Here is a 56,437-nt window from a genome sequence, read left to right on the forward strand (position 1 = left end):
GCCCCTGTACTGGACGTACCGGGGTCTGGGGCCGGTGCGGCGAGAGTGCGTGCATGGCGTCGCCCGGCAGACGGCAGTTTGACGACACGCCCTAGGGCGGGACAGCCCTTAGCCTTCGTGGCCGGGCATGCGGATGACGGCGAGACCGCCGTCGAGGTCGACGGTGGAGCGGTGCGGCGGGGCGCCGTCCTCCTCGTCGTCGCGGAGCAGCAGGGCGCTCTGCCGTTCCTTGAGCTCGCTCTGCTTGCCGGGCGAGAAGGTCGCGTGCAGCTGCTCGAAACCGGTCGCCGAGACCTGGCCCTGCCGGGCGCTGTTGCGCCACGGCAGCAGACCGGCCCGGCCCGCGCGAAGCATCAGCTGATCGAGGAAAGCGACGACGGTCAGACCGATCACCAGTCCGGGCAGTGTCATCATCGCGGCGAATTCCATGCGGGCAGTATCCCCCGCGTGCGGCACGGGGTGAACCCGGAAGCGCGGATACGCCACCGCTCCCGCGGGCCGTATCGCACGACGCGACGGCCCGCGGGAGCGGTGTGGACTGGCTCGGAGGGTCAGCCGTTGGGGAGGATGACGGCCCGGCCGCTGATCTTGCCGTCGTGCAGCCGTTCGTACGCCAGCGGCGCCTCGTCCAGCGAGTACGTCTCGACGTGCACCTCGACCGACCCGGCGTGGGCGAGATCGAGGACCTCGGCCAGCTCGGAGCGTGATCCCCAGTACGGGGCGGTCACCGTGGTGCTGAACGGCAGGGAGCCGAAGCCCACCGGCAGCGCCCCGCCGCCGATGCCCACGATCGTGACGTCGGAGTCGATGGCGGCCGCGGCGCCCGCGGTGGCCACGGTGGGCGGTGCGCCGACGAAGTCGAGGACGACCTGCGCGCCGATGCCGCCGGTCAGCTCACGGATTCGCGCCGCGGCGTGCTCGTCGGACAGGACGGTCTCGTGCGCCCCGACGGTGCGGGCGAGGGCGAGCTTGTCCTCCGTGACGTCCAGGGCGATGACCCGGACGGCCGTCATGGCGCGCAGCAGCTGGATCGCCACGTGTCCGAGTCCGCCGGTGCCGATGACGACGGCGGTCGCGCCGGGCACCAGCTTCGGCAGGGAGCGCTTGATCGCGTGGTACGGGGTGAGGCCGGCGTCGGTGAGCGGCACGGCCTGGACCGGGTCGAGGTCGCCCAGCGGCACCAGGTGGCGCGGGTCGTCGACGATCATGTACTCGGCCATGGCGCCGGGCGATCCGAGGCCCGGCGGGTTGATGCCGAGCTCCTTGGCGCGCAGGCAGTAGTTCTCCTTGCCCTCGGCACACTTGACGCACGTCCCGCAGCCCCAGGGGCCGTAGACCGCGACCGATTCGCCGACGGTGAGCCCGCCGACCCCGTCGCCGAGTGCGGCGATGGTCCCGACACCCTCGTGTCCGAGGGTGAGCGGCAGCGGGAACGTCAGCTGCTCGGCGGGCCAGCTCATCACCGCGATGTCCGAGTGGCAGACACCTGCGGCGGTGACCTTCAGCAGAACCTGGCCGGGGCCGGGTTCCGGGTCCGGCACGGTGACGACCTCCGGCGCGGCGCCGACGGTGCGGTACTGAACGGCTTTCATGGGTCCTCCTTGACCTCTGCTGTTCTATTTCTCACCCCCGAAGCCCCCGTGCGCCATTCAGGAGGCGGAGTATCCGCCGTCCACGAGGTGGTAGCTGCCGTGGATGAACGAGGCGCGGTCGGAGAGCAGGAAGGCGGCGAGCTCCGCCACCTCCTGCGCGGTGCCGAGGCGGCCGGCCGGGTGCAGCGAGATGAGGTGGTCGCGGGCGGGGCCGTCCGTGTTGCGCAGCAGCGGGGTGTCGATGAAGCCGGGGCCGACCGCGTTGACGCGGACGTTCTGTGCCGCGTACTCAAGGGCCGCCGTCTTGGTGAGGCCGACGACTCCGTGCTTGGCGGCGACGTACGCGGGCGAGCCGGCGAAGCCGTTGGTGCCGAGGATCGACGACATGTTGACGATGGCGCCACCGCCGGCGGCGACGATCGCGGGGAGCTCGTAGCGCATCGAGTAGAAGACGCCGCTGAGGTTGGTGGCGACGACCCGGTTCCAGTCCTCGACGGCGTAGTCGCCGGTCGGGCTGCTCGGGCCGCCGATGCCCGCGTTGTTCACCGCGAGGTGCAGGGCTCCGAAGGTGTCGACGGCGAACCGCACGCCCGCTTCGACGGAAGCGGGGTCCGTGACGTCCATGGCGACGGCCGCGGCCTTCGCCCCGGCGCTCTCCAGTGCGGCGACCGCCTTGCGGGCGCTCTCCTCGTCGTAGTCGGCCACGACCACGGACGCGCCCGAGGCGGCGAGCCGGTGGGCGAGGGCCAGTCCGATGCCGGAGGCACCTCCGGTGACGAGGGCCGTGCGTCCGGCGAATTCCTGCTCGGTGGTGGCGGGGGTGGTGCTCATGATGTTCCGTTTCCTTCCGTGGTGCTGTGTGACGCCGGTCCGGCGGGAATCTGTGCGAACAGTTCCGCCGAAAGAGCGTCGAATGCCTGCTCGACGAGCCGGGGCAGCTCCTCGGGGCAGTTTCCGCGTACCCAGGCGGCCTGGGCGGCGAGGAGCGCCCCCGCTCCGGCGGCCACCGTGACGGCGGGACGGAGGTCCTGCCGCGGGTCGGTGCCCAGCCGCTGCGCGACGATGGCGACCGAGTCCTCCTGGGCGTCCACCCGGATGTGGTGGAACGCCGCGTAGAGCGTCGGCTCCCGCTCGGCGAGGACCAGCAGTTCGAAGATCCTCGGGCGGCGGTGCCAGGCATCCGCGCCGGGGTCCTCCAGCCAGTCCAGGACGGCCCGGCGGTAGGCGGTGAGCGGCGGTTCGCCGGCGGGACGGGCCCGCAGGGCGTCGTTGATCCGGTCGCCGTCGCCCCGGACCGAGTCCAGTACGGCGGCTTCCTTGCTGGTGAAGTACCGGCTGAAGGTGCGGCGGTCGACATCCGCGTGTTCCGCGATCTCCTCGACCGTCACTTCCCTCAGGCCCCGGTCGAGCACCAGCTCGAACGCGGCCTGGGCCAGCGTGTCCCGGGTCCGGCGGGCCTTGCGGCTCCGCCTCTCCGGGGTCTTCCGTTCCCGGTTCATACATGCACCGTACACCCAATAATGTCCCGATGCGACAAACGCCCCTTCGGGACATCCGAAGGGGCGTCGGAGCCGGGCCTACCGGCCGCTGAACGCCTCTGCGGCCCGCCGGGCGCCGGCGTCGGCGCCGACGGCGGCGGTCTCGGGGCGGCGGTGGGCCCCCGGCGAAGTGGCACGCAAGGTGATCGCCGCGATGTCGTCGCGTCGCACGCCGCCGGAGAAGGCCTCCAGGTCCGCGTGGAGCGTGTCCAGCAGCTCCCGCGGGCCGAGCCGGGTCCAGTGGCTCAGGCGGGCGTCCAGCGGATAGAAGGCTCCCGAGGCGTCACGGGCCTCGGTCACTCCGTCGGTGAACATCAGGAGCGTCGCGCCGGGCGGGAAGTCCAGCCACTCCGCGACGCGCGCCTCGCTGCTCAGCTCCGCCATGCCCAGCGGCACAGACGTACGGCGCAGCGGAACAGCGGCCGCCACCCCCTCGTGCAGCATCCGGGGCGGCAGATGGCCGCAGTTGACGGCCTGCACCCGGCCCGCGCCATCGAGGCCGAGCACCAGCGCGGTGACGAAGCGTTCGGTCTCGCCGGTCTGGGCGGAGAAGGCGTTGTGCCGGGCGACCGCGTCCTCGACCGCGTCCACCACGCCGGTCAGGGCGGGCTCGCGGATGGCGGCCTCCCGGAACGCGCCGAGCGCGGCGAAGCCCACCCCTATGGCGGCGAGGCCCTTGCCCTGTACGTCACCGATGATGACGCGGGTGCCGTACGGGGACTGGACGATCTCGTAGATGTCGCCGCCGACCAGGTGGTCCTCCTCGATCGGCGCGTAGATGCCGTCCACGAGGACCTGGTCGGTCAGCACCGGCAGCGGGCGCAGGATCTGCCGCTGCAGGGTGACGGCCGCGGACCGCAGCCTGGCGATCGCGCTGACGTGCCGGATCCTGCGCGCACAGGCGGCGACGCCGAGCGCACAGGCCAGCACGGTGAAGCAGACGCCGCTCGCCAGGTCCCAGAACGAGCCCCCCGACACCAGCCGGGAGATGACGACGACGGGCATGATCCAGAGCGCCGCGGCGACGGTCTGCCGGACCGTACAGAACACCGAGACGAGTGCGGGCACGACGACCAGCAGGGGGATGAGCTGCAGGTCCTCACCGGTCAGGACGTCCAGGCACACCACAGCGAGGGAGAGCAGGGCCAGCCCGCCCATCAGGACCGGGGTACTGATCCGGGCCGCGACGGCGGCCCGCTCCCCCGCGTCGGCCACCGGTGGCTCCACGCTGTGCGCCATCGGCGGACGCCGCACCCCGATCGTCACTGTGCCCTCTCCTCCCGCAGGCGCCGGGCACGCCCCGGCAATCATCTCCAGTCCACCTGGACCCGGGGCATCGGCGCAGGGGGCTTTCGGCCTTTTGAGCCACGCCGAAGGTCACCGGTCACCGGCCGACGGCGTTCGTCGGGCCGGAAGTCCCGGACGGACGTCCCGGCATGACCGGCGTCCGTCCGGGATACCGGGAATCAGCGAATCAGCGCGGGATCAGCCGCGGGCCGCCGCGTCAGCCACCTCTCCCCCGGCCGGACGGGGAGCCCCGACGCCGGGTACGAGCGCCGCCAGGAAGGCCGTCCGCCGACGGAGCCGGAATCCGAGGGACTCGTAGAGCCGCACGGCATGGACGTTGTCCGCCGCCGCGTGCAGGAACGGCGTTTCGCCGCGTTCCCTGATCTCGTGGGAGACGGCGAGCAGCAGCCGGGTGGCGAGCCCCTGCCCGCGTACGGACTCGTCGGTGCAGACCGCGCTGATCTCGCTCCAGCCGGGCGGGTGCAGCCGTTCCCCGGCCATCGCGACCAGCGCCCCCTCGCGCCGGATTCCGAGATAGGTGCCGAGTTCGATGGTGCGCGGCAGGAAGGGTCCCGGCCGGGTGCGTGCCACCAGGTCGAGCATCTCGGGCACGTCGGCGGGTCCGAGCCGCACCGCCTCCGGATCCGGGGCGGCCGCGACGCCCGCGTCGACCAGCTGGACGCCCTCGGCGTGGAAGGTCCGCTCCCAGTCGTCCGGCGGCGGCTCCCGGAAGGCGGTGATGGTGATCTCCGCGCCCGGCCCGGCGAGCGCCGCGGCGTCGGCCCAGTCCGCGGGCCCCGGCCGGTCGGGAAGCGCGACCCAGGGGGTGACGGCGGCCGGGTAGCGCAGGACGCGCCCGCGGCGTTCCGCGAAACGGGCGTGCGGCCCGGTCAGCGAGGAGCCGACCGGGTCGTCCAGCGGGTGCCCGCCGCCGGGCAGGGGCTGCCGCGTGCTCATGCGGTCACCTCGATCACGGTCTTCCCCCGGGCGTGGCCGCTCTCCACGGCCCGCAGCGCCTCGCCCGCCGCGCTCAGCGGGTAGGTCCGGGTGACATGGGTCCGCAGGGCTCCGGTGACGACGAGGTCCGCGACCTCTCCGAAGACCGCGGAGGTACGGGCCCGGACCACCGCGGCACCGCCCAGCTCCACCGCGAGCGCCTTGTCGGCCGCGCTGATGAGGGCGGCGGGATCGGCGAGCAGCGAGGCCGCCTCCCGCAGGGTGTCACCGCCGACCAGGTCGAAGACCGCGTCGATGCCGTCGGGGGCCGCCGCCCGTACCCGGTCCGCGAGCGAGGCTCCGGATTCGACGTGCGTCGCGCCGAGCGACTCGACGAAGTCCTTCTTCGCCGCACCCGCCACCGCGACGACCTTGACGCCCGCGTGGTGCGCGAGCTGGACCGCCGCGTTTCCGACGCCGCCGCCTGCGCCGGTCACCAGCAGCGTCGAGCCTGCGGCGGGAGCGAGCTGGCGCAGCCCGTCGTACGCGGTGGCGGCCGCGACCGGCAGCGCGGCCGCGTCGGTGAACGACAGCCCGGCCGGCTTGTGCGCGGTCGCCCCGGCGGGCAGCAGCGTGTACTCGGCGTACCCGCCGGTCACCGGAGTGCCGAACACCTCGTCGCCGGCCTCGAACCCTTCGACGTCCGGGCCGGCCGCCACGACGGTCCCGGCGGCCTCGCTGCCGAAGACGGTGGGGAACGGCTGGGGATCACTGCCGGGCCTGGTGTAGCCCGTGCGCAGCTTCCAGTCGACCGGGTTGACGCCCGCCGCCCGTACGGCGACGAGCAGCTCCCCGGGACCGGGCACCGGGGCCTCCTGCTCGACGAGAGCCTCCACCTCCGGCCCGCCGTTGCGGGTGAACACGTACGCCTTCGGCATGAGCTCCCTCTCCTGTCTCCCACGACTGTCCGCCGTGGCTGTTTCCCATGGCTGTTCCGCCGCGGCACCGGCCACCCGGACGGTGCCCACAGCAGCAGGAAGTCCCTCACAGGTGCGGGTATTCCCGGGGAGGTGCCGGGTTCACGGAGCCGTGACAGGACACTGCCGGCCGCCCGCTGACCGATTCCCGCCAGTCGTATCGCGACCGTCCTCCGCTCCCCCGCCGCAGGTCATCCGCGCGACCGCGGCCCTCGGCCGGAAACCGCGAGCCGGGGCACCGTCGATTTCAACTCAACTACCGCTGGATATGCGCCGGTCGGTGCCCATTGCGCCCGGGGCTGTGGCACTCTGGTGGCGACCGCCCCACCGGGCTCCCCCGTACCGGTGGGGCGGTTCTGCTGCCGAATCCGTTCCCCTGCACAGATATGACAAGGGATCACGTCGATTCTCGGCCATTGACCGGTTGTGACCTGATCAACTCTCAGCTGCCCGCATGGGTGGGCTCTCTGCGGGCATACGCCTACACCTCATGGCCTACGACCAGGGGAGCGTGAAGAGATGACGGCGCACACTGCGCAGACCGCCGGTTCGGAGCGAGCGGAGAGTGCACGGTCGACGGCGGCGGGGGACCCCGCCGCGACAGCCGCGGCACCCGCCGCGGTCATGGTGGACACCACCAACATGACCGGCGTGATGGGCATGACCGGCGGCGGGAACGCCGCGGACGCCCCCGGGGCCACGGACCTTCCGTGGATCGAGGACGCCGGCAAGGTCGCCCCCAAGGACGCGCGGGCGCTGTCGAAGCTGTTCTTCGACCGGCTCCAGGTCCTGGAGGAGGGCACCGCCGAGCACCAGTACGCGCGCAACACGCTCATCGAGATGAACCTCTCGCTGGTCCGGTTCGCCGCGGGCCGGTTCCGTAACCGCGGCAGCGGCGACATGGAGGACATCGTCCAGGTAGGCACGATCGGGCTGATCAAGGCGATCGACCGGTTCGACCTGTCCCGCGAGGTCGAGTTCACCTCATTCGCCGTGCCGTACATCGTCGGAGAGATCAAGCGGTTCTTCCGCGACACCACCTGGGCGGTGCACGTGCCGCGCCGGCTCCAGGAGCTGCGTGTCGACATCGCCAAGGCGAAGGAGTGCCTGGCCACGGAGCTCGACCGGGAGCCCTCTGTCCAGGAGCTGGCCGAACACCTCGGGATCACAGAGGAGCAGGTGACCGAGGGGATCGTCGCGGCCAACGGATACACCGCGGGCTCCCTGGACATGCCGACCGACGCGACGGAGACGGGCCGCAACGGAACTCCGGGGCGCACTTTCGCCGAGGCGCTGGGCGAGGCGGACCCCGCGATGGAGACGGTGGAGAACCTGCAGACACTGGCGCCGCTGCTCGGTGAACTGGACGCGCGCGAGCACCGGATCATCGAGATGCGTTTCGGCCAGGAGCTGACGCAGTCGCAGATCGGCAGCGAACTCGGTATCTCGCAGATGCACGTCTCGCGCCTGATCAGCCGGATTCTCGGCAAGCTCCGAAGCGGGATGCTCATCGAGGAATGAGCTGACTGACGCATCAGTCAGCACCTCAATGCACACCCTTTCGCACGCTGTCATATCGTGTCGCGCACATCGTGTCGCGGAAACATCCCTCGACTGATGTTGAGATCTTCTCAACGCATGGGTAACGTGACCGACCATGCAGCACGATGAGGCGGCCGAGCGGGTCCGGCAGGTGATCCGGAATGCCGGAGTGAGTCAGCGCGAGTTCGCGCGGCGGATGGTCATAGATCCGTCGAAGCTCTCGCGCTCGCTCGGCGGCACCCGCCGCTTCACCGCGGCCGAACTGGCCCGGGTGGCCGACATCGCCGGGGTCGACGTCGGCTGGCTGCTCGGGACGCGTCCGGAGCAGGGCGCGGCGCCCGCGCCGCGGGCCGGGGCCGCGCTGTCGGCCGCCCGCCCCCGGCGCGTCCGCGACGCCGCCCCCGTACGACCGGCGGCGGACAGCGGCAGACCGCTCCAGATCGTCCGGCAGACCGTCCGGCTGATCGCGGAGCACGGATTCCACTCCGTACGGGTCTCCGACATCGCCGAGGCCTGCGGAACCAGTACCGCCGCCATCCACTACCACTTCCCCGGGCGGGACGAACTGCTGGAGGCGGCCGCCCGCTGGTGCATGGACGAGGACACCGCCAGACGCGCGGCCGGGACGGCGGACACGCACCACGCCGGCGACGAACTCCGCCTGCTGATCGAACTCCAGACCCCGTACACCCCCCAGCAGCGCCGCCAGTGGAGCGTCTGGCTCGACCTGTGGGCCGAGGCGGCGCGCTCCACCGCGGTCGGAGAACTCCATGTGGAGTACTACCGGCAGTGGCGGGCCACGGTCGCGGAGGTGATCGGACGCGGCGTCGCCCAGAAGGTGTTCCGGCCGGTCGATCCGGAGGCCGCCGCCATCGGTCTCACCGCCCTCATCGACGGACTGGCCACCCAGGTGCTCGCCACAACGCCGGGGGAACCGGGCACCAGCGCCGAGGACATGCACAGTGCGCTGCTCCGCTACGTGGACGCGACCCTGACCGCCGACTGACCGCCGGCCGGCCGCCGCCATACCGTCGTCCACACCGTCGGCCGGCCCCCGCCTGCCCCGCGCCATCACTCGGCACCGCACACGCCGGCCTCAGCAGATCCCGACCCCAGTAGACCCGACTCAGCAGATCCCCATCTCAGCAGATCCCACCTCTGATCAGGAGCCGCTTCAGCATGCCCGTAAACCAGGACGTCATCATCACGTGTGCCCTCACCGGGGCCGGTGACACGGTCCGCAAGAGCCCCCATGTGCCCGTCACTCCCGAGCAGATCGCCCGTTCCGCCGTCGAGGCTGCCGGGGCCGGCGCCGCTGTCGTGCACATCCACGTCCGTGAGCCGGAGACCGGCGCGCCCTCCCGTGATCCGCGCCTGTACCGGGAGGTCGTCGAGCGCATCAAGGAGACCGGAACCGATGTCGTCATCAATCTGACCGCCGGGATGGGCGGCGATCTGGTGATCGACCCCGACGCCCCGCTGCGGCAGCTGCCGGGCACCGACCTGGTCAGCGGGCTGGAACGCCTCCCCCACGTCGAGGACCTGCTGCCGGACATCTGCACGCTCGACTGCGGCTCGCTCAACTTCGGCGACGGCAGCAACCTGTACGTCTCCACCCCGGACATGCTCCGGGCGGGCGCCCGCCGTATCCAGGAGCTGGGTGTACGCCCGGAGCTGGAGATCTTCGACACCGGGCAGCTGTGGTTCGCCAAGCAGCTCCTCGCCGAGGGGCTGCTCGACGCCCCGACCGTCTTCCAGCTCTGCATGGGCGTGCCGTGGGGCGCGCCCGCCGATCCCGGGGTGCTCCAGTCGATGGTGAACATGCTGCCCGAGGGCGCGCAGTGGGCGAGCTTCGCGCTGGGCCGGATGCAGATGCCGTGGGTCGCGCAGTCGATCCTCCTCGGCGGCCATGTCCGGGTCGGCCTTGAGGACAACCTGTACCTCGGCAAGGGCGTCAAGGCCACCAACGCCCAGTTGGTGGAGCGCGCCGTGCAGATCACCGAGTCGCTGGGCTCCCGCGTCGCCACCCCGGACGAGGCCCGTCAGCGACTCGGACTCAAGCCCCGCGGCTGAGACGCGTCCCGGCCGCCCCCCTCCCCCACTCGTTCTGGAGAACCGCACGATGAACGCCGCACAGCCCGCAGAGCCCGCACAGCCCACAGAGCCCGCGCAGCTCTCACAGCCCTCACAGCCCGAACGAACCACCGCTACCGCGCCCGCTCCCTGCGCCCCCGAGGACGTACGCCGCGTGGCGTGCGTGGGCGCCGGAGTGATCGGCGGCGGCTGGGTCGCGCACTTCCTGGCCCGTGGCTACGACGTCACCGCCTGGGACCCGGCCCCCGACGCCGAGGAGAAGCTCCGCCGGCTGGTGGACGCCGCCTGGCCCGCGCTGGAGCAGCTCGGCCTCGCCGAGGGGGCGTCGCCGGACCGGCTCACGGTCGTACCGACGCTCGAAGAGGCGGTGTCCGACGCCCAGTTCGTCCAGGAGAGCGCTCCGGAGAAGCTGGAGCTCAAGCGGGATCTGCTGGCCCGCCTCGACGCCGCCACGCCCGCCGGGGTCGTGATCGCGTCCTCGACGTCCGGCTACCCGATGACCGACATGCAGACCCGCGCCGCCGGTGCCGGGCGGCTGGTCGTGGGGCACCCGTTCAATCCGCCGTATCTGATCCCGCTGGTCGAGGTGGTGGGCGGCGAGCTGACCGCACCGTCCGCCGTCGGCTGGGCGTCCCGGTTCTACGAGGTCGCGGGCAAGTCCGTCATCACGATGGCGCGCGAGGTCCCCGGCTTCATCGCGAACCGCCTCCAGGAGGCCCTGTGGCGCGAGGCGCTGCACATGGTCGCCAACGGTGAGGCGACGGTCGCGGAGATCGATGCCTCCATCACGGAGGGACCCGGACTGCGCTGGGCCTGCATGGGGCCGATGCTGACCTTCGCGCTCGCGGGCGGCGAGGGCGGCATGGCGCACATGCTGGACCACTTCGGCCCCTCCCTCAAGGCCCCGTGGACCCGGCTCGAAGCCCCCGAACTGGACCGGGAGCTGTACGACGCGGTGGTGCGCGGCTGCGAAGAGGCGGCGGACGGCCGCAGCATCGCGGACCTGGTGGCCGAACGCGACCGCGGCGTCATCGAAGTCCTGCGCGCCACCGGCCGGCTCGCCGGGCGGAGCGCGGAGGAGGCGGCCAAGTGACCGCGCTGCCGCTGCACCGGGAGACCGTGCGCCCGGAGTGGATCGACTACAACGGCCATATGAGCGAGGCGTTCTACGTACTCGTCTTCGGTTTCGCGACCGACCGGATGATGATCGAGACCGGTCTGAACTCCGAGTACCGGGAGCGCACCGGCTGTTCGCTGTACACGGTCGAGTCCCATATCCGCTATCTGCGCGACGTCTCGGAGGGCGACCGGCTGGCCGTCCGGACCCGGGTGCTCGGCGCCGACGCGAAGAAGACCCGGTTCACCCATGAGCTGTACGTGCTCGGGCCCGACGCGCAGGACGACACCGAACCGGCCCCGGACGCGGAGCCCGTCGCGACGAGCGAACTGCTCGCCCTCCATGTGGACCAGCAGGCCGGCCGTACCGCGCCCTTCCCCGACCGGGTACGCGAGTGCCTCGTCGCCCTCACGGAAGCGGCACCCGGCTGGGCGGGCCGCTCGATCGTGGAGGTCCCGGCCGCACGCTGAGCGGCGGCCACGGGCCGCTGTTGTTTCGGCCCGATGAAATCGTGCCACGCCCCCTGCCCGGACCACCGGTTCCCCCCGGTGGTCCGGGCAGTCGGCTGTCCGCCGCGCGCGCCCGCACGTCCGTGCAGGTCCGTGAGGGTCCGGCGCTGTACGGGTGCGGCACACCGTCGTCCCGTGCCCGCTGCCGCGTACGTGTCGAACGGTCCCTGCGCACGACCCGGCCGGGTTGCCGGGCGGTTGACGCGTACCGGGCCCGCTGACACGCTCGCCGCATGCCCGCGACCCTGCCTCTCGTCTCGCGTCGCCACGTCGATCTGGGACGCCTCGCGTCCTCCGCGTGTAGCCGCCGCGCCGCGCTCCGTTGAGCAACTGACCTGCCCGGACGCACCGCAGCGTTACCTCCCGCCCCAGGCACCGCCCTTGGCTTCGGCGTGCCCGCGGCGGGACCACACCCGCGCCGAGAACCGCAGAGGAACACCATGAGCCAGCCCGTGGACTCCGTCACCGCAGGTCATACCCCCGAGGACCAGGACCGTCAGGAACCGCGCGCCGCCTGGTCGTTCGAGACCAAGCAGATCCACTCCGGGGCCGTCCCCGATCCGGCGACCGGCGCCCGAGCGGTCCCGATCTACCAGACGACGTCGTTCATCTTCCGGGACACCCAGCACGCCGCGGACCTGTTCTCGCTGGCCGAGCCCGGCAACATCTACACCCGGATCCACAACCCCACCCAGGACGTCCTGGAGCAGCGGATCGCCGCGCTGGAAGGCGGAGTCGCCGCGGTGGCCCTCGCTTCCGGGCAGGCCGCGGAGACCCTCGCCCTGCTGACGCTGGCCGGTGCGGGAGACCACATCGTCTCGTCCACCTCGCTGTACGGAGGCACGTACAACCTGCTGCGCCACACGCTCCCCCGGTTCGGCATCGAGGTGTCGTTCGTCGACGACCCGGACGACATCGAGGCGTGGTCCGCGGCGATCCGGCCGAACACCAAGGCGCTGTTCGCGGAGACGCTGGGCAATCCGCGCGGTGACGTCCTGGACATCCGGGCGGTCGCCGACGCCGCGCACGCGGCCGGGGTTCCGCTGGTCGTCGACAACACCGTGCCCACGCCCTTCCTGCTGCGTCCGATCGAGCACGGCGCGGACGTCGTGATCCACTCGGCGACCAAGTTCCTCGGCGGGCACGGCACCACCATCGGCGGTGTGGTGGTGGACGCCGGTACGTTCGACTTCGGTGCGCACGCCGAGCGGTTCCCGGACTTCAGCTCCCCCGACCCGAGCTACCACGGTCTGCGCTACTGGCCGGACCTCGGCCCCAGCGCCTTCGCGGTCAAGCTCCGGGTACAGCTGCTGCGCGACCTCGGCCCCGCGCTCTCCCCGCACTCCGCCTTCCTGCTGCTCCAGGGTGTGGAGACACTGAGCCTCCGGCTGGAGCGGCACACCGCGAACGCCCTGGCGCTGGCCGAATGGCTGGAGCGCCGGGACGAGGTGTCGGCCGTCCACTACGCCGGGCTCGAATCGAGCAAGTGGTACGAAGCGGGGCGCCGGTATCTGCCGCGTGGCGCGGGCGCTGTGCTCGCCTTCGAACTGCGGGACGGGGTGGAGGCGGGCAAGAGGTTCGTGGACGCGGTCCAGCTGTTCAGCCACCTCGCCAACATCGGTGACGTACGCAGCCTGATCATCCACCCGGCGTCGACCACGCACAGCCAGCTGACCGAGGAGCAGCTGGCCGCCACCGGGGCGACGGCCGGGCTGGTCCGGCTCTCCGTCGGGCTGGAGAACGTGGACGACCTCAAGGCCGATCTGGAGGCCGGGTTCCGGGCCGCGAAGGCGGCGTCCTGAACCGGACGGCCCCCTTCACCGCGCTTCCCCTCCCGCCGGCCACCGGAGGCCGGCGGGAGGGGGATCCGCCGGGCCGCCGTTCCTGGGTCCGCCCGGACCGGGCGCTGCCGCTGGAGTCGGGCGAGGAGCTGCCCGGTGTGCAACTGGCGTACGAGACATGGGGACGCCGGGCGGCCAACGGTTCCAACGCGGTCCTGGTGCTGCACGCCCTGACCGGGGACAGCCATGTGGCCGGGGCCGCGGAGCCCGGCCACCCCACTGCCGGGTGGTGGGACGCGCTGGTCGGCCCCGGCAAGGCGCTGGACACCGAGCGCTGGTTCGTCGTCGCACCGAACGTGCTGGGCGGCTGCCAGGGCAGCACCGGCCCGTCGTCCATCGGTCCGGGCGGGGCGCGCTGGGGCGGCGGCTTCCCCCGTCTGACGGTCCGTGACCAGGTGGCTGCCGAGGCGGCGCTGGCCGACGCCCTGGGCATCGACCGGTGGGCGGCGGTGATCGGCGGCTCGATGGGCGGCATGCGGGCGCTCGAATGGGCCGTCGGCAGGCCGGAACGCACCGGTTCGCTGCTGGTGCTCGCGGCGCCCGCCGCGGCCTCGGCCGAGCAGATCGCCTGGGGGTCCGTGCAGATCTCCGCGATCCGCTCCGACCCGGGCTGGCGCGACGGCCACTACCACGACGCGGCACCCGGCGAGGGCCCGCACCGGGGCCTGGGCCTGGCCCGCAGGATCGCCCACATCACCTACCGCAGCGAGCCCGAGCTCGACGCCCGGTTCGGCGGCGACGCGCAGCCGGGTGAGCGTCCCCGGCACGGCGGGCGCTACCGGGTGGAGTCGTACCTCGACCATCACGCGGCCAAACTGGTGCACCGCTTCGACGCCAGCAGCTACGTCACCCTGACCGAGGCGATGAACGGGCACGACATCGGGCGCGGCCGGGGTGGCACCGCGCAGGCGCTGCGCCGTGCCCGGATGCCCGCGCTGATCGCGGGCATCGACTCCGACCGGCTCTATCCGCCCGCCCAGCAGGCGGAGCTGGCCGCGCTGCTGCCCGGCGCCGACCGGGCCCGGATCGTGGAGTCGCCGCACGGCCACGACGGATTCCTGATCGAGACGGTCCAGGTGAGCGCTCTGGTACGGGAGTTGCTGCCCGGCCGGCCGGATCCGGGCCGCTGATGCCCGCACCGCTGTTTCCGTCCACTCGCCCCGGGAGTTGTTGCTCATGAGTTCCGTTCCGCCGTCAGAGGACGCGTACGACGGGATGCGGCTGCGCCAGTGGTCGCGTGGCGCCGCGCGCTCCGCCGGGATCGAACGCCGTGATCTGCTGCGACTGGTGGCGGCCGCCTCGGCAGCCGCCGGACTGCCCGCCGGTCTCCCGTCCCCCGCGCGGGCGGCCCCGGCGGCCGATCCCGCGCCCGGGATCGTGAAGCCGCTGCCGCCCGAGGTGTTCACGGTGCGCGGCACCAACGCAGAGACCAACTTCGCGGCGCTGCGCCGGAGCGGGCTGCTCACTCCCGCCGACCGCTTCTTCGTGCGCAACCACACCACGACCCCTCGGATAGACCCGGACGAGTGGAGGCTGAAGGTGTGGGGCGACGGGCTGCGGGGCCCGGCGGCGGAGTTCACGTACGACGAGCTGCGGGCGCTGCCCACGGCCACCGTCACCTCGTTCGTCGAGTGCGCGGGCAACGCCCGCAGCTACTACACGACGCAGCAGGGCGAGCAGGTCAGCGGCACGGCCTGGACGCTCGGCGCGATCGGTACGGCCCGCTGGCGCGGGGTGCGGCTGGCCGATGTGCTGCGCCGGGCGGGCATCGCCCGGAACGCGGTGGATGTGCTGCCGCGCGGACTGGACGACGAGGTGATCAGTGACGGGATCAACCTCGGCCGGGTCCGGCGGCCGCTGCCGGTCGCGAAGGCGCTGGACGACGTGATCCTCGCCCACGAGATGAACGGCGAGCCGCTGCCGCCCGACCACGGCAGTCCGGTGCGGCTGATCGTGCCGTCCTGGGTCGGGGTCGCGAACATCAAGTGGGTCGGTGACATCGAGGTGAGCGCGTCGCCGCTGCTCTCCCCGTGGAACACCGGGCTGTACCGGCTGTTCGGCCCCGGCTACCCGCCAGAGGGCAGTGCGCCGCTGACCCGGCAGACGCTGAAGAGCGCCTTCGAGGTGTCGCCCGGCGCGTCGTTCCAGGCCCGCAGGCGCCATGTGCTGACGGGCAGGTCCTGGTCGGGCGGGGCGCCGGTGCGCACGGTCGAGGTCAGTACGGACGGAGGTGCGCGGTGGCGTCGCGCCCGGCTGCGCGACGAGCCGCGGAGCGGAAGCTGGGTCCGCTGGTCGGCCGACTGGGTGCCGGAGGACCGTGGACCGGCCGTCCTGCTGGCGCGGGCCGTGGACCGGTCGGGTCGCACCCAGCCGGAGAAGGCAGTCCCCAACACGCAGGGCTATCTCTTCGACGCCGTGGTCCGGCACGAGGTGCGGGTGGTCTGACGCGGCGGCGAGGCCAGGGCGACGGAGCGGGCCACCCGCGATTCAGTCGCCGTCCCGGTCCGCCGTCCGGCCCACGTAGTAGGTGGCGATCATGTCCTCGCCGCCGTGCCCGGCCGCTTCGGCGCGGGCGAAGCGGACCTCCGACGCGGCGGTCAGATCCAGCCGTACGCCGGTCTGCTCGGCGGCGTCGAGGATCAGGCGGGTGTCCTTCAGGGCCGTGCTCAGGGAGACGCTCGGAGTGAGGTCGCCGGACAGCACCGCGGCGGACTTGCTCTGCAGATAGCCGGCGTCGAGCGGGCCGCCCCGCACGGCGTCGAGGAACAGCTGCGGGTCGACGCCCAGCCCCTCCGCGAGGTTGAGGCTCTCCGCCACGCAGCCCACCAGGTTCATCACCCAGGTGTTCACCACGAGTTTCAGCCTGGACGCGGCCCCCGGTTCCTCCGAGACCCAGACCGTACGCTGTCCGATCGCGTCGAACACCGGATCCGCCACCGCACGGGCGGCGGACGGCCCGGAGACGAAGACGGTCAGGGCGCCCTGTTCCGCGGGCTGCCTGGTTCCGGAGACCGGCGCGTCGAGGAAGACGAGGCCCAGGTCCGCGGCGCGCTGGGCCAGTTCGACCGCCCCGTCCGGTCCGACCGTGGAGCTCTGCAGCAGGACCTGGCCCCGGCGCACCCCGTCGGAGGCGGCGGTGAGCGCGGCGGCGACGGAGGTCGTGTCGTTGAGCGTGGTGAGGATCACGTCGGCGCCGCGTACCGCTTCCGCGGCTGTTTCGGTCACGGTCGCGCCGTCCGCCGTCAGGGGCTCCGCCCTGGCCGACGTACGGTTCCAGGCGCGGACCTCCAGCCCGGCCCGGATCATGCTGCGGGTCATCGCGGACCCCATGATCCCGGTGCCGAGGACGGCGACGACCGGCGGTCGCGGGGTCGCTGCGGCTGTCGCTGAATTCATGGGGGCCATTCCCTTCGTCGGCCGCGCCCGGGTTCGCGCGCGGCGTTGCGGATGCTCAGGACTGCCGCAGCGCGCCTTCGAGTACCGCCGTGTACACGGCCCTGGCCAGCCGCGACCCCCAGGGCGAGCGGGGCCCGGCGAACAGTTCGCCCGGTCCGTCGGCCGGTTCGGGCGCCGCGATACAGACGGAGTCGGTGGGGGTGCCGGAGCAGGAGAGCCGGGCCCCCAGGAGGGCCTGGACCTTGGCCTCCGTGGCGGTCGCGACGGCGTTGACGAGCGCGGCGTCACAGAGCGGCACGGGCAGGACGACGACGATGTTGACGGTGCCGGGCCCCGGCGCCGCCCCGGTCTCCTCCGCCGGGGCCGCCGCCCAGCCGCGCACTCCGAGGCCGCAGGTGGCGGTGGCCGTCACATCCCCGTCCACGGCGACCGTGTACGCGGTGACGTCGGCGGCCGTCATCAGTCCGGCGCCCGGCCCGGAGAGGTGTTCGGCCGCGGCGATCTCGGCCAGGTGCCGGTCCGGATCCGTACGCGGATAGCCACCGGGCACCTGGGCGTTCAGGATCCAGTCACGCGGGCCGATGCCGCCGCCGAGCACGGCGCTGCTGCACACCCGCCAGCCGGGCCCCAGCCGCCACACCAGATGGTGGAGGTCCACGCCGTCCTCGTGCCGGGCCAGCAGTTCACCGCGCTGCTCGGGAAGCTGGACGCGTGCGGAACGGATGAGACACCCCCAAGACGCGGCAGGACGGCGGTCACCCTGCGGACCCGTTGATCATATGCGCCGGGGCGGGGCGCCTCGGAGGTGCCCCGCCCGCGTCCGCTCCCGCCCGCGTGCGCCGTCAGGCCTCGCCGCGGCCCATCGCGATCAGCCGGTCCAGCACAGCGGCGTCGGCCCTGACCCCGTCGTGCGCGTAGGCGTCGGTGACCCAGGTGCGCAGGCCGCGTACGGCGTCCGCGGTGGCCAGCGCGTGCTCGCGGTCGACGAACATGTCGTCGTGGTAGACGGCGGCGACGACCGGGACCTCATTGGCGGCGAGCCGGTCCAGGTCGTACAGGGCCGGCCAGTCCGTGCGCGCGGCGAGCTCCTCCGCCGCGCCGCGCAGCGGGACGAGCGCGGGGTCCTCCCCGAACTGCCAGGGGTACACCATCTCGCCGGTGAACCGGAGCGGGCCGCCGGCGGTGGCGTCGAAGGCCGGGAACTCCTGGCGGACACGGTGCGCGGACCAGTCGGTGGGGCGGCCGCCCTGGGCGTAGATCGGCTCGTGGAGCGCTGCGTACAGGGGGCGTTCGGCGAAGGACACGACGGCGTCGACGCCGCGCAGGAACGTGTCGGTCAGCTCCGGCCCGTCGGCACCCTCGGTGAAGGCGGTCTCCAGGAGGTAGTGGAGCGACTCGGACTTGGACGCGGTGCCGAACGTGATGCCGAGGGTCTGGAAGCGGCGCACGGTGAGGCGTTCGCCGGTCGGCATCCGTACGTCGTGGGTTTCCAGGTGCGCCGCGACGGCGTCGGCCAGTGCCTGGTCGCCGGGGTAGCGGTCGAAGTAGCGCTCGTTCTCGGTGAGGGTACGGGCGTAGGCGGCGCGGTACACGTCGTCGGCGTGGCCGGTGAGCGTCGGCAGCCCGCCGGTGATGTAGGCCCGGGTGAGACCTTCCGGGGCGAGGCTGAGATAGGTGAGCGTGGTGAAGCCGCCGAAGCTCTGTCCGAGCACGCTCCACGGCCGCTCGCCCTGGAGACGGCGGCGCAGCAGTTCGGCGTCGCGGACGATCGAGTCGGCGCGGAAGTGCGCGAGGTACCCGGCGGCCGCCGCGTGGTCCGTACCGAACCGGGCCAGGGTGCGCCGGTCGGCGGGGGTCGAGCGGCCGGTGCCGCGCTGGTCGAGCAGGACGACGCGGTACTCGGTGAGCGCGCGGCGCAGCCAGGCCCCCGCGGCGTTGGGGCGTTCGGCGCGGCCGCCGGGGCCGCCCTGGAGCCAGAGGAGCCGGGGCAGGTCCTCGTGCTCGCGTCCCTCCCCGACGACTTCGCGGGCGAACAGCGCGATGGCGGGGCCCTCGGGGTCGCTGTGGTCGAGCGGCACGTCGAGGGTGTGGTCGGTGCAGACCAGGCCGCCGTGGCGGTAGCTGACGGGGGCTGGGGTGGACATGGCGCTCCTCTCACGTCGCGTATCTCGCGTCGTGTGTCTCTGTCGTCGCGTGTTTCTGCCGGCGCGCGTCTCGCGTGGCTCGCGCTGTTCCGCGTGGCTCGCGCTGTTCCGCGTGGCTCGCGCTGTTCCGCCTCGTGGAACGGTTTCACGGGTGGCGGACGGGCCCGCACCGGGGGTGCGGGCCCGGTCCGGAGGGGGTCAGTAGCCGGCGACGCCCAGGTCGCGGCAGATCTCCACGAGGTCCGGGTGCACGTAGCGGCCGTTCTCCTCGATGGCGACGCCGTCCAGGTAGATGGACGGGCCGAGGACGCTGCCGTCGGTGTGGGCGGCGGCGACCCACGGCTCGCCGCCGATCCAGGCGCCCTTGGTGCCGATGCCGAGTTCGACGCAGCCGAAGACGCGCTCGTCCTCGACGATGCGGCCGGTCGGGGCCAGGACGCCGGGGTTGAAGCCGAGCGACCAGTGGGCGACGCGGAACATGTTCGGGTCGTCGAAGGACTCCATCCAGCGGCGGAAGGTGTCCGCGTCGGCGCCGCCCTCGATCTTGGTGACGACGCCCTTCTCGACGGTGCAGCGGACCGGGGAGCGCAGCAGGCCGATCTCGTCCGGCGGCCACAGGGCACCGTCGAAGACGAGTACGCCGTCCTGGGTCTCCTCAAGGGGGTTCCAGGAGATCTGGCCGGAGAGCATGACCGTCTCGCCGGGCTTCTCCGCGGGCTTGCCGCGCAGGTTGATCGGCCGGTCGCCGTTGCGGCCCACCAGGTCGGTGCCGTTGGCGGAGGTGATCCGGACCTCGTCGGCCGCCTCCAGCAGGGCGACCAGGGCCTTGCCCAGGCGTATGACGCCCTGGAAGTCGGGGCGTCCGACGGTGGCGACCAGCATCTGGACGTCCATCGCGGTGAGGTTGGTGTAGCGGCAGCCGTTCGCCATGGCGGCGCGGAACGCGTCGGAGTGCATCAGGTACGAGACGGCGAACTCGATCCACACGTCGGCGTCGGCGATGGCTCCCGCGACGGGCCGGGGCGGCTCCATGGAAGCGCCGGGCAGCGTCTCGTACCAGACGACGACGGGGTGTGCGCCGGCGGCGGCGACGGCCTGCGCGGTGGCTTCGATGACCCGGCGGTCGCTGCTGGTGTCGCCGGTGAGGACGACGTGCTCGCCGCGCTTGACGAGCATGACCTCCTCGACGAGCTTGCGGGCGGCCAGGGCGAGTTCGAAGCTGAGGTACTCGGGACGCGGTTCGAGCCTGCTGTACATGTCCACGGGGTGGTTCTCCTTGCCATACGGGTGGTGCTGAGTGGTGCGGTGGTACGGGATGTGGTTCGGGGGCGGGGCGGCCGGGCTCAGGTCTTGAGGATCTGGGCCGAGTCCCCGAGCGAGCTGCCGGCGATCAGTCCGGCGCCCACCAGGTTGAGTTCCTCGTCGGCCGCGGGGCCGCGCAGCCTGCGGTAGCCGACCCGGACGACGAGGGCGCCGAGGACCAGCCAGCAGGCCTGCGGGGTGAGGATGAGCAGGCCGGTGGCGAGCATGACGCCCATCTGCCGACGGGTGCCGCCGAGCAGCTGGATGGCGGCGCCGGGGATGGCCCAGATGAGCATGGTGCGTACCGCGTCCGGGTCGCTGAGGCCGCTCTTGATGGTGTCGGCGTACACCTTGGCGACGGGCGGGATGAGCCCCTGCCCGAAGTACGAGCGCCAGGCGACGGCGACGACGGCGAGGGCGACGGCGAAGCCGATGAGGGCGGCCAGGAACTGCTGGCGGCGGCCCTCGCGCTCGAAGGGGTCCCAGGGGCGGTGCTCGCGTCGCAGCAGCCAGCCTGCCTTGAGGTCGTAGCCCATGTCCGCGAAGGCCGGGCCGGTGGCGGAGACGTACCCCACCAGGAGGGCGAGCGGTACCGACGGGATTCCTATGGCGAGGCCGAGGATGAGGAAGATCAGCGTGACGGCGAAGGACGGGAACCAGCCGGACTGCATGGCCGCGAGGCCGACGATCAGTTCGTGCACCAGGGCGGCGAAGGCGGCGAACAGCACCCAGCCGACGATGCCGAGCGGACTCATGTCGCCGAGCAGCCCGCCGAGCACCGCGAGGATCACGGCGCCCCCGGTGAAGAGCACGAAGCCGCGGATCAGGGAGAGCCGCAGTGCGCGCTCGTCGACGGTGTAGGCGGTGCTCGGGTCCGCCGGCTCGACGTGTGCGGCGCTCCGGGTCTCCTCGGCGGCGGCCGTTCGTTTGCGCTCGCGACGGCCGATCAGGAGGTGCACGGCCTGGCCGAGCGCCACGACGCCGGCGCCGACCATGACGCCGTGCGGGATGTAGCCGGCGCCCAGGTCGGTGTGGAAGAGGTCCATCCCGTACTGGCGCAGCATCAGGCCGATGCCGAACATCATCAGCGCCCAGACGTTGCCCAGGAAGGCGACCCCGGCGGCCGAGAGCGGCAGGCTGAAGAGGGTTCCCGCGAGGCCGACGGCGGTGCCGCCCGCGAGGATCAGGGCCCGGCGTCCTCCCCGGTCGCCGGCCTTGATGGTCTCGGCGGCGGCGGTGCCGGGCGGCCAGGCGGCGTCGGCGGGCAGCAGCCGGGAGCCGAAGGCGCGGTAGAGCACCCAGGCGTCCACGACGAGTCCGACGGACGCGCCCGCGAGCATCGGCCAGACCAGGTCCTGGCGCCCGAAGACGTACGGGATGGCGACGGAGGTCAGCAGGGCGTTCGCGGAGGCGAAGGTGGCGGCGGAGATCGCGCTCTGCGCGAGGTTCTGCCGGTGCACGGAACGCATCCGGCGCAGGAAGCCCAGCGGGATGCGGCCGATGAGCATGGCGACGAGTGCGCCGACGACCGAGGTGTTGGCCGAGATGCCCAGCTTGGAGACCAGGTCGATGCCGATGACGGCTCCCACGGCGGAGAGCACCACCAGGATCACCAGCAGCACGGGTTCCATCACCCTGGGGTGCGACCGGGGTTCCTCGGGGGCGGACGGCGGCGGGGCAGGGTGCGGCGCTGAGACGTGGTGCGCCATGGGGCACCCCCTTCGGTTTGCAGGGCTGGGAGGCAGGTCCGGGTCTCCGCGGTGGGGCGGAGTCCGGGGCACGCGGCGGCGGGGAACGCCGCGGAGAGGCGGTGGCGGGGCCGGTTCAGCCGCCGAGGGCGGCGGTGATCTCCGCCGCGCCGGCGCGTACCAGCGTCACGAGGGTTTCGGCGGCCCGGTCCACGCGGTGGGACGGGCCGATGACGGTGAGGGAGGCGGGGACGCCGTCGCCCTGGAAGACGGGGGCGGAGACCGCTGTGACGGCTTCGTCGTACTCGCCGTGGCTGACGCAGTAACCGTCGGCGCGGACCTGTGCGTAGCAGGTGAGCAGGGCGTCCAGGTCCGTGATGGTGCGGTCGTTGAAGCGCGTCAGTCCGGTGGCGCCGAACATCTGCCGGATCTCGCGCTCGGGGTGGTAGGCGAAGATCGTGTGTCCGGACGCTCCGGCGTGACCGGGCATGACGGCGCCGATGATCGCCGTGTAGCGGACGGGTCCGGTGCCGTCGACGGCGGCTTCGCAACGGTAGCTGCCGCCGTGCGGGACGTTGAGGACGACGCTCTCGCCGGTCTCGCGGAGCAGCCGGGCGAGTATCGGCCGGGCGATCGAGGACAGCACTCCGCTGTGCTCGCTGACCCTGGCCAGCCGGGACAGCGCGGGACCCGGGCGGTAGCGGCGGCTGTTGTCGTCGCAGAGCAGGAAGCCCCGGGCGGCCAGGGTGGTGAGCAGCCGCTGGACGACGGCCTTGTCCCAGCCGTGGTGGCGGGCCAGTTCGCTGACGCCCCATTCGGGCCGCTGCTCGGTGAAGGTCAGCAGGACGAGCAGGGCCCGGTCGACGGTCTGCAGCACTCCGGGGGCCTGCTGTCCGTCCCGGGCCGGGGTGGTGTCCGTGCCGCGCTCAGCCATGGGCCGGGCCTCCTTCGTCCACTTCGTCCGTCTGTCGGTTTCGTCCGTCTGTCGGTGCGGAAATCGCAACGCCGTTGCGATTTCTGGCGAAAGAATGGTGCCGCGTCAAGCGGGTGTCAAGGGTTTGCCGGAAATTCGCCGCGCGGCGGGAACCGCCTGCTCAGCGCCGGTTACGGAAGACCGCCTACCGGTGGCCGCGGGGCCGGGCCCGCCCGACCGGCCGTTCACTCGATTGGCCTAACAGGTTCGCGGGGGCCCCAGCGGCATCGTGCGGGGCCCCGCCCCATCCGTCGGGTCCGGGGCGCCCCGCCCCCACCGGCCGGGAAGTTGCAGCGTCCATCCGGGTGAGGCGCGATGGAATCCGGACGCGCCTCACCTGCTGGACCCACCCACAGGACGCGCCCGGGCTAGGAGGAATCGGTCATGGGAGCCGCTGACGGTTTCACGGATTCCGGAGAGCTCGACGGCCTGACGGTGTACGACACCGCGGGCGAGAAGATCGGCAACGTGGGGCGGGTGTATGTCGACGACAACACCGGCCGACCGGACTGGATCACGGTGAAGACCGGCCTGTTCGGTATGAAGGAGAGTTTCGTGCCTCTCGCCGGAGCCCGTCGCGTGGGCTCCGACCTGCACATCTCTCATCCGAAGGACCGCGTCAAGGAAGCCCCCCGGGTGGACGCGGACGCTCATCTCTCCGTCTCGGAGGAGGAGGAGCTCTACCGGCACTACGGTCTGACCAGGAACACCGGCGGCAAGCTCGGTGACCGTTCCGGGGCCGCCGGCACGGCCGGTGCGCCGACCACGTCCGGCACCGGAACCATGGGCGCTGCCGGAGCCGGCGCGGCCGCCGGGGCAGGAGCCGGGGCCGGGGCCATGGGTGCGGCACGCGGCACCGACAGCGCGAAGGCCACGGGCACCGCGGGCACCGGCAAGCACCGGGACGCCGACACCTCCGGCACCGCCCGTCCGCTGGCCGGTGCGGGCGCGGAGCGGTCCGCCTCCGCGGACCTGGGCGGCAAGGAGGAACTCATCCGCTCCGAGGAACAGCTGCGCGTCAGCACCGAGGAGTACGAGAGCGGCAAGGCCCGCCTGCACAAGTACGTCGTCACCGAGAACGTCACCAGGACCGTGCCCGTGACGCACGAGGAGGTCCGCGTGGTGCGCGAGCCGCTCCAGCCCGGTGACAAGGCGGCCCGCTCGGACATCAACGAACAGGATGTGGAGGTCACCCTGCACGCCGAACGCGCCACGATGCGGAAGGAGACCGTGCCGGTCGAGCGGGTCCGGATGGAAACGAAGAAGGTGACCGAGCAGAAGGAAGTCTCCGCGGAACTGCGCAAGGAGCAGATCGACTACGCGGACGGCATGACCAAGGACGGCAAGGACATGGGCGGCAAGGACGCCGGCGGCGAGTTCGGTCAGGGACGGCGCCGCTGACCCCGCGCACCGCGCCGGACCGGCCTAACCGGACAGGAGCGAGGGGCGGACCCGCATCACGGGGGTCCGCCCTCTCGTGCGTCCGGTGGAACGGGGCCGCCCGGCCCGGCTCCACCGGTTACGCGGTCAGGGCCGCTGGAGTGCGACCACGGCGTTGTGGCCGCCGAATCCGAAGGAGTGGCTGACGGCACGCCGGACGGACAGCTCCCGCGGCTGCTTGGTCACGCAGTCGATGTCGAACCCGGGCGCGGGCGCGTCCAGGTTGGCGACCGGCGGGACGATTCCGCGCTGGAGCGTCAGGATCGTGAGCCCCGCCTCGATCGCTCCGGCCGCCCCCATGCAGTGACCGAGCACGCCCTTGGGCGCGGTGACGGGCGGCCGGTGCGGGAAGACCCGGCCGATCAGGGCGGCTTCGGCCGCGTCGTTGCGCGGGGTGGCCGTGCCGTGGGCGTTGATGTGCTCGACGTCCCCGGCCTGCCAGCCCGCGTCGCGCAGCGCGGCCTCGACGGCCGCCTGGGCGATCCGGCCGTCGGGGTGCGGGCTGGTGGGGTGGTGGGCGTCGGTGGTGGCGCCGGTGCCCGCGAGGAGCGCGCGCGGCTCCGCACCCCGGGCCTCGGCGTCCGCGGCGCGCTCCAGCACCATGACGGCGGCGCCCTCCCCCATGACGAGCCCGGCCCGGTCGGCCGCGAAGGGCCTGCTGAGCCGGGACAGGTCCCGGTCGGCGAGGGCGGCCGCGCCGGATCTGGCGAACCCCGTCATGGCGATCGGGAACAGGGTCGATTCGGTGGCTCCCGCGATCGCCAGATCGCACTGCCCGGTGACCAGCAGGTCCCGGGCCACCGACAGTGCGGTGACCCCGGACGAGCAGGCCGTGCAGGGCGCCAGGCTGGGGCCCGTGGCGCTCATCTCGATGGCGATCTCCGCCGCGGGCATGTTCGGGATGGTGAGCAGGATCCCGGACGGCGAGGTCGCCTCGGGCCCGCGCCGTTCCAGCACCAGGGCCTGATCGGTGAGACCGGCGGAACCGCCGCTGCTGGTGCCGACGACGACAGCGACCCGGCTGCCGTCCCAGCCGCCCGGGTCGAGTCCCGCGTCGGAGACCGCCTCCCGCGCGGCCAGTACGGCGAATTTCGTGTACCTGCCCATGCGGAAGGCGGTACGCCGGCCGATGGCGGCGTCCAGGTCGATCCCGTCGACCGTGCAGGCGAAGTCGATGGCGCACCCTGCGAGTGCGGGGACGGTGCGGGCCGGGCTGACCCCGGCGCACACCCCGTCCCAGGTGGACTCGGTGTCGTTGCCGACCGGGGTGATCATTCCCAGACCGGTGACAGCGATGGACGGCATCTTCATCGGACGGTGCTCACCGGAGCCTCGCCACCGGCCTTCGCGCGCAGGAACTCCGTGAGTCCGGCGAGGGTGGTGTCCCGGTGCAGCGTGCCCGGGTCGAGTTCGACGCCGGTGGCCTCCCTGATGACGACGGCGAACTCGGCGACTGCCAGGGAGTCCATGTCAAGGCTGTCCATCGTGGATCCCGGGAGAATCTCGGCCACAGGCACCCTGAAGGTACGGCTGAGTACCTCGGTGATCGTGGGGTGAATCGCGCTCATGGTCTTCCTCTCCATCATGCCCGTCCGGCGGGGGTCACGGGGTGGTGCCTCTCACCACCCCGACGCCGAAGTAACTGAGCAGCGTCCGGCCGGTTACGCCTTGCGGCGAACCGATTCGCCTCCGTGCGTTCCCGTCCCCGGACACCACCGCGCCAGCACGGCCGAGGTCCCCCAGAAGGCCAGGAGTACGAGACCGACGCCGAGCCCCTGCACCGCTTCGGCCGCCCGGCGCACGCCCTGCGGTGCCGCACGCTCCGGCGCGGCCCGCATCGCACGCTCCGGCGCCCTCATCGCTCGCTCCCGGCGGATACCGGGCGCTCCGCGGTGTGCCAGGACGCGCCCGGGTCGTCGTACGCCTCGGCATAGCGGGCTCCGGTGATGGGCCAGTCCGCGAGCACCTCCTCCGGCAGCGCGAACGAGTCGGCGAGCTCCGGCAGATGGGCGGCGACGGCGGCGACGAGTCGCTCGGTGGTCTCCGTGAGGTCTTCCACCTGACCGGCCGTGAGGTGCCCCGCGACGAGCAGGTCCCCGCTGTGCGACTGGACCCGGCGCAGCGCGAACAGCCGGGCCAGATCGGTCAGCCGGTCGCGGGCGGGCCCCTGCGGCAGACTCTCGACCGCGTCCGCGTACGCTTCGGCCGCCTGCCGGCAGGCGTGCGCCTCGACCCCCCGCAGCGCGGGTCCCGACCCCGCGTTCCACCGCTTCAGCGGGCCGCCGTGCGGGGCCCGCGCCATCCGTGCGCGGGAGCGGGCGAACTGGATCCGCTCTACGTGGGCCAGGAGCCGGCAGAGGAACCGCAGATCGTCCAGGTCACCGGTCTGCGGGCCCGCGTCCGGTGCCGTGACGCCCCAGGCGTCCGGTGCGTCCAGCATCGCGGAGATGACCATCTCGGAGGCCGCCTTGGCGTGGATGGCCATGTTGTCGCCCTCCGCGGTGATGGCGCCCTCCACCCCGGTGACGAGCTCGCTCATCCCGTTGTGTTCCAGCAGGCCCTGGGCGCCGCACCGTTCACGGCATTCGACGATCACCGAGCGGGCCTGCCAGGTGATCCAGCCCTTCGCGACGTCGACCAGCCGGCCGGCCGCCTCGCGCTCCGGCTCGGGGCCGTGCGCCGCCGCCTCCCAGCGGTCGAGGGCCCTCCGGTGCAGCAGGCTCATCGCGAAGACGGTGGCCATGGCCCCGGCGAGCGGGCCGTGGTGGCTGCGGTGGGCGATCACCGGCAGCGGCGGCAGCGCGCGGCCCCCGGAGACGTAGCGGTGTCCTGAGTAGCGGACCGCGACGGCCAGAGTGGCGCGGGCGGAGCCGATCGCGCTCGCGCTCATACAGATACGGCCCGTGGTGACGCGGGCGATGGAGGCGAGGAACCGGCGTCTGCGCCCGGCGGTGCCGCTGCGGAACACCCCGTCGTCGTCGACCCGCCCCTGCTTGCCGCCGAGCAGCGCCTCGCGCCCCACGAACACCTGGTCGAAGGAGGTGAGGCAGTGGTCCACGGGGCTGCCCATCCGGGCCGGCAGCCTGCGGATCCGTACCCCCGGCAGGGCCTGCGAGGCGTCGGTGAGCGGCACCAGCAGCAGGAAGACCCCGTGGTCGGTGCCCCCGACGAGCAGCCGGGCGGCGACGAGTCCCGACTTGGGGCCGCCCGCCGGGCTGGTGTTGGGCATGAACTTCTGCGCGCCCAGGTGCGGGGTGTGCAGCAGGAAGCCGTCCCTGGCACGGTCGTAGGTGGCCGTCGTCTCGACCGCGGCGGCGTCGTTGCCGTGCGCCACCTCCGTACAGAGGAAGGTGCCGATACGTCGCATCGCGAGGAAGTCCGACAGGTCGCGGGGCCGGTCGGCGTCGTGGTCCAGGAGGCTGCCGAGGAAGAGGTTGTAGTGGATTCCCGCCACGGTGGCGAGCGAGGGGTCCACCGGGGCGAGCCATTCGTGCAGGGCGGCCAGGGCGCGCGGGTCGGCCGCCAGCCTGGCACCGCTGTCCAGCGCGTTGTTGAGCGTGCGCAGCCGCGCGTGGGCGAGGGCGAGCCGTTCGTCGGGGGTGGGGCCGGGCGGCGGGACGGCGGGCCTGCGGAACGGGTCCGTGGCGATGAGCCGCTGCCAGAATCCGTGCTCCCGGCGGGCGTCCGGGCCGAGGAGCACCGAGGTGAGCCGGTCCGCGGCGCGCTCCTGGCCGGCTTCGGCCATCACGGGGCTGTCGATCGTTGTGGTCATACGACAGAAACGATCAGGAATCAGCCAGGACACCCGGATTCCGGCATTCGCGGCCGTTTCCTTCCTGTTCAGCGAGGTGAAGGGGCCCGTTGGAAAGCGAGGGCGACATTGTGGCCGCCGAATCCGAAGGAGTGGCTGAGGGCCCGCTCGACGCGCTGCCTGCGGGGTTGCTTGGTCACGCAGTCGAGGCCGGAGTCCGGCGGCGGGGCGTCGAGGTTGGCGATCGGCGGGACGACGCCGTGTTCCAGGGTCAGTACGGTGGCCACGGCCTCGATCGCGCCGCCCGCCGCGAGGGTGTGCCCGATGACGCCCTTCGGCGCGGTCACCGAGGGCCGGTGCGGGAAGAGCCGGGCGATCAGCGCGCCCTCCATGGCGTCGTTGAGCGGGGTGGAGGTGCCGTGCGCGTTGATGTGGTCCACCTCGCCGGCGGCCCAGCCCGCCCGGTCCAGCGCCGCTTCGACCGCCCGCTCCGCGCCCCGGCCGTCCGGGTCCGGTGCGGTGGGGTGGTGGGCGTCCGTGGCCGCTCCCGCACCGGCCAGCACGGCCCGCGCCCGCCCGCCGCGGGCCCGGACGTCGCCGGCCCTTTCCAGTACGAGCACGGCGGCGCCCTCGCCCAGGACGAATCCGTCACGGTCCGCGGCGAACGGCCTGGAGGCGGCCGCCGGGTCACCGGTCCGCGCCGAGAGCGCCCCCATGCCCGCGAACGCGCTGACCACCAGCGGGGTCACCACCGACTCCGCGCCGCCCGCCACCACCACATCGCAACTCCCGCTCGTCAGAAGGTCGTCGGCGAGGGCGATCGCGGTGGCACCCGACGCACAGGCGGTGGCCGGGGCCAGACTCGGCCCGTGGGCGCGCAGGTCGATGGCGATCTCCCCGGCGGCCGCGTTCGGCATCATCATCGGCACGAGGAGCGGGGAGACCGCGGACGGCCCGTCGGCGTCCAGCCTGCGGACGTTGTCGACGAGTACGGAGACGCCTCCGACGCCGACACCCAGCACGACGCCCACCCGGCCGCCGTCCCAGCGGTCAGGTCGCAGCCCGGCGTCCGCCACAGCGCGCCGGGCGGCGACCAGGGCCATCTTCACGAACCGCGCCATCCGGAAGACGGCGCGTCCGCCCACCATCTCGTCCAGGTCCGGAACGTCGGCCCGGCAGGCGAAGTCGACCGGCAGGCCGGCCAGTTCCTCGCAGTGCCGGGCCGCGCCCGCGCCTGCGCACAGCCCCGCCCAGAAGGTGTGCTCGTCGGCGCCCACCGGGGTCACCAGCCCGAGGCCCGTCACCACCGTCGCTGCCTTGTCCCGCACCATGCCGCGGCTCTCCCCTCGCTCGTTCATGCCCCGTTGGGCCGAACGGCCGAACACCCACGGAGGATGCGGTCACTGGGCCGATCGGGTCAGGAGACTTCCGCGCCCCCGTCGTCGCCGTACCTGCGCTCGAACTTGGCGACCTGGCCCTCCGAGTCGACCACCCGGGCCTTTCCGGTGAAGAACGGGTGGCTCTCCGCGGAGATCTCGACGTCGATGACGGGGTAGGTGTTCCCGTCGTCCCAGCCGATGGTCTGCTCGCTCGACGCGGTGGACCTGGTCAGGAAGGCGTAGCCCGCCGCACGGTCACGGAAGACGACGGGACGGTAGTCGGGGTGCTTGTCCTGCTGCATGGTCTGCTCCTGGGGACGTGCGGGGTACCGGCTCGGGACACTCCCGGCCAGCCTCGCGAACCAGGGCGTCCCGCGCGATCGGACACGGCCGTACGGGGCATCGGCCGCGCGGCGCCGCGCGGCCCGGCTACGCTCCCAGCGCGTCGGCCACCAGGGCCAGGAACCGGGCGTGGGCATGGGCGCTGCACACCGGCTCCGGGTTCCAGGGCACCACCCGGGCGGTGCGTTCGATCGACGCCCACGCCTCGTTCGTCCGGAGCTCGGCGAGCGGGGTGGCGTTGACCCGGATGTCGGCGAGCACGACGGCGGGGCGCAGCGCCCCGGCCTCCGCCCAGTCGACCGTGGACCAGTTCGCGCCGGGCCCGTCGGCCGGTTCCACCAGGTCGATGCCGAGCTCTGCCAGTACCCGTAGTTCCGGCCACATCCGGGGGCGGGCCAGGTGCGCCTGCCGCTGCCCGGCCGGGGACAGCGCGAGGACCCGGGTCCGGTCCGGTCCGCCGGCGAACGCGCGCAGCCGGTCGCGGGCGGCGTCCAGCTCCCGGGTCGCCGAGGCGGGCTCCTCCGCGCCCAGCGACCGGGCGAGGCGGGCGAACCGGTCGCCGGTCTCCGCGAGGGTGCGCGCCTGGCCCACGTCGATGACGACGACCGGAACGTGCTCCTCCAGGTGTTTGGCCGTCTCAGGGGCGAGGCCGTAGACCTGGCCGCCGCCGTAGCTGACGGCCACCACCAGGTCGGGTTCGCGGGCCAGCAGCGTCTCCACGTCCAGGGCGGGGCCCGCGCCCGCGTAGGCGACCTCGGCCAACGGCAGCGATCCGGTCTTCGCGGTGTCGGGCACGGCCGGGTCGTCGTGGCCGGAGCCGAATATCGCGACCGGCCGTATCCCGTGGTCCCACAGCGTCGCTCCGGCCTGCACGTAGGCGAGCACCCGCGTCGGTCGTCGCTCGGCGGACGACAGCTGCCCCCGGTCGTCGGAGAATTGCCATAAGGTCTGCTCGCTCACGTCACACGCCTCTCGCCACCGGTCACTTCGCCCCGTTTCGGGCTCGTACACCTGTACCTGCCCAGGGATGCGGGCAGACATCCCCGCCGCCGGGCCGTTTACAGGCCGTCCTCCGTTCCGCGCACCAGGTAGCTGACGGGACCGGGGTCCGGCACCTGGATCTCGGTGAAGCCGAGCCGGTCGTAGAAGGCTCTGGCCGGGGTGTTGGCGGTGAGCATGGACAGGTGCACACCCTCGACCCCTTTGGCGCGCAGGGCTGCCAGGAACGTACGCATCAGCTCTCGCCCGTACCCCCTGCGCTGCCAGCCGGGCAGCAGGTCGATGTGCAAGTGGGCCGGGTGCCCGGCCAGTTCGGGCAGGATCATCCGCTCCGGGTTGTGCAGGAGGGCGATCATCTCGTCGGCGGGACCGCGCGGTTCGCCCTGCGGCCGTGGGTAGCGGTCCGCGACCAGGGGCAGCCAGCGCTCGCGGAACCGAGTCACGAACCGCGGGGTGTCCGCCGTCCCGAGGATGTATCCGACCGCCCGGCCCGTGCCGTCGTCGAGCACGAAGGCCAGATCGGGTTCGAGGCAGGCGTACGGGGCGGCGAAGATCGACGGCATCAGCTCCGGGTCCGGGTACAGGTGGCTGGAGTCGCCGCCGTTGTCGGCCGTTCGGACGCAGATGTCCGCAAGGGCCGCACGGTCGTCCGGGTGGTAGGCGCGGGGGCCGGTTCGCGAGGTCATCCCCTCATCCTGCCCGCATATGGGAGCGCTCCCAACAGGTTTTGAGAGAGGAAGTCGCCGGGCCGGACCGGCCGGGTTCCGCCCGGCGCGGCAGAGCGGGACTGTCAGCCGTTGACCGCCGTCAACAGCACCACGGCGTCCTCCAGCGCGAGCAGCCCGTGCCGCTCCTGCGGGATGGGGAGCAGCCGTCCGGGCGACAGTTCCACATCGCCGGACGCGGCCGTGAGCCGGACCCTGCCGCGCAGCACCTGGAGGGAGGCGGCGGGCGGGGCGTTGTGCTCGTCGAGCGCGGAACCGGAGGTCAGGGCGATGACGGTCTGCCGCAGCGGCTCCTCGTGCAGCAGGAGGTGCGCGCTGCGGCCGTGCGCGGAGGTGCGGGCCGCGGCCAGGTGCTCGGCGGCCAGGGCGTTCAGATCATTCGCGGCATCCATATGCCTACTGTGCCGCAGCCCTCGTCCCCCCGCGATCCTGCCCATGGGCCCCGCCGGGTCCATGGGCAGGCGCGTTCCGGTTCCGGGGTCAGGCCCGCAGCCAGACCGCGGTGTCCTGCGGGAGCCTGCCCGCCCCGTCGAGCGGGCCGCTGGCCAGCAGTACCGAGGTGTGCTCCGGCAGCTCGGCCGCCTCGGCGGCCAGGTTGACCACGCACAGGAGCCCGTTGGTGCGGCTGAGCGCGAGCACCCCGGGCGCCGCGTCCAGCCAGGTCAGCTCGCGCGCGCCCGGCTCCCCCGTGGTGGCGAACCCCGGCTCCTCGCGACGCAGCCGCAGCGCCTCGCGGTACAGGGTGAGCATCGACTCCGGATCGTCGCTCTGCAGGTCCGCGGCGTACGAGGCCCAGTCGGCCGGCTGCGGCAGCCAGGGTTCCGCGTCGCCGCCGAACCCGGCGTACGGGGCCTGCGCCGACCAGGGCAGCGGCACCCGGCAGCCGTCGCGGCCGGGGTCGGCGCCGCCCTTGCGGAAGTGCATCGGGTCCTGGATGCGGTCCAGCGGGATGTCCGCCTCGGGCAGGCCCAGTTCCTCGCCCTGGTAGAGGTAGGCGGCGCCGGGCAGGGCCAGCGAGAGGAGGGCGGCGGCGCGGGCACGGCGGGTGCCCAGGGCCAGGTCCGTCGGGGTGCCGAAGGTCTTCGCGTCGAAGTCGAAGCCGGTCTCCGCGCGGCCGTAGCGGGTGACGGTGCGGGTCACGTCGTGGTTGCACAGGACCCAGGTGGCGGGGGCCCCGACCGAGGCGTGCTCGGAGAGGGTGTCGTCGATGGCGGTCCGCAGCAGTCCGGCGTCCCAGGGACAGGCCAGGAAGTTGAAGTTGAAAGCGGTGTGCAGTTCGTCGGGGCGCAGGTAGCGGGCGAACCGTTCGGCGTCCGGCAGCCAGACCTCGCCCACGAAGACGCCGCCGTACTCGTCGCCGATGGCGCGCCAGGCGCGGTAGATGTCGTGCAGTTCGTCGCGGTCGACGAAGGGGTGCGGGTCGCCCTCGGCGAAGTCGGGCAGCGCGGGGTCCTTGGCGAGCAGGGCCGCGGAGTCGATCCGTACACCGGAGACGCCGCGTTCGAACCAGAAGCGGAGCACCTCCTCGTGCTCCTGGCGGACCGCCGGGTGGGCCCAGTTGAGGTCGGGCTGCTGGGTGGCGAAGAGGTGGAGGTACCACTCGCCGTCGTCCAGCCGGGTCCAGGGGGTGCCGCCGAATTCGGAGACCCAGTCGTTGGGCGGGATCGCGCCGTCCGGGCCGCGTCCCTTGCGGAAGTGGAAGAGGTCGCGCTCGGGGCTGCCGGAGCCGGCTTCGAGGGCGGCCCGGAACCAGGCGTGCTGGTCGGAGACGTGGTTGGGCACGATGTCGATGATGGTGCGGATGCCGAGTGCGCGGGCCTCCGCGATCAGCTTCTCCGCCTCCGCCAGGGTGCCGAACGCCGGGTCGATGGTGCGGTAGTCGGCCACGTCGTAGCCGCCGTCGGCCAGCGGCGAGAGGTACCAGGGGGTGAACCAGAGTGCGTCCACGCCGAGTTCGACGAGGTAGGGCAGTCTGGCCCGTACTCCCGCGAGGTCGCCGGTGCCGTCACCGTCGCCATCGGCGAAGCTGCGTACATAGATCTGGTAGATGGCTGCGTCGCGCCACCAGTTCGCGGTGGGCTCGGACGGACGGTTGGCTGCCACGTGGCGTTCCTTTCGGGCAGGTGGTACTCCGCCGCCGGCCCTTGAGCGGGGCAGGACGGTCGGGCCGGCGGCGGAGTGCTGAGGGGAAGGCGGCTGTACGGGGTCCCGGTGCGGGGTGGTGTGGCGGGGGTCAGCCCTTGAGGCCGCCCGCGGTCAGACCGCCCATGATGTTGCGCTGGAAGATCAGGAAGATGAGCAGTGTGGGGATGGAGGCGATGGTCAGCGCGGCGATCAGGATGTTCTCCGGTACGCCGCTGGCCAGCGAGTAGATGCCCACGTTGAGGGTCTGCTTGCTCGGGTCGGGCAGGGTGAGCATCGGCCAGAGGAAGTCCTTCCACACGCCGACGATGGCGAAGATGGAGACGACTCCGAGGATCGGCCGGGAGATCGGCAGGATGATCGAGCGCAGGGTCCGCAGCGGCGAGGCGCCGTCGATCGACGCGGCGTCGAGCAGCTCACGCGGGATCGAGTCGAAGAACCGCTTCAGCAGGAAGATGTTGAACGCGTTGGTGACCGACGGCAGCCAGATCGCCCAGGGGCTGTTGACCAGGTTCCGCTGGAAGATCGGGACGTCCAGGATGGTCAGGTACTGCGGGACGACCAGCACGGTGGCGGGGATCATCAGGGTGGCCAGCATCATGCCGAGGATCACCTTGCCGAACACCGGGCGCAGCTTGGACAGCGAGTACGCCGCCGCGACGTCGAAGACCAGCTGGAAGGCGAGCGCGCCGAAGGCGTAGTACAGCGTGTTGAACAGCAGCTTGGACAGGTCCATGACGGTCCAGGCCTGGCTGTAGTTGTCGGTGTGGACGGAGCTGGGGAAGGCCGTGGGCGGGCTCTGTACGACTTCCTGGGTGGTCTTGAGACCACCGGTGACCATCCAGTACAGCGGCCCGAGGAAGGCCACGGTGAAGACGGTGACCACTACGGCGAAGGTGATCCAGTAGAACGTCTTGCCGCGGCGTCTGCCGAGCTGGGCCGGCGAGATCAGGGTCCGCTGGCGTCCGAGGTCGGCCGCGCGTTCGGCCCTGCGGCGGACCGCTCTGCGGCTCTCGCTCCCGCGCCGGGAGACTAGCGTGTTCGATGCCATGGTCGTGCTCCCGTCCTAGTCTTCGCTGCTGCGGCTCAGTCGTACGTACACCGCGGAGAATCCCGCGAGGACGACGAGCAGGACGAGGCCGAGTGCCGCCGCGCTGCCGTAGTTGTTGAAGTTGAAGGCGTACTGGTAGATGAGGTAGACGACGGTGGTGGTGGACCCCTCCGGGCCGGCTCCGTTGGTGAGCAGGAACGGCTCGGTGAAGACCTGCATCGTCGCGATGATCTGCATGAGCAGGAGCAGCGAGAGGATGAGCCGGGTCTGCGGGATGGTGACGTGCCAGATCTTGCGCAGCAGGCCCGCGCCGTCGAGCTCCGCCGCCTCGTACAGCTCTCCGGGGATGCCCTGGAGCGCGGCCAGGTAGATCAGCGTCGCGCCGCCCATGTTCATCCAGGTCGCCGCGATGACGACGGAGAGCATGGAGGTGCTGGTGTCCTGGAGCCACTGCTGTGCGGGCAGGTGGAAGATTTCCAGGATGCGGTTGAAGAGGCCGTATCCGGGGTCGTAGAAGTACTTGAAGAGCAGTACGGAGGCAACCGGCGGCAGCATGACGGGGAGGTAGACCAGGAGCCGCAGGTAGCCCTGCGCGTGCCGGAACTCGTTGAGTACGACGGCGACGACGAACGGGACGACGAAGCCGAGCAGCAGGGCGAGCACGGTGTACTGCAGGGTGTTGCGCCAGGCCTGCCAGAAGGCCGGGTCGTTGAAGACGTAAGTCAGGTTGGACCAGCCGGCCCAGGTGGTTTTGCCGTTCTCGGTCTTCTGGAAGGCCAGGATGAACTCCCGGACCATCGGGTACCAGGAGAAGAACGAGAAGCAGAGCACCGCTCCGATGAGGAAGCCGTGGGCTGAGATGTTGCGGCGCACGGCGCGCAGGAACTCCTCGCGGGCGGAGGTCCGGCGTGCGGGGCCTGGAAGTCCTGGCCCAGGCCTGGCGGCCTTGTGGGTGGACAGGGTAGGGGCCGACATGGTGTCTCCTAGGTGCCGGTGAACTGAAGCGCAGTAGTCGGACGGGGGCGGAATGCGGGACCGGGTCCGCGTGACCCGGTCCCGCGCGTCCGTTACTGGTTCGCCAGGACCTGGTTGACCTGCTGCTCAGCGGTGGAGAGCAGCTTGTCGATGTTGGCGCCCTTGTTGGTCAGGACACCGGACATGGCGTTGTCGAGGATCTTGTAGATCTCCTGGGCCTTCGGCGGCTCGGCCTTGCCGGGGACGGGGTTGTCCATGAAGGCCTTGAAGTTCTCGACGGGCATCGTCGCGTCCTTGGCCCGTGCGGCGTCGTCCTTGGTCTTGGAGTCGTTGAGGAAGAAGTTCGGCTGCGGCAGTCCGACGGGGAGCTTGTCGGCCTTGGTGCGGGCCCAGTCGAACTGTCCCTTGCCCGGGGTGAGGTTCTTGAAGTTCAGCCAGGCGATGCCGGCCTTGATCTGGTCGGGCGAGCTGCCCTTCTTGATCATGTAGTTGTTGCCGCCGAAGAGAGTGCCCTTGCCGCCCGGGATCGGGCCGAGGCCGAAGGTCTCGTACTTCGCGCCGAGCTGCTGGACCATGTAGGCGATGTCGTCGGGGGCGGCGAGGAACATGCCCAGCTTGTCGCTGGCTATCTGCTTCTGGAGGTCGCCCCACTTCAGCAGCTGGGTCTTGCCCATGCTGTCGTCCTCCCAGCGCATGTCGTGCAGCTGCTGGAGGACCTGCTTGCCGGTGGCGTTGTTGAAGGCCGCCTTCTTGCCGGAGGCGTCCACGACGTCCCCGCCGAGACCGAACTGGGTGGCCGCGAAGTGCCAGCCGCCGTTGTTGCCGGCGCTGTACTCCCCGTAGCCCGAGATGCCCTTGCCCAGGCCCGCGATCTTCTTCGCGGCCGTGCGGACGTCCTCCCAGGTGGACGGCGGGTTGTTCGGGTCCAGGCCGGCCTGCTTGAACAGCTTCCGGTTGATCATCAGGCCCATGGTGTAGTTGCTGGTCGGCAGGGCGTAGAGCTTGCCGTCCTTGCGGGCCACATCGATGACCTGGGTCTGGATGTCCTTGAGCGCGGGCACCGACTTGTCGTTGACGTAGGCGGAGATGTCCTCCGCGCCGTCGTTGTCCAGGACCTGCTGGAGGTCGCTGAAGTACGCGTAGAAGACGTCGGGCTGCGACTTGCCCTTCAGCATCGCCGTGAAGCGGGGCGGCTCGTTGCACTGGCCGGGAGTGGACTTCCCGTTGATCGTGACGTTCGGGTACTGCTTGTTGAACGTCTTGATGTCCTCGTTCCACTCACGCAGCTCCGCGGCCTTGGCCGCCGGCGGCATACAGTCGATCGAGATCGTCACCTTCGTCTTCGGGTCGAGCGGCGCCGACGGGTCGGACGATCCCTTGGATCCACTGCCGTTGTCACCGTTGTCGCTGCTGCTGCTCGTGCCGCAGGAGGCGAGAGCGGTCAGGGCGAGTGCGGTGACAAGGGCAGCCGCTGAGGCACGGCTTGTACGGCGTGTGCGGCTGAACCCAGCACTTCTCATCGATGGTCCCCTTCGGGCATGAGCATGGAAGGCCCTCGGCCGGCTCTCTGCCGGGGCGAGGTTCACTCAACCAGCGCCGACATGTGAACGCAATATCTCGCGCAGTTTTCGTAAAAGTTTGACAGTCCGTTGCGCACCTCTGTGAGGTACGACAGAGGCGTGCCACTCGGCTCCGCACGGCCGAGACAGCACGCCAGGGGCGGTTCCGCACGGTTCGTGACCGGCCGGCGGTTCCGCTTCCGCAAACTTCGCACGGGTGGGCGCAAGGAATTTGCGCACCACGGAACGCCGTCCGGCAAGCCGGACGGCGTTCCTGTGTGCGAGGGGTTACGGGTTGATGTTGATCTTCATGGTGGAGGTCGTGTTCTTGACGTCCTGCGCGTTGCCGCTGAGCTTCAGGCCGTTGAAGGTGACCTCACCGACGGCGGGCCCCTGGCCGGCCTCCGGCATCTCGTTGGCCCACAGTCCGAAGCCGGACTTGGCGTCGAAGGCGTCCCCGCTCTTGCGGGCGCCGGTGATCGAGATGTCGGTCAGTACGGTGTCCTTGATCGGGAACTGCGGCTGTCCTCCCACGTAGTTGGTCTGGAACATGATGCCGCTGTACGTCGGGTCGACGATGTCGACGTGGTTGATCCGGATGCCCTGGAACACCTTGGAGGCGGAGAACAGCCAGATTCCGGGGAAGGTCTGCGTCCCCCAGAAATGGCCTCCGGAGCGGACGATCGACACGTTCTCGATGGTCGTCGGCTCGGTCCCGAACCCGTTCATCGGGTAGCCGAAGTCCAGCGAGCTCACTGTGACGCCCGAGTAGACCAGGGTGTCCGCGATCAGGATGTTGCGGAAGGTGTTGTCGTAGCCGCCGTAGACGGCGACACCCGCCGCACGCCAGGTCAGGATCGAGGTGAGGTTCTCGTACACGTTGTTCTTCATGTCCGAGCCACCGGAGTCGATGGCCGAGAACAGCGCGAAGCTGTCGTCGCCGGTGGCGCGGGACTCGTTGTTGACGACGTGGTTGTCCGTCGAGCCGTTGGTCATGTTGATGCCGTCGGCGAACGTGTCACGGATGCGGGAGTTCTTGATGGTGATGCTGTCCGTGTTCGCGCCCCAGTAGAGGCACACCGTGTGCTCGTTCCAGACATTGTCGATCGTGATGTCCGAGACGTTGGAGAAGTCGAACACCTTGCCGGGTCCGTCGATGCGCGAGGTGTAGTTCCCGAAGTACGCGAAGTTCGCGAAAGACGAGCCCTTCGCGCTGGCCTCCGCGCGGAATCCGTTGTCGGTGTTCTCCTGGCCGGAGGGCGCGAAGAACCTGGTGTACCAGGGACCGGCGCCGACGACCTTCACGGCCTTGCCGTAGACCTGGAACTTGCTCGCGGTCTGGTAGTCACCGGCCGGCAGGTAGACGCCGACCAGCTTGCCCGTGGTGTCCATCCGGACCTTGTCCAGGGCGTTCTGGACGTCCTGGTGGGTGAATCCGGTGGGCACGGCGTAGGCGGCCGGGTCCGGGTTGGCGATCTGCGTGGCCTGCTCCAGGCTGACGAAGTCGACCGCGTAGGTGGAAGTGTTCGCCGCGTCCTTCTGGAGCCGGATCTTGCTGCCCGCCGGGACGGTCTTGCCCAGCATCACGTTCGCCTCGTCGTAGATGTGCCGCGGCGAACCCGAGCCCGGGGAGTTGCCGGGTCCGGTCTCGGCGCCGTACAGCCACGCGTACTTCGAGGTGAGGTCGATCGCCTTGAGGAAGGTGCCGTCCACGTACAGGTTCAGTGTGGAGTCGATGCCTCCGCCGCCCGCGGAGTCGGGGATGGAGAAGCGGGTCACCAGGGTGTTGGTGCTCGCCCTGGTGGTGAACTCCACGTAGTTGCCGGTGCTGTTGAGGGTGACGGCCTTGCGGCCGGACGCCTCGCCCGCGATGTCACCGACGGTCCGGTTCGGACCGACGACCTTGGCGCCGCCCCCGGTGACGCCGTCCTCCGCCTCGTACATGTCGTACGGCATGTTGGCGCCGCGGCCGACGAAGAACGAGCTGCTGGCGGTGTTGTTCTCGCGCTTCACCGGGAGTTCGTTGGTGTCGTCCGCGATCACCGTCCGCACGGTGTACGAGCCGTTGACCGCGGTCCAGCTGCCCAGGCTCACCGGCGCACTGGTCGCGCCCGCCGCGATGGCCCCGTTGTAGCTGCCGGTGAGGGTCTTCACCGTGGCGCCCTTGGCGTCGAGCAGGGTGAGCGTGACGGCGTGGCCTCCCGCGGCGGACGCCACGGTGCCCTGGTTCTTGATGGCGACGGAGAAGGTGACGTTCTGGCCGTTGGACGGGGCCGACGGGGAGGTGCTGACCCCGGTGGAGACCAGGTCCGAGCTGGCGACCGGCTTGACGACCAGAGCGGTCGTGCTCGTGTAGGTGTTGTCGGTCTCGTTCTGCTCGATGACCTCGTTCGCCGGGTCCGCGACGGCACTGACCTCGTAGCTGCCGGCGTCACGCGGTCCGATCTCCGCACTGACCTGGGTGGAGGCACCCGCGGCCAGCGCGCCCACGGACCCGGTGGCGACCTTGCTGCCGCCGAGCCGGAATTCGACCTTGCTCGCCGGCGCGGCGACGGAGCCGCTGTTGCGCACCGTCGCGGTCAGCGTGACCGGGTCCGACTCGACGGGCGCGGCGGGGGCCGCGGTCACCGAGCTGACCTGGAGGTTCGGGTTGGGTGCCGGGGCGCCCAGCACCTGGAACTCCGCGACCTGACCGGCACCGGAGCCGGTGTTGGAGTTGAACTTCAGCTGGACGTCGGCGACCCGGCCGCTGACCGGGATGGTCACCGCGTTGCCGCTGCCCGGACTGAAGGCGTAGTCCTTGGCCGCGACCAGGCTGGTGAAGGAGGAGGCACTCTGCTCCCGGCCCAGGACCTGGATGTTCTGGGTCCTGGCTCCCCAGCTGCTGTCCGGGTTCAGCTTCACGACGACGCTTTCGGTCTCGGCGTTCGCGCCCAGCTTCACCGTCAGCGTGTTGGGGTAGCTGCCTCCGGCACCCTCCCAGTAGGTGCTCAGACTGTTGTCGTTGGCGTTCTCCGCGACGAACGTGTGGACCACGGACGAGGCGGTGATGGGCTTGCCGACCGCGAGGTTGGACGCCGCGCTCGTGCTGCCGTTGCGGGTGACGGTGTTGCTGTCGCCCGACACGTTGCCCGCCGCGTCCTTGGCCCGGACGGTGTAGGAGACCGTGGTGGCGGTGGACTGGGTGTCGGTGTAGGTGGTGACATCGCCGGCCACGCTCTTGCGCAGCACGTTGTTGGCGTAGATGTCGTACCCGGTGACGCCCTTGTTGTCGGTGGACGCCTGCCAGACCAGCTTGACCTGTCCGGGGGTCGACTCGGTGAAGCTCAGTCCGGCCGGTGCGGTCGGCGCCTGGGTGTCGCCGGTGTCGCCGGTCCGGGTGACGGTGTTGCTGTTCCCCGACACGTTGCCCGCCGCGTCCTTGGCCCGGACGTAGTACGAGACGGTCGAACCGCTCGGGCGGGTGTCGGTGAACGTGGTGACGTTGCCCGCCACGCTGGTCAGCAACGTGTTGTTGGCATAGATGTCGTACCCGGTGACGGCGGTGTCGTCCGTCGCCGCCTTCCAGGTCAGCTTGATCTGCCCGGTGGCCGGTTCGGTGTACGCCAGCTGCGAGGGGGCGGTGGGCGCCTGGGTGTCACCGGAGGTGGGCCCGTAGATCTCCAGCTCGGAGACCTGGGCGCCGGGCTGGACGGAGTTGGCGGAGACCAGGACGCGTACGTAGCGGGTGGTCGTGGCGTCGAAGCCGACCGTCGCCGTCTCGCCGGCCGTCGGGCTGAAGGTGTACGCCTTGGACTGCGTCAGGTCGGTGAAGTCCGAGCCGTTGGTGCTGCCCTGGATCTTCAGGGTCTGGGTGCGCGACTCCCAGCCGTCGGGCAGGCGCAGCACCACACGGTCGACCCGGACCGAGGAGCCGAGGTCGGCCTGGATCCACTGCGGAAGGTCGCCGTTGCGGCTCTCCCAGTAGCTGGCCGCGTTGCCGTCGTTGGCCTGCGACGGGATGTAGTTCTGGGTGTAGCTGCTGGCCGTGAGCGTGCGGCCGGCGGCCAGGTTCACCGACGACTCGGCCGCCGCGCGGACCTCCAGCTCGGAGAGCTGGCCGTTCTTCGCGACGGTGTTCGCGGTGATGTTCGCCCGTACGAACCGGGCCCGGGTGGCCGGGAAGCTGATGGTCACCTTGTTGGAGCTGCCCGGTGCGAAGGTGTAGGCGGCCGAGGTCTTCAGGGTGGCGAAGCTGGTGCCGTCGGCGCTGCCCTGGAGCGACAGGGTCTGCCGGCGGGTCTTCCAGTCGGCGGGAAGCTTCAGGGTGACCTGGTCGATGCGGGTGACCTTGCCCAGGTCGCTCTGCACCCACTGGGGCAGGGCGCTGCTCGACCCCTCCCAGTACGTCGACTGCTGGCCGTCGGCGATGTTCGCGGCGGCCTTCCCGCTGCCGGCGCTGCTCGCGGCCGCCTTCTGGTCGGCGGCGATGTTCGGGCCGCCGGCGGCGGAGGCGCTGATCGCCGGCCAGCCGACCATCAGCAGGCTGGTGGTGACAGTGGCGGAGAGAACCCGCCATCTCCAGCGTTGCGTTCTCATATGTCCCCGATCTTCGGCCTCGGCGCAGGGCGCGTCCAAGGCGCGGCTCTTTCTGCGTACCTGCTGGGGGCATGCTTTCCTGCGCCCACAGGATGGACTTTTGCGTATTGCGGTCAGAGAGTTGCAGAGAAATGACGGTGAGTCCACAGTCGTGACAGAAACCGCGACCTAAGCGGATTGACTCGCACCGGCTCAACTGCCCTGACAAATAAGGCAATAGATGGCTCATCGGCCATCAGTGAGTCCACGCCGCAGACCCTGCAAACGGGCCGCAATTTACGCAACAGATTTGCGTAAAAGCGAAAGGAGCTGAAAACACCAGCTCGGACGGGGAGGCACCCGGAGGAGCCGAGCCGGGTTATGCAGCTGAAACTGTACAACTAAGCCTGTAGGTTCTACCATGGAGCGCATGAACGAGAGCCCGCGCACGTCACCCTCAGCGGTTCAGGCCTCACGCGAGGTCCGCACGGTCATCGGTCGACTGCGACGCCGCATCCTGAACGCGGCGGAGGCCGAGGACATCACCTTCGGCCAGGAGTCCGTACTGACCCGGCTGTCCGCCAGTCCGGGCATCACGGCCAGTGAGCTCGCCAAGGCCGAGGGCGTGCGCCACCAGTCGGTGACGGCGACGCTCGCGTCGCTCACCGCCCTGGGGCTCGTGGAACGGCGCCCCGACCCCGCTGACGGGCGCCGCCTGCTGGTCGCGCTGACCGAGGCGGGTCACCGACGCGTGGCGGAGGGACGCCAGGCCCGGCAGGAGTGGCTCGCCGGTGAGCTCCAGGAGCGGTGCACGGAGGAGGAACGGCAGGCCCTGATCGCCGCGATGGCCGTACTGGAGCGCCTCACCCATGACTGACCGCACCACAGCGCGGCGCGGCCGCACGGCGACAGCGGGCTTCGACCGGCGGCTGCTGCCGCCGATGCTGCTCGGCTCGGTACTGAACCCGGTCAACTCGACGATCATCGCCGTCACGCTCATACCCATCGGCAAAGCCCTCGGCGCCCCGCCCTCGCAGACCGCGTGGCTGGTCTCGGCGCTCTACCTGGCCACCGCGCTCGGGCAGCCCGTCGTGGGCCGGCTCATCGACATCTTCGGGCCGCGCAGGCTCTTCCTGGTCAGCACCACCCTGGTCGGGGTCGCCGGCGCCATCGGCACCGTGGCGCCGAACCTGGGAGTACTGATCGCCTCACGCGTCCTGCTCGGGTTCGGCACCTGTGCCGGGTATCCCGCCGCGATGGCGCTGCTGCGCAGCGAGGCGAAGCGGACGGGCCGGGACAGCCCCGGCGGGGTGCTGACCGCCCTGGCCGTCGCCAACCAGACCATCGCCGTGATCGGCCCGCTGCTGGGCGGTCTGCTGATCGGGCTGGGCGGCTGGCGCACCACGTTCGCGCTGAACGTGCCCCTCGCCGGCGCGGCCGTGCTGCTGGGGCTGCTCCGGCTGCCCAGGGAGGCCGGCACCGGGGAGTCCCCGCAGCGCGGACGGATCGCCGCCCAGCTCGATCTGCCCGGGATGGCGCTGTTCGCCGCGACGCTCATCTCCCTGCTGCTGTTCCTGATGAACCTGCACCTGCGCGACTGGTACCTCCTGGCCGTCGCCGCCGCCGCGAGCGCCGCGTTCGCGGTTCGGGAGCTGCGGGCGCCCACCCCGTTCATCGACCTGCGGGTACTGGGCGGCAACACGCCCCTGCTGGCCACCTACGGGCGCGCGCTCGTCGCCTACGTCGTCTCGTACGCCTTCCTCTACGGGTTCACCCAGTGGACGGAGGAGGGTTTCGGGCTCTCGCCCTTCCACGCGGGGCTCGTCCAGATCCCCATGTTCCTGATGGCCATCGGGGTTTCGGTCCTCACCGGGCGGCGCAAGGGGGTGCGCGGCAAGCTGATCGCCGGCGGGCTCGGCCAGATCGCCGCCTGCGCGGTGATGCTGACGCTCACCGGGGCGAGCCCGGTGTGGACGCTGGTACTGGTGGCCCTGATATTCGGCGTCCCGCAGGGGCTGAACAGCCTGGCCCTGCAGAACTCGGTCTACTTCCAGGCCGATCCCGAGCGCACCGCCTCCTCCGCCGGGCTGCTGCGCACCTTCGCCTATGTGGGCTCGATGGTCGCCTCCTCCACGGCGGCCGCCTCCTTCGGCCGGCGCGTGGACACCGGCGGTATGCACCACCTCGCCTGGATCATGCTCGGCGCGGCCGTGCTCTACCTCCTGATGACCGTCTTCGACCGCACCCTCAGCCATGCGCCGGGCAAGGACTCCCCGGCCGCGGCGCCGCGAGCGCGTTAGCCCTTTGACCGCCCGTCGCACGCTCAACCCCACGAAAGGCCCGAACCGTGTCCCGTACCGCGCTGCTCTCGATGGATCTCCAGCTCGGCCATCTCGACCACATGCCCGCCGACTACCTGCCCCACGCCGTGCGCGCTCTCGGCGCGGCCCGCGCCGCGGGAGTCCCCGTCATCCACGTGGCGCTCCGGCTGCGCCCCGGCCGTACCGACGCCCATCCCCGCAACAAGACCTTCGGATCGCTCGACACCCACCTCTTCACCGCCGACGACCCGGGCGCCGCGATCCACCCGGACGCCGCCCCGGCCGAGGGCGAGTTCGTCGTCCACAAGAACCGCGTCAGCGCGTTCGCCGGCAACAACCTCCAGCAGATACTCGCCGTCCAGGACATCGGTCATCTCGTCCTGGCCGGCATCTCCACGGGCGGTGTCGTCCTGTCCACCGCGCTTCAGGCGGCCGACCTCGACTACCGGGTGACCGTGCTGTCCGACGCCTGCGCCGACCCCGATCCCGCGCTGCACCGCACGCTCGTGAACGACCTGCTCGCCCGGCGCTGCGAGACCGCCACCGTCGCGGAATGGGCCCTCGCCCTCAAGACCTCCTGAGCGCACCGGGGGCCGGGTCTCCATAGAATGTGGGTGACCGCCCCGCCGTTGACGACCGCTCACGGCGCCCGCCCCGGCCGAGGGAAGACGCAACGGTGTACCAGCCCGACGAGTTCGCATTCACCGAGACCGGCCGCCGGGCCCCGACGGCCGCCCGGCCCGCCGGTGTTCCCGCGCTGTGGATCGTGGACGCGCAGCGGGAGGGCGAACGGGCGCAGGCGCTGGCGCCGGGCATCCTCGACGCGCGGGAGCTCGCGCGGGCCGGGAGCCTGGCCGTCGAGGCCGACCGGTTCTGCTTCGTCGCCTCGCACGTGGCGCTGCGGATGCTGCTGGGGGCGCGGCTCGGTATCGCCCCCGACGCCGTGCGGCTGACCCGGGAGCCGTGTCCGTCCTGCGGCGGGCCGCACGGCCGTCCCGCGACCGACGGCGGCGTGCACTTCTCCCTGTCGCACACCCGGGGCGTCGCGCTGCTCGCGCTCGCGGACGAGCCGGTGGGGGTGGATGTGGAACGCGCCCCGGAGAACCGGATCGTCTCCGAGATCGGGGACCAGCTGCATCCGGCGGAGCGCGAAGAGCTGGCGGCGCTGCCCGCCGAGGAGCGGCCGGCCGCCTTCGTACGGGCCTGGACCCGCAAGGAGGCGTATCTGAAGGGCACCGGGGTGGGGCTGGCCGACGGAATCTCGCACGACCATCTGGGGACCGGCCCGGTTCCGCAGCCGGGCCCCGCCGGCTGGACGGTCACCGATGTCGCGGTTCCCCCCGGGTACGCGGCGGCGGTCGCCGTCCGCACGGCGGGGCGCCCGCCCGTCCACGAAGACGACCGGTGAAGATGGCCCGGCGGGCAGATCGCACCGACCGACCGATACGGAGGAGTGGCAGATGCCGCACACACGAGCCGGACAGCAGGCGCGCCCCGAGGACCTGACCGATGTGGCCCGGCTGGTGACCGCGTACTACACGCTGCACCCGGATCCCGCGGAGGCCGGCCAGCGGGTGGCGTTCGGCACCTCGGGGCACCGGGGTTCGTCGACGGCCACCGCGTTCAACGAGGACCACATCGCCGCGACGAGCCAGGCGATCAGCGAGTACCGGGCCCGGCAGGGGACGGACGGGCCGCTCTTCCTCGGGGCCGACACCCACGCGCTCTCCGAGCCCGCGCGGGTCACCGCCCTCGAAGTGTTCGCGGCGAACGAGGTGACCGTCCTCGTCGACTCCGCCGACGGGTACACCCCGACGCCCGCGGTCTCGCACGCCGTCCTCACCCACAACCGGGGCCGTACCTCGCGTCTCGCCGACGGTGTGGTGGTCACTCCGTCCCACAACCCGCCCGGTGACGGCGGGTTCAAGTACAACCCGCCGAACGGCGGTCCGGCCGGATCCGCGGCGACCGGCTGGATCCAGGAGCGGGCCAACGAGATCATCGCGGGCGGGCTCAAGGACGTCCGCCGGATGCCCTACGTACGTGCGCTGGCGGCGCCCTCGACCGGGACGTACGACTTCCTCGGCAGCTATGTGACGGACCTTCCGTCCGTGCTCGACCTCGACGCGGTGCGCGCCGCCGGGGTGCGGATCGGCGCCGACCCGCTGGGCGGGGCGTCGGTCGCGTACTGGGGCCGCATCGCGGAGCAGCACCGGCTCGACCTGACCGTGGTCAATCCGCTCACCGACCCCACCTGGCGGTTCATGACGCTGGACTGGGACGGCAAAATCCGGATGGACTGCTCGTCCCCGTACGCGATGGCCTCCCTGATCGGGCAGCGCGACCGCTACGACATCGCCACCGGAAACGACGCCGACGCGGACCGGCACGGCATCGTCACCCCCGACGCGGGCCTGATGAACCCGAACCACTACCTCGCCGTCGCCATCGACTACCTGTACCGGCACCGCGACCGGTGGCCGGCTGAAGCGGGCATCGGCAAGACCCTGGTGTCCTCGGGAATGATCGACCGGGTCGCCGCCGGTCTCGGCCGGCGACTGGTCGAGGTGCCGGTCGGCTTCAAGTGGTTCGTGGACGGTCTGGCCGACGGATCGCTCGGATTCGGCGGCGAGGAGTCGGCCGGGGCCTCGTTCCTGCGCCACGACGGATCGGTGTGGACGACGGACAAGGACGGCATCCTGCTCGCGCTGCTCGCCTCCGAGATCCTCGCCGTGACGGGCGAATCGCCGTCCGCGCACTACGCCGCGCTGGTCTCCCGGTTCGGCGAGCCGGCGTACGCCCGGATCGACGCCCCGGCGGACCGCGAGCAGAAGGCGGTGCTGGCGCGGCTCTCCCCCGAGCAGGTCGGCGCCGACACCCTCGCGGGCGAACCGGTCACGGCCGTGCTCACCTCGGCGCCGGGCAACGGGGAGGCGATCGGCGGCATCAAGGTGACGACGGAGAACGCCTGGTTCGCCGCCCGGCCCTCGGGAACGGAGGACGTCTACAAGATCTACGCCGAATCCTTCCTCGGCGCGGATCACCTCGGCCGGGTCCAGGAGGAGGCAAAGGCCGTCGTCTCGGCCGCCCTCGGCAGCTGAACCGGCTCAGCGGACTCACCCGTCCGGCCCCGCACAGTGGCGGGCCGGACGGGAGGTGCGCAGGCTGGCCCGAGAGCCGTCGACTCGCTGGGACGGCGGAGCCCGATGGGGGTACGACGTGTCGGACGCCGGTGGAACGGTCCCTGGGACGGCCACGGGTGACGTCATGTCGGCGGCGCTCCTGGACGCCTTGTTCAGCCAGTCCGCGGTAGGCCTGCACGTTCTGGACACGGAGCTGCGGGTGGAGCGCGCCAATCCGCTGTCCGACGCGGTCGACGCCGATCAGCTCGTGGGCCTGCACTTCACCGAGGCGTACCGGTTCGACGATCCGGCCGAGGCGGAACAGCTGCTGCGCGGCGTGCTGGAGAGCGGCAAGCCCTTGCTCGACCGGGTGATCCGGGGACGGCTGGCGCAGGAGCCGGGTCCCGGCCACAGCCTGCGGGTCACCCTGCACCGGCTCGACGACCCGGCAGGGCAGCCCCTCGGGGTGCTGGCCGCGGTCGTCGACATCAACGAGCGGGAGAAGGCCCTCGCACGGGCGGACTGCCTGACGGCGGTGCGCCGGGAGGTGGGCCACTCCCTCGATGTGGCGGCGACCTGCGAGGGCCTGGTCGCGGCCCTGGTGCCGAGGTTCGCGGACTTCGCCGTGGTCGAGGTGGTGGACGAGGTCCTGCGGGGCTCGCCCCCGCCGGTCGGCCCGCTGGGGCGCGAGGTCCCGTTGCGCCGGGCGGCCCAACGGGGATCCGGTGGCGACGGCATGGCCGGGGACCTGCGGCGGCTGCCGGACCGCACGCCGTTCGCGCTCGCCGTCACGGACCTGCGCCCCCGGCTGTCCCCGCTCGGCCCGAACACCCCGTGGCTGGCCGCCGATCCGGACAGCGCGCGGATGATCGAGGTGTCCGGGGCGCACTCGCTGATCGTGGTGCCGCTGAAACTGCACGGCGCCGTGCTGGGCCTGGTGAGCCTCTACCGGTTCCGCGGAACCGAGCCGTACGACGAGAACGACGTCGCGCTCGCGCTGACGGCGGCCGCCCACGCCGCGCTGAGCATCGAGAACGCCCGGCGCTACGAGCGCGACCACGTGATCGCCTCCACCGTCCAGCGCAGACTGCTCCCCCAGCACGACCGCGCCCGGGTCGCCGTCGAGACCGCGCAGATCCTGCTGCCGGGGCGCAACAGCGGCTGCTGGTTCGACACGGTCGGGCTGTCGGGCGCGCGTACCGCGCTGATCATCGGCAATGTCGAGGGACACGGGCTGCAGACGGCCATCACCATGGGGCAGCTGCGCACGGTCATCCACGCGCTGGCGGGCCTCGATCTGGAGCCCGACGAGGTACTGGCCCGGCTCAACGACACGGCCGAGCGGCTGGCACGCGAGCGCAGGTCGCTGCCGCCCGGCGACTCGCTGCACAACCAGGCCCTGACGGCGACGTGCGTGTACGCGGTCTACGACCCGTTCGCCCGGACCTGCACCGTGGCGCGGGCGGGGCATCCGGCGCCGGTGGCCGTCGCACCCGACGGCAGCCCGGTCGTCCTGGACGTCCCCGAGGGCCCGCCGCTCCTCTCCGAAGACAGCGCCCCCTTCGCCACGGCGACGGTCCAACTCGAAGAGGGCAGTGTGCTGGCGTTCCTCACCGGTTCGCTGCTGCCGGACACCGGGTCCGTGGCCCGGGTGCAGGAGGCGCTCGTCTTTCCGGACCGCCCGCTGCGGCAGCTGTGCGACGCCATCGTCTACAGCCTGCCGCCCGGCGCCCGTCCCGACGGTGCGGCGCTGCTCCTCGCCAGGACCGGCGTCGTCCCGCCCGACCGGGTCGCGACCTGGGAGCTGGCCCACGACCGGACCACGCCCGCCATGGCCCGCACGCTCGTCCGGGACCGGCTGGAGGGGTGGAACCTCGACGAGGAGACGACCGAGGCGACCGAGCTCATCGTGAGCGAGCTGATCACCAACGCGGTCCGCTACGGAACCCCGCCGCTGCAACTGCGTCTTCTGCTGGACCGCACCCTGACCTGCGAGGTCCACGACTCCAGTCCGATGGCGCCCAACCTGCGCCACGCGCGCACCCTGGACGAGGGCGGCCGAGGACTGTTCATCGTGTCGCAGCTCGCCACGCACTGGGGCACCCGGTACGGCGCCGAGGGCAAGGCCCTGTGGACCGAACAGGAGGTCCCCGATCCGGAGTCCCCCGCTCCGGAGGGCGGCTGAGGAACGGGTGCGGCGCACCGCGGCCGGGTGGGCCGTGGTGCGCCGCGGTCGGCAAGCCGGGGACGGTCAGCGGCGGCCGCCGTGGTGGCGGCCCCAGGACTTCGAGTCGACCTTGTGGCCGCGCGCGTCCCTGAGGGTCGCCGTGTCGCTGTTGTCCCAGACGTAGCGGCGCAGGTCCTGGTAGACGTCGTGGCTGGTGTCACGGCCGACACCGGTGTGCACGCGCACCGATGAGCGGCCCGCCAGCCGCAGATCGAAGCGGTAGGTGCGGTGGCTCTCGTCGCTCAGGGTCCAGCCGCGCAGGTTGACCGGACCGCGGCCGGTGTTGGTGACGGTGACCCATTCACCGTTCAGGCTGCGGTTCGATCCGTTGTCGCGGCCGGGGCTGTCGTACTGGATCTTGCCCAGGACGACGGCCGAGCGCGGGGCCGGCTTGCTGTGGCCGTGGCCGTGGTCGTGACCTCGGCCGTGGCCGTCTGCTGCCGCCGGAAGGGCGGCGGCGGCCAGGAGCGCGCCGGAAGCGAGAACGGTGGCGGTGAGCCGCCGTGCGGAACGGGACATGAAGACCCCTCAGGTGCGGGCCAGGACCGCGCGGTCCGGGCGTTGTTCGGCCCGGCGTGCTGCCGGGAAGCCACACTTTGAACCCGTTGCCCGTTCCGTGGACAGCGCCCCGGTACGTGTTACGAAGTGCGGACATTTCCGTCACACACGGCTGCAGGGACCACCCACCGGACCCTCCGGGTACCTGTCAATCCCTGTCCGTTGCACCCACCCGTACGGCGCCGGGTTGACGGGGCCGTACGCTCTCGCTCCCCCGCCTTCGCGGGCCGGCACCCGGTCCGTGGATCGGGTACCGGATGCTGTAACAGTCACCGCGCGAACCGACCTGAACGTCCGTTCCGTTACCCCCGGAAGCGCGCACGGAGGTTCACTCGAACACGTGATGAGCCGGGGCTCACGAGCCGGCGGATGCGGCGCCCGGGGCGGGGCGCCTCCCGGACCGGCCGAGCAGGACCACGGAGCACACGGCGGCGAACGCGCACCAGGTCGAGACGAACTCCAGCCGCCACAGCGCGGCGCAGACCGCGGCCCCGGTCGCGGCCAGCCCGCCGAGCCGGGTCAGCCACCGGTCGCCGGACAGCAGCAGCGATCCGACGGTGGCCAGGAGATAGCCCGCGACGAGCAGCGCGGGGAACGGGAGGTCGACCACATAGCCCAGGGTGTGTCCCCGGATCCGCGCGGTCACCGGCCGGACGGCGAGGCCGTACCCGAGGACGGCGGATGTCGCGGCGCCGGCCGCCAGCGGCACCAGCAGGCGGCGCCGGGCGTGCGGCGGCGCGGCGCACAGGACCCCCGCCGGTACCCAGAGCGCCAGCAGCGGCAGGGCGATCACCGCCCAGGCCACGGTCGCCGGACCGGTGCCGCCGTCCGCACGCCACACCGCGGACTCGATGATCTGGTGGGCGCCCAGCAGCAGCGGAAGCGCGGCGAGCGGGAGATCCCGGACCCGGCGGGTACGTAAGACACAGGCGGCGCCGACCGCCGCGATGGCGGTGCCCGCCACGAGGTCGGCGGTCGCGCTCCAGCACATGGCCTCACCCGGGGTCTCTCGTTCGCGCGGACCGGTTCACCCGCCGGTCACGCCACGGCCCCCGCGGCGGGCGCGGCATCAGGACGCGTCCGGGCTCAGGCCGTCGCGTCCGACCAGGCATAGGGCGGCGGAACCGGCCCGTCCGGGCGACCCGCGCCGGACTCCCCGATTTCCCGGTCGGCCACGCTCATCAGCTGGGCCGCGACATCGCGCATCGCACGGCTCGCCGCGAGCTCGTCACCGATGGTGGGCACATCCGGGTCCTGCGGGCTGCACCGGGCGACCCCGTGACCGGTGAGTCTCGCGGTGCCGGTGTCCAGCACCGCCTCCGCCTTGGTCGCACCGTCCTGCTCGGACAGATCAACGTGGACCGTCCACTCCATCGTCCGGCTCATCGCACACCTCCCGGCCCGCGCCGACCGCCGTACGACGCCGCCACGCGGGTTCACTCCCAGCATCCACCCAACCGGCGCGGCCCGCGCGCTCCCGCCATCGGGGGCTGCTCGGACTGCGCGGATCACCATGCCGAAATACGATGAGCGGAGCCTCGTCCGGAACAGCCGGCGCGCGGCCCCGTACCGGATCCGAAACGTTGACCTCCCGGATCGTCCGCCACGACAGACCCTGTGGTGCGGCTCGCCACCACACGCACTGGGGAGCGGCCCATGAACCGGCGTCGTCCTCCCCGCTCGGCCAGTGCCGAGGAGCTGCTGACCACGCTCCATCAGCTCACCTCACGCGCGCGCCGCGAGGTGGAGCTGCACCAGGCGCGGGTGGAACTGGCGGAGGCACTCCAGCGGGAGATGCTGCCCTCTTCGCTGCCCGATCTGCCGGGGCTGCAGACCGCGGCCCGGTACACGCCCGCGCGCAGCGGTCTGGACATCGGGGGCGACTGGTACGACGGCTTCCGGCTCTCGGACGGTTCGCTGGCGTTCGCCATCGGCGACGTACAGGGGCACGACGTCGAGGCGGCGGCCTTCATGGGCCAGGTCCGGATCGCGATGCGCGCGCTGGCCGTCACCGCGGCCGATCCGGGCGAGGTGGTGCGGCGCACCAATGACCTGCTGCTGTCCGTGGACTCCGGCCTCCTCGCCACCTGCACCTTCGTCCGGATAGACCCGTTCACCCAGGAGCTCCAGAGCGCCCGGGCGGGACATGTCGCCGCGGTGTGGGCCACGGTGGACGGGCGGGCGGGCACCACGGAGGACGAGGGCGGTCTGCCGCTCGGGATCCAGACCGGTGAGGAGTACCCGGTCACCACCCGGCGGCTCACCACCCCCGGCGCCTTCGTGCTGCTGACCGACGGAGTGATCGAGGGTCCCTCCTACTCCATCGACGAGGGGCTGGACTCGGTGGTACGGCTGGTGAGCTCGCGGGTCGGCGACGACGCGGACGAGCTGGCCGACGCGATCCTGGGAGCGGCGGAGCGCACCGGGCACGAGGACGACGCCGCCGTGCTCGTCGTGCGCCACGACGCGTTTCCGGCCGCTCCCGGATGACGAGGTGGTCCCGGTGGGGCGTGTCACGCCACCGCCACCGGCCGGGTCCGGTGTCTGATGAGATCTGATGAGAACCGTGATCCGCAGCGAGGAAAACCGGCGCAGGGCCGTGGCACTGCTGCGCATCCTGGCAGTCGCCGCCGCCTACTACGTGGGCGGCGGCCTGGGCCTGCTGAGGCAGGTCACCGTCAACGGCGCGATCGTGACACCGCTCTGGCCGCCGACCGGTATCGCCGTGGGCTGCCTGCTCATCATGGGCCTGCGCATCTGGCCCGGGATCGCCATCGGCTCGCTGGTCGTCATCGCCACGCTCAGCGGCTATGTGACGCCGTCGACGGCGGCCGTCGTGGCGGGCAATACCCTCGCGCCCGTCTGCGCCTGCCTGATGCTGCGCCGGGTCGGCTTCCGGGCGGAGCTGGACCGGCTGCGCGACGGGGTCCTGCTGGTCTTCCTGGGTGCGCTGGCCGGGATGGCCGTCAGCGCGACCGTGGGCAGCGCCATGCTCGCGGTGGACGGCAAACTGCCCGCCAGCGGGTTCTGGACGGTCTGGGTGGCGTGGTGGGCCGGGGACGCCATGGGGGTGCTCGTGGTCACCCCGCTGGTGCTGGTGGTGCTGCGCAAGGCGCGGCTGCCCCGGATGTCCGACCGGTGGATCGAGGCCGGTGCGCTGCTGGTCGTCACGGTCGCGGGTGCGCTGGTGGCCACCCGGGGGCCGCTGTCGATGCTCTATCTGGTGTTCCCGATCCTCATCTGGGCGGCGCTGCGGTTCCAGCTGGCGGGCAGCGCGCCGTGCGCGCTGCTGGTGTCCGTCCTGGCGGTGGTGGCGGGCACGGAGCAGGTGGGGCCGTTCGACGGACACACCATGACCGAGGTGATGATCAACCTCACGGTCCTCAACGGGGCCGTGGCGCTGACCTCGCTGCTGCTGGCCTCCGTCGTGGCGGAGCAGCAGAACATCCGCCGCCGGATCGAGCGCGCCTGCGAGGAGCTGGCCGATGTGGTGGACCATCTCGCGCCGGGCCGGTCCGCGGCCGCCTGGCCGTCCCGGGCGAGGGACGAGCGCGAGAGCCGCTGACCCGCGCCGCGCCGGTGTCTGTCGTCAGCCCGGGAAGTGCCGGTCCAGGAAGTCGTTGCGGAAGGTGCCGTGCGGGTCGTACCGGCCCATCAGCTTCTCGAAGTCGGCGTACCGCCCGTACAGCGTGCGCAGGACGTCGGGGGCGGTGGTGAACACCTTGCCCCAGTGCGGCCGTGCGCCGAACGGGGCCAGCGCCTCCTCGATTTCCCCGAGCACCGGTGTCATCGCGGCGGTGTCCGGTATCCAGGTGAAGTGGAAGGCCACCGAGTCCCGGCCGGACGCCGGGCTCAGCCACAGCTCGTCCGCCGCGACGCTCCGGATCTCGGAGATCTGGAGCAGCGGGGCGATCCGGTCCCGGAGCCTGCCCAGCGCCCGGTAGGCGGCCGCGGCGTCCTCGCGGGCCACGAAGTACTCCGACTGGAGCTCGTCCCCGTTGCTCGGGGTGAATTCGAGCCGGAAGTGCGGCAGCCGGTGGTGCCAGGCGCCGGGCGCGCCCTGCTGCCGGGTGCAGTTGCCGGCCGGCACCCCGGGGATCGGGTGGCGCGGGCCGTCCGCGAGCCGTGCGCCCAGCCACTCGGCCGGTGCCTGCCGCGCTCCCCCGCTCCCGATCCGCTGCTTGAGCCACACCTGGCCGACCGGTCCCGGGCGCCAGTCGGTGAAGACGCTGACGCTGTACGCGGCCGACATCACCTCGTCGAAACCGCCGGTCAGCCGGGACTCGGGCAGGTCCTCGTACACCCACTGCTGTACGTCGAAGGCCGGGACCACGTCCAGCGTCAGGCGGGTCACCACGCCCAGCGCGCCCATGGCGACCACCGCTCCGGGGAAGTCCGGGTCACCGCGTCGCAGCGAGACGGTCCCGCCGTCCGCCATGACCATGTCCAGCGCCCGGACGGCGCCGGCGAGCGAGCGGTTACCGGCGCCCGAGCCGTGCGTTCCGGTCGCGCAGGCGCCGGCCACCGAGATGTGCGGGAGCGAACCCAGGTTGTGCAGGGCGAAGCCGTGCTCGTGCAGTTCCCCGGCGAACTCACCGAAGCGAAGCCCCGCGCTCACCGTCACCGCTCCCGCGCCAGGGTCGATCTCGACGAGGCGTGGCAGGCCCGCGACCGAGACCAGGTCCCCGGCGGTGTCGGCGACGGTGTTGAACGAGTGCCGGGTGCCCAGGGCCCGTACCGCGGTGGAAGCGGCCACGGTCTCCCGCAGTTCGGCCTCCGAGCGGGGGACGCACAGCCGCCTCGCCCCGAACGTGACATTGCCGGCCCAGTTCTTCTCCGCGGGAGTCACCGTGCGTCCTCTTTCACTCGTGTCCGGGCGCAGTCCCCCGGCGGTGCATTCTCCCAGAAGGCGCCGCGGGCCCCTCGGCCGAGGCGGCAGCGCAGACCAACCGGTCTGCCACGTACGGTAGTTGGCGAAGCGACGGTACATATCCGCACACCGCCCGATTCCGGTGCGTCCCAAATACCAACACCCCCGCACAGAACCTGTGATCCAGCCCGGAACGGGACGAGTTCCGGCTCACACCGCATGTCTGAACTTCACTGGAACTCCAGCGAAATGGCACGTGTGTGGATATCGTGCACCGAGCGAGGGCGCATCCGTCAGTCCCCAGGATCGGCGGATGCGCCCCGTTTGTGGAGATGCGACTGTGACTGGGGGGTTCATGGGGCATGTCGAGCTACCCGAAACCGGAAGGTCAGGACCCGTGGGACTGGCGGGGGCGCCACTGCCACGGACCGCTTCGAACCGGCCCCGCAGCCAGGAGTTCGACCGGCTGCCACAGGGCCCGACCGTACAGCGCGAGCGTTCCGCCCGGCCAGGGCCGAAGAGAGGGCCTGGCCGGTATCTGCCGCTGGTCGTCTGCTTCGACCTGCTGGGCCTCGGCGTTCCCGGCTGGCTCGTGCTGCGCACCGACGGCGAGCCCCGGGCCCTGGCCGGCGCGGTCGCGGCGGCACTGGCCTGGTCGTGCGTACGGGCGGCGCGCGGCCGGTACTCGCTCCGGGCGCCCGGCCGGCCTCCGGGGGCGCTGACCGCGTCCGGGGACTGGCTGCTGCTCATCGGCGTGCTGGCGGTGCTCTGGACCGTCACCGACCCGGCCATCGATCCGGCGTCGGCGGTGGTGGCGCTGATTCCCGGGCTGCTCGCGACGACGGCCGTGTCCGGAGTCCGCCGGCTGCCCGCGCGGGGGAAGCGGCGGACGGCCCGCCGGGTGCTGGTGGTCGGGGCGGCCGCGGGGGTGGACCGGGCGGTGCGGCTGCTCGGCTCCCGTGCAGACCACGGCTATGTCGTGGTGGCCGCCGTGCCGGTGGGGACGGCCGCGCTGGGCTGCGACGCCCCGGTGCCGGGCCGGCTGGCGCGCGGACCGGCCGACGACGACGCCTCGACGGTGCTGGGCGCGGCCTTCGCGTACGAGGCGGACCTGGCGCTGGTGATACCGGGGCCCGAGCTCACGGAGGAGCGATTACGGCGGCTGTCCTGGGGGCTCCACGACGGCGGACTGGAGCTGTCCGTGCTCTCGCACCTCTCGGAGATCGCGGCGGGCCGGGTCCGCCCCGCGTCGGCGGCCGGGCTGACCCTGCTGCACATCGTGCCGCCGCTGCGACGGGGACCGCAGGCCGCGCTCAAGGCCGCGGTCGACCGGAGCGGCGCCGTCCTCGGCCTGCTCGCGCTGGCCCCCCTGCTGCTGCTGGTCGCGGCGGCGGTCGGGTTCACCTCCGGCGGGCCGGTCTTCCACCGGCAGATCCGCCACGGGCAGCACAACCGGCCGTTCACCATGTGGAAGTTCCGCACG

Annotated in this window: 50 protein-coding genes (1 of these 50 cut by a window edge); 19 read left to right on the forward strand and 31 right to left on the reverse strand. The window is 72.0% G+C overall.

The window, feature by feature from the left end:
- Window positions 1-108 precede the first annotated feature (108 nt).
- From ACFVQ0_RS33840 to ACFVQ0_RS33870, 7 genes are all read right to left on the reverse strand, one after another.
- Window positions 109-429 (reverse strand): DUF6191 domain-containing protein, encoded by a 321-nt coding sequence (locus tag ACFVQ0_RS33840; RefSeq protein ID WP_073737983.1) that lies wholly within the window; start codon window positions 427-429, stop codon window positions 109-111.
- 122 nt (window positions 430-551) lie between these two features.
- Entirely contained in the window at window positions 552-1,592 is a 1,041-nt protein-coding gene (locus tag ACFVQ0_RS33845) for an NAD(P)-dependent alcohol dehydrogenase (protein ID WP_390092999.1), read from the reverse strand.
- Window positions 1,593-1,649: 57 nt separating this feature from the next.
- Complete coding sequence (locus tag ACFVQ0_RS33850) at window positions 1,650-2,423, reverse strand: SDR family NAD(P)-dependent oxidoreductase (protein ID WP_390093000.1); 774 nt, start codon at window positions 2,421-2,423, stop codon at window positions 1,650-1,652.
- Entirely contained in the window at window positions 2,420-3,091 is a 672-nt protein-coding gene (locus tag ACFVQ0_RS33855; RefSeq protein ID WP_390093001.1) for a TetR family transcriptional regulator, read from the reverse strand. The genes ACFVQ0_RS33850 and ACFVQ0_RS33855 overlap by 4 nt, the downstream gene beginning before the upstream one ends.
- Before the next feature lie 78 nt (window positions 3,092-3,169).
- Window positions 3,170-4,396, reverse strand: coding sequence for a PP2C family protein-serine/threonine phosphatase (locus ACFVQ0_RS33860; protein ID WP_390093002.1), 1,227 nt, complete (start codon window positions 4,394-4,396; stop codon window positions 3,170-3,172).
- 219 nt (window positions 4,397-4,615) lie between these two features.
- Window positions 4,616-5,374, reverse strand: a complete 759-nt coding sequence (locus ACFVQ0_RS33865) for a GNAT family N-acetyltransferase (protein WP_390093003.1) — start codon at window positions 5,372-5,374, stop codon at window positions 4,616-4,618.
- The gene (locus ACFVQ0_RS33870) at window positions 5,371-6,291 is read right to left on the reverse strand and encodes an NADP-dependent oxidoreductase (protein WP_390093004.1); all 921 of its coding nucleotides are present in this window, start codon (window positions 6,289-6,291) and stop codon (window positions 5,371-5,373) included. Before ACFVQ0_RS33870 ends, ACFVQ0_RS33865 begins: the two co-directional genes overlap by 4 nt.
- A 693-nt stretch (window positions 6,292-6,984) precedes the next feature.
- Between ACFVQ0_RS33870 and ACFVQ0_RS33875 the strand changes: the two genes are divergently transcribed.
- The 9 genes from ACFVQ0_RS33875 to ACFVQ0_RS33915 all read left to right on the forward strand — a co-directional run bounded on the left by ACFVQ0_RS33875 (window position 6,985) and on the right by ACFVQ0_RS33915 (window position 15,878).
- Window positions 6,985-7,851 (forward strand): RNA polymerase sigma factor SigF, encoded by an 867-nt coding sequence (locus tag ACFVQ0_RS33875; protein ID WP_390093127.1) that lies wholly within the window; start codon window positions 6,985-6,987, stop codon window positions 7,849-7,851.
- A 136-nt stretch (window positions 7,852-7,987) separates the two neighbouring features.
- Complete coding sequence (locus ACFVQ0_RS33880) at window positions 7,988-8,878, forward strand: TetR family transcriptional regulator C-terminal domain-containing protein (RefSeq protein ID WP_390093005.1); 891 nt, start codon at window positions 7,988-7,990, stop codon at window positions 8,876-8,878.
- 173 nt (window positions 8,879-9,051) lie between these two features.
- Window positions 9,052-9,945 carry a 3-keto-5-aminohexanoate cleavage protein gene (locus ACFVQ0_RS33885; protein WP_390093006.1) on the forward strand — a complete coding sequence of 298 codons (894 nt, stop codon included), beginning with the start codon at window positions 9,052-9,054 and terminating at the stop codon, window positions 9,943-9,945.
- A 49-nt stretch (window positions 9,946-9,994) separates the two neighbouring features.
- Entirely contained in the window at window positions 9,995-11,059 is a 1,065-nt protein-coding gene (locus tag ACFVQ0_RS33890) for a 3-hydroxyacyl-CoA dehydrogenase NAD-binding domain-containing protein (protein WP_390093007.1), read from the forward strand.
- Window positions 11,056-11,553, forward strand: coding sequence for a thioesterase family protein (locus ACFVQ0_RS33895; RefSeq protein WP_390093008.1), 498 nt, complete (start codon window positions 11,056-11,058; stop codon window positions 11,551-11,553). Before ACFVQ0_RS33890 ends, ACFVQ0_RS33895 begins: the two co-directional genes overlap by 4 nt.
- Before the next feature lie 272 nt (window positions 11,554-11,825).
- Window positions 11,826-11,918 carry a putative leader peptide gene (locus tag ACFVQ0_RS33900; RefSeq protein WP_311307387.1) on the forward strand — a complete coding sequence of 31 codons (93 nt, stop codon included), beginning with the start codon at window positions 11,826-11,828 and terminating at the stop codon, window positions 11,916-11,918.
- A 114-nt stretch (window positions 11,919-12,032) separates the two neighbouring features.
- Window positions 12,033-13,394 (forward strand): bifunctional o-acetylhomoserine/o-acetylserine sulfhydrylase, encoded by a 1,362-nt coding sequence (locus ACFVQ0_RS33905; protein WP_390093009.1) that lies wholly within the window; start codon window positions 12,033-12,035, stop codon window positions 13,392-13,394.
- Window positions 13,391-14,563, forward strand: coding sequence for a homoserine O-acetyltransferase (locus ACFVQ0_RS33910; protein ID WP_390093128.1), 1,173 nt, complete (start codon window positions 13,391-13,393; stop codon window positions 14,561-14,563). Before ACFVQ0_RS33905 ends, ACFVQ0_RS33910 begins: the two co-directional genes overlap by 4 nt.
- A 46-nt stretch (window positions 14,564-14,609) precedes the next feature.
- Window positions 14,610-15,878, forward strand: coding sequence for a sulfite oxidase (locus ACFVQ0_RS33915; protein WP_390093010.1), 1,269 nt, complete (start codon window positions 14,610-14,612; stop codon window positions 15,876-15,878).
- 42 nt (window positions 15,879-15,920) lie between these two features.
- Here ACFVQ0_RS33915 and ACFVQ0_RS33920 read toward each other — a convergent pair whose 3' ends face one another.
- From ACFVQ0_RS33920 to ACFVQ0_RS33945, 6 genes are all read right to left on the reverse strand, one after another.
- On the reverse strand, window positions 15,921-16,829 hold the full coding sequence (locus tag ACFVQ0_RS33920; RefSeq protein WP_390093011.1) for an NAD(P)-dependent oxidoreductase: 909 nt from the start codon (window positions 16,827-16,829) through the stop codon (window positions 15,921-15,923).
- 55 nt (window positions 16,830-16,884) lie between these two features.
- A complete protein-coding gene (locus ACFVQ0_RS33925) occupies window positions 16,885-17,487 on the reverse strand; it encodes an adenosylcobinamide amidohydrolase (protein ID WP_390093012.1) in 603 nt (200 codons plus the stop codon).
- A 184-nt stretch (window positions 17,488-17,671) separates the two neighbouring features.
- Entirely contained in the window at window positions 17,672-18,973 is a 1,302-nt protein-coding gene (locus ACFVQ0_RS33930; RefSeq protein WP_390093013.1) for an alpha/beta fold hydrolase, read from the reverse strand.
- A gap of 198 nt (window positions 18,974-19,171) precedes the next feature.
- Window positions 19,172-20,230, reverse strand: a complete 1,059-nt coding sequence (locus tag ACFVQ0_RS33935; RefSeq protein WP_390093129.1) for a hypothetical protein — start codon at window positions 20,228-20,230, stop codon at window positions 19,172-19,174.
- Window positions 20,231-20,316: 86 nt separating this feature from the next.
- A complete protein-coding gene (locus ACFVQ0_RS33940; RefSeq protein WP_390093014.1) occupies window positions 20,317-21,984 on the reverse strand; it encodes an OPT/YSL family transporter in 1,668 nt (555 codons plus the stop codon).
- A gap of 115 nt (window positions 21,985-22,099) precedes the next feature.
- Window positions 22,100-22,897 carry an IclR family transcriptional regulator gene (locus ACFVQ0_RS33945; protein WP_390093015.1) on the reverse strand — a complete coding sequence of 266 codons (798 nt, stop codon included), beginning with the start codon at window positions 22,895-22,897 and terminating at the stop codon, window positions 22,100-22,102.
- A 423-nt stretch (window positions 22,898-23,320) separates the two neighbouring features.
- Between ACFVQ0_RS33945 and ACFVQ0_RS33950 the strand changes: the two genes are divergently transcribed.
- On the forward strand, window positions 23,321-24,337 hold the full coding sequence (locus ACFVQ0_RS33950) for a PRC and DUF2382 domain-containing protein (RefSeq protein WP_390093016.1): 1,017 nt from the start codon (window positions 23,321-23,323) through the stop codon (window positions 24,335-24,337).
- Between the two features lie 126 nt (window positions 24,338-24,463).
- Here ACFVQ0_RS33950 and ACFVQ0_RS33955 read toward each other — a convergent pair whose 3' ends face one another.
- From ACFVQ0_RS33955 to ACFVQ0_RS34020, 14 genes are all read right to left on the reverse strand, one after another.
- Complete coding sequence (locus tag ACFVQ0_RS33955; RefSeq protein WP_390093017.1) at window positions 24,464-25,687, reverse strand: beta-ketoacyl-[acyl-carrier-protein] synthase family protein; 1,224 nt, start codon at window positions 25,685-25,687, stop codon at window positions 24,464-24,466.
- Window positions 25,684-25,944, reverse strand: coding sequence for an acyl carrier protein (locus ACFVQ0_RS33960; protein ID WP_390093018.1), 261 nt, complete (start codon window positions 25,942-25,944; stop codon window positions 25,684-25,686). Before ACFVQ0_RS33960 ends, ACFVQ0_RS33955 begins: the two co-directional genes overlap by 4 nt.
- A 93-nt stretch (window positions 25,945-26,037) precedes the next feature.
- A complete protein-coding gene (locus ACFVQ0_RS33965) occupies window positions 26,038-26,235 on the reverse strand; it encodes a hypothetical protein (RefSeq protein ID WP_390093019.1) in 198 nt (65 codons plus the stop codon).
- Window positions 26,232-28,148, reverse strand: coding sequence for an acyl-CoA dehydrogenase (locus ACFVQ0_RS33970; RefSeq protein ID WP_390093020.1), 1,917 nt, complete (start codon window positions 28,146-28,148; stop codon window positions 26,232-26,234). The genes ACFVQ0_RS33965 and ACFVQ0_RS33970 overlap by 4 nt, the downstream gene beginning before the upstream one ends.
- A 68-nt stretch (window positions 28,149-28,216) precedes the next feature.
- On the reverse strand, window positions 28,217-29,458 hold the full coding sequence (locus ACFVQ0_RS33975) for a beta-ketoacyl-[acyl-carrier-protein] synthase family protein (RefSeq protein WP_390093130.1): 1,242 nt from the start codon (window positions 29,456-29,458) through the stop codon (window positions 28,217-28,219).
- A gap of 86 nt (window positions 29,459-29,544) precedes the next feature.
- Window positions 29,545-29,808 (reverse strand): type B 50S ribosomal protein L31, encoded by a 264-nt coding sequence (locus ACFVQ0_RS33980; RefSeq protein ID WP_390093021.1) that lies wholly within the window; start codon window positions 29,806-29,808, stop codon window positions 29,545-29,547.
- A gap of 127 nt (window positions 29,809-29,935) precedes the next feature.
- The gene (locus ACFVQ0_RS33985) at window positions 29,936-30,808 is read right to left on the reverse strand and encodes an ABC transporter substrate-binding protein (RefSeq protein WP_390093022.1); all 873 of its coding nucleotides are present in this window, start codon (window positions 30,806-30,808) and stop codon (window positions 29,936-29,938) included.
- A gap of 98 nt (window positions 30,809-30,906) precedes the next feature.
- Window positions 30,907-31,533: a GNAT family N-acetyltransferase gene (locus ACFVQ0_RS33990; protein WP_390093023.1), complete on the reverse strand. Its 627-nt coding sequence runs from the start codon at window positions 31,531-31,533 to the stop codon at window positions 30,907-30,909.
- Between the two features lie 104 nt (window positions 31,534-31,637).
- The gene (locus tag ACFVQ0_RS33995) at window positions 31,638-31,964 is read right to left on the reverse strand and encodes a cupin (protein WP_390093024.1); all 327 of its coding nucleotides are present in this window, start codon (window positions 31,962-31,964) and stop codon (window positions 31,638-31,640) included.
- 88 nt (window positions 31,965-32,052) lie between these two features.
- Window positions 32,053-33,675 (reverse strand): glycoside hydrolase family 13 protein, encoded by a 1,623-nt coding sequence (locus ACFVQ0_RS34000; RefSeq protein WP_390093025.1) that lies wholly within the window; start codon window positions 33,673-33,675, stop codon window positions 32,053-32,055.
- Window positions 33,676-33,805: 130 nt separating this feature from the next.
- A complete protein-coding gene (locus ACFVQ0_RS34005) occupies window positions 33,806-34,765 on the reverse strand; it encodes a carbohydrate ABC transporter permease (protein WP_390093026.1) in 960 nt (319 codons plus the stop codon).
- Between the two features lie 15 nt (window positions 34,766-34,780).
- Entirely contained in the window at window positions 34,781-35,740 is a 960-nt protein-coding gene (locus tag ACFVQ0_RS34010) for a carbohydrate ABC transporter permease (protein ID WP_390093027.1), read from the reverse strand.
- A 92-nt stretch (window positions 35,741-35,832) separates the two neighbouring features.
- The gene (locus ACFVQ0_RS34015) at window positions 35,833-37,260 is read right to left on the reverse strand and encodes an extracellular solute-binding protein (protein WP_390093028.1); all 1,428 of its coding nucleotides are present in this window, start codon (window positions 37,258-37,260) and stop codon (window positions 35,833-35,835) included.
- 327 nt (window positions 37,261-37,587) lie between these two features.
- Window positions 37,588-41,877, reverse strand: a complete 4,290-nt coding sequence (locus ACFVQ0_RS34020; RefSeq protein WP_390093029.1) for a discoidin domain-containing protein — start codon at window positions 41,875-41,877, stop codon at window positions 37,588-37,590.
- Window positions 41,878-42,286: 409 nt separating this feature from the next.
- On the opposite strand from ACFVQ0_RS34020, the gene ACFVQ0_RS34025 reads away from it, so the two are divergent.
- From ACFVQ0_RS34025 to ACFVQ0_RS34050, 6 genes are all read left to right on the forward strand, one after another.
- A complete protein-coding gene (locus ACFVQ0_RS34025) occupies window positions 42,287-42,733 on the forward strand; it encodes a MarR family winged helix-turn-helix transcriptional regulator (RefSeq protein ID WP_390093030.1) in 447 nt (148 codons plus the stop codon).
- Complete coding sequence (locus tag ACFVQ0_RS34030) at window positions 42,726-44,156, forward strand: MFS transporter (RefSeq protein ID WP_390093031.1); 1,431 nt, start codon at window positions 42,726-42,728, stop codon at window positions 44,154-44,156. The genes ACFVQ0_RS34025 and ACFVQ0_RS34030 overlap by 8 nt, the downstream gene beginning before the upstream one ends.
- A 47-nt stretch (window positions 44,157-44,203) precedes the next feature.
- The gene (locus tag ACFVQ0_RS34035) at window positions 44,204-44,758 is read left to right on the forward strand and encodes a cysteine hydrolase family protein (RefSeq protein ID WP_390093032.1); all 555 of its coding nucleotides are present in this window, start codon (window positions 44,204-44,206) and stop codon (window positions 44,756-44,758) included.
- A 95-nt stretch (window positions 44,759-44,853) separates the two neighbouring features.
- Complete coding sequence (locus ACFVQ0_RS34040; RefSeq protein ID WP_390093033.1) at window positions 44,854-45,585, forward strand: 4'-phosphopantetheinyl transferase family protein; 732 nt, start codon at window positions 44,854-44,856, stop codon at window positions 45,583-45,585.
- Between the two features lie 52 nt (window positions 45,586-45,637).
- On the forward strand, window positions 45,638-47,278 hold the full coding sequence (gene pgm / locus ACFVQ0_RS34045; protein ID WP_390093034.1) for a phosphoglucomutase (alpha-D-glucose-1,6-bisphosphate-dependent): 1,641 nt from the start codon (window positions 45,638-45,640) through the stop codon (window positions 47,276-47,278).
- 166 nt (window positions 47,279-47,444) lie between these two features.
- Complete coding sequence (locus ACFVQ0_RS34050) at window positions 47,445-49,484, forward strand: SpoIIE family protein phosphatase (protein WP_390093035.1); 2,040 nt, start codon at window positions 47,445-47,447, stop codon at window positions 49,482-49,484.
- Window positions 49,485-49,550: 66 nt separating this feature from the next.
- On the opposite strand, the gene ACFVQ0_RS34055 is transcribed toward ACFVQ0_RS34050, so the two are convergent.
- From ACFVQ0_RS34055 to ACFVQ0_RS34065, 3 genes are all read right to left on the reverse strand, one after another.
- The gene (locus ACFVQ0_RS34055) at window positions 49,551-50,045 is read right to left on the reverse strand and encodes a lamin tail domain-containing protein (RefSeq protein WP_390093036.1); all 495 of its coding nucleotides are present in this window, start codon (window positions 50,043-50,045) and stop codon (window positions 49,551-49,553) included.
- A 394-nt stretch (window positions 50,046-50,439) separates the two neighbouring features.
- Entirely contained in the window at window positions 50,440-51,075 is a 636-nt protein-coding gene (locus ACFVQ0_RS34060) for a DUF6629 family protein (protein WP_390093037.1), read from the reverse strand.
- A gap of 95 nt (window positions 51,076-51,170) precedes the next feature.
- Window positions 51,171-51,470 carry a DUF1876 domain-containing protein gene (locus ACFVQ0_RS34065; protein ID WP_390093038.1) on the reverse strand — a complete coding sequence of 100 codons (300 nt, stop codon included), beginning with the start codon at window positions 51,468-51,470 and terminating at the stop codon, window positions 51,171-51,173.
- 270 nt (window positions 51,471-51,740) lie between these two features.
- Here ACFVQ0_RS34065 and ACFVQ0_RS34070 point away from each other — a divergent pair, with 270 nt between their 5' ends.
- Both ACFVQ0_RS34070 and ACFVQ0_RS34075 read left to right on the forward strand, forming a co-directional pair.
- Window positions 51,741-52,574 (forward strand): PP2C family protein-serine/threonine phosphatase, encoded by an 834-nt coding sequence (locus ACFVQ0_RS34070; RefSeq protein ID WP_390093039.1) that lies wholly within the window; start codon window positions 51,741-51,743, stop codon window positions 52,572-52,574.
- Between the two features lie 76 nt (window positions 52,575-52,650).
- Window positions 52,651-53,649, forward strand: coding sequence for an MASE1 domain-containing protein (locus ACFVQ0_RS34075; protein WP_390093131.1), 999 nt, complete (start codon window positions 52,651-52,653; stop codon window positions 53,647-53,649).
- A 24-nt stretch (window positions 53,650-53,673) separates the two neighbouring features.
- Here ACFVQ0_RS34075 and ACFVQ0_RS34080 read toward each other — a convergent pair whose 3' ends face one another.
- Window positions 53,674-54,933, reverse strand: coding sequence for an FAD-binding protein (locus ACFVQ0_RS34080; protein WP_390093040.1), 1,260 nt, complete (start codon window positions 54,931-54,933; stop codon window positions 53,674-53,676).
- A gap of 418 nt (window positions 54,934-55,351) precedes the next feature.
- On the opposite strand from ACFVQ0_RS34080, the gene ACFVQ0_RS34085 reads away from it, so the two are divergent.
- A protein-coding gene (locus ACFVQ0_RS34085) for an exopolysaccharide biosynthesis polyprenyl glycosylphosphotransferase (RefSeq protein WP_390093041.1) crosses the window boundary here: on the forward strand, window positions 55,352-56,437 show its 5' portion. 417 nt of this gene lie beyond the right edge of the window; 1,086 of the gene's 1,503 nt are visible here — the first part of the coding sequence; it begins with the start codon at window positions 55,352-55,354; the stop codon falls past the right edge of the window.

The organism is Streptomyces sp. NPDC057900 (assembly GCF_042887885.1).
Taxonomy (GTDB): Bacteria; Actinomycetota; Actinomycetes; order Streptomycetales; family Streptomycetaceae; genus Streptomyces.

Excerpts from the sequence above, each read along its gene's own strand:
- ACFVQ0_RS33840 (WP_073737983.1), bottom strand. The coding sequence starts at position 429 with ATGGAATTCGCCGCGATGATGACACTGCCCGGACTGGTGATCGGTCTG.
- ACFVQ0_RS33845 (WP_390092999.1), bottom strand. The coding sequence starts at position 1,592 with ATGAAAGCCGTTCAGTACCGCACCGTCGGCGCCGCGCCGGAGGTCGTC.
- ACFVQ0_RS33850 (WP_390093000.1), bottom strand. The coding sequence starts at position 2,423 with ATGAGCACCACCCCCGCCACCACCGAGCAGGAATTCGCCGGACGCACG.
- ACFVQ0_RS33855 (WP_390093001.1), bottom strand. The coding sequence starts at position 3,091 with ATGAACCGGGAACGGAAGACCCCGGAGAGGCGGAGCCGCAAGGCCCGC.
- ACFVQ0_RS33865 (WP_390093003.1), bottom strand. The coding sequence starts at position 5,374 with ATGAGCACGCGGCAGCCCCTGCCCGGCGGCGGGCACCCGCTGGACGAC.
- ACFVQ0_RS33870 (WP_390093004.1), bottom strand. The coding sequence starts at position 6,291 with ATGCCGAAGGCGTACGTGTTCACCCGCAACGGCGGGCCGGAGGTGGAG.
- ACFVQ0_RS33875 (WP_390093127.1), top strand. The coding sequence starts at position 6,985 with ATGGGCATGACCGGCGGCGGGAACGCCGCGGACGCCCCCGGGGCCACG.
- ACFVQ0_RS33880 (WP_390093005.1), top strand. The coding sequence starts at position 7,988 with ATGCAGCACGATGAGGCGGCCGAGCGGGTCCGGCAGGTGATCCGGAAT.
- ACFVQ0_RS33885 (WP_390093006.1), top strand. The coding sequence starts at position 9,052 with ATGCCCGTAAACCAGGACGTCATCATCACGTGTGCCCTCACCGGGGCC.
- ACFVQ0_RS33890 (WP_390093007.1), top strand. The coding sequence starts at position 9,995 with ATGAACGCCGCACAGCCCGCAGAGCCCGCACAGCCCACAGAGCCCGCG.
- ACFVQ0_RS33900 (WP_311307387.1), top strand. The coding sequence starts at position 11,826 with ATGCCCGCGACCCTGCCTCTCGTCTCGCGTCGCCACGTCGATCTGGGA.
- ACFVQ0_RS33905 (WP_390093009.1), top strand. The coding sequence starts at position 12,033 with ATGAGCCAGCCCGTGGACTCCGTCACCGCAGGTCATACCCCCGAGGAC.
- ACFVQ0_RS33915 (WP_390093010.1), top strand. The coding sequence starts at position 14,610 with ATGAGTTCCGTTCCGCCGTCAGAGGACGCGTACGACGGGATGCGGCTG.
- ACFVQ0_RS33920 (WP_390093011.1), bottom strand. The coding sequence starts at position 16,829 with ATGAATTCAGCGACAGCCGCAGCGACCCCGCGACCGCCGGTCGTCGCC.
- ACFVQ0_RS33930 (WP_390093013.1), bottom strand. The coding sequence starts at position 18,973 with ATGTCCACCCCAGCCCCCGTCAGCTACCGCCACGGCGGCCTGGTCTGC.
- ACFVQ0_RS33935 (WP_390093129.1), bottom strand. The coding sequence starts at position 20,230 with ATGTACAGCAGGCTCGAACCGCGTCCCGAGTACCTCAGCTTCGAACTC.
- ACFVQ0_RS33940 (WP_390093014.1), bottom strand. The coding sequence starts at position 21,984 with ATGGCGCACCACGTCTCAGCGCCGCACCCTGCCCCGCCGCCGTCCGCC.
- ACFVQ0_RS33945 (WP_390093015.1), bottom strand. The coding sequence starts at position 22,897 with ATGGCTGAGCGCGGCACGGACACCACCCCGGCCCGGGACGGACAGCAG.
- ACFVQ0_RS33950 (WP_390093016.1), top strand. The coding sequence starts at position 23,321 with ATGGGAGCCGCTGACGGTTTCACGGATTCCGGAGAGCTCGACGGCCTG.
- ACFVQ0_RS33955 (WP_390093017.1), bottom strand. The coding sequence starts at position 25,687 with ATGAAGATGCCGTCCATCGCTGTCACCGGTCTGGGAATGATCACCCCG.
- ACFVQ0_RS33960 (WP_390093018.1), bottom strand. The coding sequence starts at position 25,944 with ATGAGCGCGATTCACCCCACGATCACCGAGGTACTCAGCCGTACCTTC.
- ACFVQ0_RS33965 (WP_390093019.1), bottom strand. The coding sequence starts at position 26,235 with ATGAGGGCGCCGGAGCGTGCGATGCGGGCCGCGCCGGAGCGTGCGGCA.
- ACFVQ0_RS33970 (WP_390093020.1), bottom strand. The coding sequence starts at position 28,148 with ATGACCACAACGATCGACAGCCCCGTGATGGCCGAAGCCGGCCAGGAG.
- ACFVQ0_RS33975 (WP_390093130.1), bottom strand. The coding sequence starts at position 29,458 with ATGGTGCGGGACAAGGCAGCGACGGTGGTGACGGGCCTCGGGCTGGTG.
- ACFVQ0_RS33980 (WP_390093021.1), bottom strand. The coding sequence starts at position 29,808 with ATGCAGCAGGACAAGCACCCCGACTACCGTCCCGTCGTCTTCCGTGAC.
- ACFVQ0_RS33990 (WP_390093023.1), bottom strand. The coding sequence starts at position 31,533 with ATGACCTCGCGAACCGGCCCCCGCGCCTACCACCCGGACGACCGTGCG.
- ACFVQ0_RS33995 (WP_390093024.1), bottom strand. The coding sequence starts at position 31,964 with ATGGATGCCGCGAATGATCTGAACGCCCTGGCCGCCGAGCACCTGGCC.
- ACFVQ0_RS34005 (WP_390093026.1), bottom strand. The coding sequence starts at position 34,765 with ATGGCATCGAACACGCTAGTCTCCCGGCGCGGGAGCGAGAGCCGCAGA.
- ACFVQ0_RS34010 (WP_390093027.1), bottom strand. The coding sequence starts at position 35,740 with ATGTCGGCCCCTACCCTGTCCACCCACAAGGCCGCCAGGCCTGGGCCA.
- ACFVQ0_RS34015 (WP_390093028.1), bottom strand. The coding sequence starts at position 37,260 with ATGAGAAGTGCTGGGTTCAGCCGCACACGCCGTACAAGCCGTGCCTCA.
- ACFVQ0_RS34020 (WP_390093029.1), bottom strand. The coding sequence starts at position 41,877 with ATGAGAACGCAACGCTGGAGATGGCGGGTTCTCTCCGCCACTGTCACC.
- ACFVQ0_RS34025 (WP_390093030.1), top strand. The coding sequence starts at position 42,287 with ATGAACGAGAGCCCGCGCACGTCACCCTCAGCGGTTCAGGCCTCACGC.
- ACFVQ0_RS34030 (WP_390093031.1), top strand. The coding sequence starts at position 42,726 with ATGACTGACCGCACCACAGCGCGGCGCGGCCGCACGGCGACAGCGGGC.
- pgm (WP_390093034.1), top strand. The coding sequence starts at position 45,638 with ATGCCGCACACACGAGCCGGACAGCAGGCGCGCCCCGAGGACCTGACC.
- ACFVQ0_RS34050 (WP_390093035.1), top strand. The coding sequence starts at position 47,445 with ATGTCGGCGGCGCTCCTGGACGCCTTGTTCAGCCAGTCCGCGGTAGGC.
- ACFVQ0_RS34055 (WP_390093036.1), bottom strand. The coding sequence starts at position 50,045 with ATGTCCCGTTCCGCACGGCGGCTCACCGCCACCGTTCTCGCTTCCGGC.
- ACFVQ0_RS34060 (WP_390093037.1), bottom strand. The coding sequence starts at position 51,075 with ATGTGCTGGAGCGCGACCGCCGACCTCGTGGCGGGCACCGCCATCGCG.
- ACFVQ0_RS34065 (WP_390093038.1), bottom strand. The coding sequence starts at position 51,470 with ATGAGCCGGACGATGGAGTGGACGGTCCACGTTGATCTGTCCGAGCAG.
- ACFVQ0_RS34070 (WP_390093039.1), top strand. The coding sequence starts at position 51,741 with ATGAACCGGCGTCGTCCTCCCCGCTCGGCCAGTGCCGAGGAGCTGCTG.